Source organism: Lacrimispora amygdalina, assembly GCF_003432035.1.
In the GTDB taxonomy this organism is placed as follows: domain Bacteria; phylum Bacillota; class Clostridia; order Lachnospirales; family Lachnospiraceae; genus Lacrimispora; species Lacrimispora amygdalina.
In genome coordinates, this window is the sequence record NZ_QOHO01000034.1 from 1 (window position 1) to 57,671 (window position 57,671).

Sequence of the window (57,671 nt, forward strand, 5' to 3'; positions counted from 1 at the left end):
CGGTTACCAGGGCAACAGACCTCAGGGCCAGGGCGGCTATCAGGGATACGGTAGACCCCAGGGCGGCTTTCAGAATGACAAGGACAGCGATATCACCCGTGGCGGAAGACCTCAGGGAGCACGTACCGGCAGAGACGGAGCACCAAAAACCGGATCTTTTGATACCCCGATTCAGGCAAAGCCAACCAGTAACAGAGCTGCGAAAAATAACTATAAGAACGACAGGTTTGATAAGAGAGAGAAAGAAGACGTCAGCAAGGGAAGAACAGCAGCCAAGGGCCAGAAAGCAGCAAAGGCTCCGATTCTGCCTCCGGTTCATGTAGAGCCCAAGGTTGAGGAAATCAAGACTATTATCGTACCTGAGATTTTAACCATAAAAGAACTGGCAGAAAAGATGAAACTCCAGCCTTCTGCCATTGTAAAGAAGCTGTTTTTAAAGGGTAAGATCGTTACCCTCAACACAGAAATTGATTTTGAACAGGCAGAAGAAATCGCAATGGAATACGAAGTTCTCTGCGAGAAAGAAGTGAAGATTGATGTCATTGAAGAACTTCTGAAGGAAGAAGAAGAGGATGTGGCAGATATGGTATCCAGACCGCCGGTTGTCTGCGTAATGGGCCATGTAGACCACGGTAAAACTTCTCTTCTTGATGCAATCCGTCAGACCAATGTCACTTCCAGAGAGGCAGGCGGTATTACCCAGCACATCGGTGCCTACACGGTAGAAATCAGCGGTCAGAAAATTACATTCCTCGATACACCAGGCCATGAAGCATTTACAGCCATGCGTATGAGAGGAGCCCAGTCTACCGATATCGCTATCTTAGTTGTAGCAGCTGACGATGGTGTAATGCCTCAGACAATTGAAGCGATCAACCATGCAAAAGCAGCCGAGGTTGAGATCATTGTTGCCATTAATAAGATTGATAAGCCAAGTGCAAACATTGACAAGGTGAAACAGGAGTTATCTGAGTACGAACTGATTCCGGAAGATTGGGGCGGAAGTACTATATTTGTTCCTGTATCTGCACATACTAAAGAAGGAATCAAGGAACTGCTGGAGATGATTCTTCTTACTGCAGAAGTGAAGGAATTAAAAGCCAATGCAAACCGCCGTGCAAGAGGTCTCATCATTGAGGCAGAGCTTGATAAGGGCAAGGGACCGGTTGCTACCGTTCTGGTACAGAAGGGAACCCTTCATGTAGGAGATACCGTTACTGCAGGCTCCTGCTATGGAAAAGTCCGCGCCATGATGGATGATAAGGGACGGAGAGTAAAAGAAGCCGGTCCATCCACTCCGGTAGAGATTCTGGGCTTAAATGATGTTCCAGGTGCAGGTGATGTCCTGATCGGTACAGAGAATGAGAAAGAAGCAAGAAACTTTGCGGAAACATTTATCTCCGAAGGAAAGAACCGGCTGCTGGAAGATACAAAAGCGAAGCTGTCACTGGATGATTTGTTCACCCAGATTAAGGCTGGTAATATAAAAGAACTTCCTATTATTGTAAAAGCAGATGTTCAGGGTTCTGTAGAAGCAGTAAAACAGAGTCTTGTGAAGCTGTCCAATGATGAAGTTATGGTTAAGGTGATTCATGGCGGTGTTGGTGCCATCAATGAATCCGACGTTTCCCTGGCTTCTGCATCCAATGCCATTATCATCGGTTTCAATGTCAGACCTGATGTGACCGCAAAATCCATTGCAGACAGGGAAAAAGTAGATTTAAGACTTTACAAGGTAATTTATCAGGCCATTGAAGATGTGGAATCCGCCATGAAGGGCATGTTAGATCCGATCTTTGAAGAGAAGATCATCGGTCATGCCGTTGTGCGCCAGACCTTCAAGGCATCCGGCGTCGGTACCATCGCAGGTTCCTATGTAATGGACGGTAAATTCCAGAGAGGCTGCAGCGTCCGCATCACCCGTCAGGGAGAGAAAATCTATGATGGACCTCTTGCATCCTTAAAGAGATTTAAGGATGATGTAAAAGAAGTTGCAACTGGTTACGAGTGCGGCCTTGTATTTGAGAAATTTAATGATATTATGGAAGATGACATGATTGAAGCATATGCCATGGTGGAGGTTCCCCGCTAGGAACCCTCCCCTTGAACGTTCAAAAGATGAGCCCGTTATACCGGGCTGGTCTTTTTGAATATGCGGGCAGACAGCGAAAGGAATAAGATGCGTAAAAACAGTATAAAGAATACCAGAATTAATATGGAAGTACAGAAGGAATTAAGCCAGATCATCCGTCTGGAAATCAAAGACCCCAGAATTCATCCAATGACAACCGTGGTTGCGGTTGAGGTGACTCCAGATCTGAAATTCTGTAAGGCCTATATCAGCATTCTGGGCGACGAAGAAGCAGGAAAAGCAACAATCGAAGGACTGAAAAGTGCAGAAGGCTACATTCGTCGGGAACTTGCCCGGAGAGTGAATCTGCGTAATACACCCGAAATTAAGTTTATACTGGACCAGTCCATTGAATATGGAGTGAATATGTCCAGACTCATTGACGAGGTTACGAAAGACATCAAAGAGTAAGGAGGTGCCATTGTGAGTTTCCTTGAAGCAATTCTCAAAGATGTGAAAGACGTGGCTATACTTGGCCACGTGAGGCCGGATGGGGACTGTATCGGTTCCTGTCTGGCAGTTTATAATTATCTGGATGAAAATTATCCGGATATTCATGCAGTGGTCTATCTGGAAGAACCATCTGTAAAATTTGCATATTTAAAAAATATTGACCGCATTGTCAGCGATTTCAGCAAAGATCAGAGTTATGATCTTTGTATCTGCTTAGACAGCAGCGACACGCTTCGTTTCGGCGAAGCGGTCAGGTACTTAAACGCAGCGAAAAAAAGTCTGTGTGTGGACCACCATATAACAAATATGGGATACGGAACGGAAAATGTAGTCAGAGGAGATGCAAGCTCCACCTGCGAGGTTTTATATGGTCTGCTTGATGAGAGTAAGATAAGCAAAGCAGTGGCAGAATGCATCTATACCGGAATTATCCATGATACCGGTGTATTCAAATATGACTGTACATCTGCAAAAACCATGGAGATTGCAGGAAAGATGATGGAAAAGGGAATTAATTACTCCAGAATCATCGATGACAGCTTTTACCGGAAAACCTATATACAGAACCAGATTTTAGGAAGAGCGTTATTAGAAAGCATCACCTTTCATGACGGCAAATGTATTTTCAGTGCCATCAGCAAGAAAGATATGGATTTTTACGGAGTCGGCAGTGCCGATATGGATGGAATAATTGACCAGTTACGAATTACAGAAGGCGTGGAGTGTGCGATTTTCATATATGAAACTGCATGCAGGGAATACAAGGTAAGCCTGCGTTCCACCACAGAGCTTGATGTAAGTAAAATTGCCGTTTATTTCGGCGGGGGCGGACATAAGAAAGCGGCCGGCTGTACCATGACAGGAAGTGTTCACGATGTGATCAACAATCTGTCGGATCAGATAACGAAGCAGCTTAATTAGGAGATACATGCTATGGCAGACGGTATTATCAATGTGTATAAAGAAAAAGGCTTTACCTCTCATGACGTCGTGGCGAAAATGAGAGGTATTTTAAAACAGAAAAAAATAGGTCATACAGGCACGCTTGATCCGGACGCGGAAGGAGTGCTTCCTGTCTGTCTGGGGAAGGCAACCAAACTGTGTGACATGTTGACAGATAAAACAAAAACCTATGAGGCAGTGCTGCTTCTTGGAATGGAGACCGATACCCAGGATACCTCAGGAACCGTCTTAAACCGCTTTCCGGTAGAGGCAGGAGAAGAAGACGTAAGAACTGCGGTCATGAGCTTTCTGGGGCATTACGACCAGGTTCCGCCCATGTATTCGGCATTGAAGGTGGATGGAAAGAAGCTTTATGAACTGGCAAGAGCGGGCAAAGAAGTAGAACGGAAGGCCAGACCTGTGGAAATCTACGAAATCCGTATAGAGAAGATCCAACTTCCCAGGGTCACCATCACAGTCAGCTGTTCCAAAGGTACCTATATCCGCACACTCTGCTATGATATCGGCAGAAAGCTGGGATGCGGCGGATGCATGGAATCCCTCTTAAGAACACGGGTGTCGGATTTTTATTTAAAGGACAGCCTTACACTTACAAGAATTGAACAGTTACGAGATGATGGTACTTTGGGAGAACATATCCTTCCGGTGGACAAGGTGTTTTCTTCCTGTCCCCAATTGGTGATGAAAGAGGAGTTTGACAAACTGGTCCATAACGGCAATCCATTTCAGCGAAACCAGGCTGTGGGAGAATACGGTATGTCTGATGGTCCTGTCCGAGTTTACGACAGCACCATGGAGTTTATCGGAATCTATGAGCCAATCGGAGGCAGCAGCCTTTTAAAGCCTCAGAAGGTTTTTCTGGGAGGTAGCAGATAATGGAATATATCACCGGAACCAGAGTATTTCACATAGAAGAGCCTGCTGTGGTGACCCTTGGAAAATTTGACGGCCGTCACAGAGGCCACAAAAAGCTGCTGCAGCGAATGCTGGAAATCAGGAAAGAAACTGGATATAAGACAGCAGTATTTACATTTGACATGTCTCCGGGCGCTCTAGTAAGCGGAACTCCCCAGACGGTGATCACCACCAATCTGGAGCGCAAGAATAATCTGGAGAGGGCAGGAATCGACTATCTGGTGGAGTACCCCTTTACGGAGGAAACGGCCAGAATGGAGCCTGAGGAGTTTGTAAGGCGTATTCTGTCCGGACAGATGAATGCCAGAACCATTGTGGTGGGTACAGACTGTTCCTTTGGATATAAGGGAGCCGGAAATGCGGATCTTCTGGAGAAACTCAAAAGCCGGTATGGCTATGAACTGATTGTCATCCCCAAGGAGCAGGACGAACAGCGGGATATCAGCAGCACCTACATCAGAGAGCAGCTGGATCTTGGAAATATGGAAAAAGCCAATGAACTTCTGGGTGAACCTTATGCCATCCATGGTGAGGTGGTACACGGCAATCATATCGGCGGAGCCATACTTGGATTTCCAACCGCCAATATCCTTCCGCCCCCGGAAAAGCATCTGCCTGTATTCGGTGTTTACGTGTCCCGTGTTTATGTAGACGGCATCTATTACGGCGGAATTACCAATATTGGAAGAAAGCCCACAGTAGAAGGGATTTCTCCAGTTGGAGCAGAAACTTACATTTTTGGTATAAATGAGGATATTTATGGAAAGACTATAGAGGTACAGCTTTTGCACTTCATCCGTCCGGAGCGGAAATTCGAGGGGCTTGAGCAGTTAAAAGATCAGATAGGAAGAGACAGGGAACTGGGATTAGAATATTTGAAGAACCTGCCTGGAAAAGAAATCACTCAGTTGCAGTAGGAAAGGGGCGTTTTTACTGCCCGTTTCACAATTAAAAACTTGCGAAGGAAAGTGCATATGACTGACAAAGCATGGAAAGTACTTGGCTTTGCCATCGCCTGCGGTTGTACCGTATGGATGGGAACAGCAGATGTACAGGCCGCAAGAACAGAGACTGCCGTTAAGACCGGAACGCCTGTAGCAGGCATGGAGGTCTACATGGATCAGTATCAGCAATCCAGAAAACGGGAGTCGACGGAAAATTCGGCCGGTCTTACGCAGGAAAAAGTGAGGTATGGAACCTTCAATACTATTTTTGACAACCTTGGGGTAGCAGTTGTGGAGGATTCCTTAAACATCAGGAAAGAACCAAAGAACGATGCGGAAGTCGTAGGGAAATTAAGAAGCCATGCAGGCAGCAGTGTGCTGTCTGAAGAGAATGGCTGGTATAAAATAAAATCAGGGCAGGTAACCGGTTATGTATACGGGAAATACTTAGCCACTGGGCAGGAGGCCAGAGCAATCGCTTATTATGATATGAAGCTGATGCTCCGGGTAGACATCGAGACCCTTCGTGTCCGCAGACAGCCTGATACGAATTCAGAAATAGTGGGAAGAATTCATGAAGGCGAAACGTACCGTTACATTTCCCGTAACGGGGGCTGGGCAAAAATTGAATACAACGGACAGACGGCGTATACCTATGCACCGGAGAATGCCACCATTGCCTATACCATTCCGGAGGCAGAGAAAAATGGTGATCTGCGCTACCGTGTGGTAAGCTATGCGGTGAAATTCGTTGGAAATCCATACCGCTGGGGCGGAACAAACCCCAATACAGGTGCTGACTGTTCCGGCTTCATTCAATACGTGATGGAGCATGCGGCAGGGGTCCAGCTGGACCGCACCTCCAGAGAACAGGCTGCTGAGGGGGAGGCGATTCCGTCTTCCATTATGGAGCCAGGCGATCTCTTATTTTATTCCAGCGGCAGGGAAATCGATCACGTTGCCATGTATATCGGGCAGGGAAAGATTGTTCATGCAGCCAACCGCAGAAGCGGGATTAAAATTTCCTCCTGGAATTACAGAAGACCGGTTACCATACGACGGGTGATCGAGTAAATAAAAATGCAGACAGATGCGTGCCTGGTGAGGCGAACATCTGTCTGCGTTTTTTATTAATCTTTCTTTTTTCCAAGATAGGCAGCTTTTACTGATTCATCTGCGAGAAGCTCTTTTCCAGGTCCTGACATGGTGATCCGTCCGGTTTCCAGCACGTATCCTACATCAGCCGTATGAAGAGCCATATTGGCATTCTGCTCGATTAAGAGGACTGTCACGCCCTTTTTGTTAATCTCTTTAATAATTGAGAAGATATCCTTTACAATTAAGGGAGCAAGCCCAAGGGACGGCTCATCCATCATGAGGATTCTGGGGTGGCTCATGAGTGCTCTGGCAACCGCCAGCATCTGCTGTTCGCCTCCGGAGAGTGTTCCGGAAAGCTGCCAGCTTCGTTCTTTAAGCCGTGGGAATAAGTCATAGACCCAGTTGATATCCTCATCCAGATTATCATTTCTTAAATAAGCCCCGATTTTAATATTTTCAATGACTGTCATATCAGGAAATACCCGGCGTCCTTCCGGAACCAGCGCGATTCCCTTGGATACAATGTCAGGAGTATCCATTCCGATTAATTCCTGACCGTCCAGAGTGATGCTGCTTCCGGCAGAGGGCTTTGCAAGGCCCACGATGGAGCGGAGAGTCGTACTCTTACCAGCACCGTTTGCGCCGATTAAGGTCACAATGCTTTTATCCGGTACTTCAAAGGAGATTCCCTTTACAGCTTCAATTCCGCCGTAGTTTACTCTTAAGTTATCAATCTTCAGCATCGTCGCTCACCCCCAGATATGCTTCAATTACCCGTTCATTGTTCTGGATCTCCTCCGGCGTACCCTGTGCAATCAGTTTGCCGAAATCCAGAACGTAGATGCGGTCGGAGATCTGCATAACCAGATCCATATGGTGTTCAATCATTAATACAGTCAGGTGGTAGGAATCCCGGATCTGCTTAATAAAATCCGTAAGCTCCTGGGTCTCCTGAGGATTCATTCCTGCAGCCGGTTCATCGAGAAGTAAGAATTTCGGCTCTGTAGCAAGGGCTCTTGCAATTTCCAGCCGCCTCTGCAGGCCGTAGGGGAGAGAAGAAGCAATTTCATCTTTTAAATGGAGCAGATTCTGCTCTTTTAAAAGAGCGGAGGTCTCTTCCCGCATTCTGGCTTCTTCTTTGCTGTTTAAGCGCAGTGTGGCAGAGAATACATTCTGTTTTGCCCGCATATGTTTTGCGATCAGTACGTTGTCAAAAACAGTCAGCTGTCCAAACAGCCTGATATTCTGAAAGGTACGTGCAATTCCCTTTTTTGTTATGATATCCGGTGTATTGCGTACAATGGAGAGAGGTCTGGGTTTTACTTCTCCCAGATACATTTTCTGCATCTTTCCCTTTGGTGTGTTGGAAAGTATGGTCTCGCCCATAAAGTCCACCTGTCCAAAGGTGGGTTCGTAGATACCGGTTACGCAGTTAAATGCAGTGGTTTTTCCAGCACCATTGGGACCGATTAAGGCAACGATTTCACCTTCATTTACGTCGAGAGTCAAACCGTTTACCGCCACAACACCGCCGAACTGCATGGTTACGTCCTGCATATGAAGTACATTTGCACTGGTTTTTGCTGTAGCTGACATTATGCGTTTTCTCCCTTCTGTGCTTTATTTTTCTTTTTCAGTTTGTTTGGGATTCTCTTGATCAGCCGGAACAGCCCAGCCCAGGAGAATTCGTTGCTTCCCATGATACCTCTGCGGTAGAAGAGCACCACTGCCATAAGGAGGATGGAGAAGATTACCATACGAAAGCCGGAACGGAACAGAGGAATCTGAACGCCTGCAATATAAAGCGGATTGTCAAAGAATCTCAGCCATTCTCTGCCTGCAGTTACCAGGAAGGAACCGATAACGCTGCCGGTGATGCTTCCGATACCCCCTAAAACCACAATCAGCAGGATATCATAGGTAAGGTTGATGGAAAAGGTCTTGGATTCAATGGAACGCATGAAGATAGCCAGAAGACCTCCGCCCACACCGGTGAAAAAGGAGGAAATGATAAATGCCAGCTCCTTGTAACGGAACAGATTCAGTCCCATGGCCTGTGCGGCCACTTCATCTTCACGGAGAGCTTTAAATGCACGGCCGTAAGAGGAGTTGATCAAAAGTACCATTAAAAGGATACAGAGGGCACAAAGTCCGAATGCAACATAAAGGTTAGGAAAACCTGGAATGCTCTTTAATCCATAGGAACCGTTTGTCACCTTATTTAACTGGGGTGCAGCGATGACTGCACGGATAATTTCAGAAAATCCCAGAGTAGCAATTGCCAGGTAATCACTTTTTAAGCGGAGAACCGGAATACCGATGAGAGCGGCAACTCCTGCAGCAAACAATCCTGCAATGATCAGAGCCAGCCAGTAAGGGCACTGAAGATTTGCCAGAAACGGAGCGATACCGTCTACATAGTAAACACTGGCTCTGGTTTCCACAGGGATGGTAAGAATGGCCACTGTATAGGCTCCGATTGCCATAAAACCAGCCTGGCCAAGGGAGAACAGACCGGTAAAGCCAGTCAGTAAGTTCATGGAAACGGCTACCACTGCATAAATGGCGCTTCGTTCCAGTATGGAGATCTGATAGCTGTACTGGGCACTGTTAGCCTGTAAAAAGCCCAGAATGCCGATGATGAACAATAAGGCAATCAGGGTATATAGTTTGTTTTTGGATAATACTTTCTTTTTCATAGATGACACCTCACACTTTATCGGTTGTCTTCTCACCAAACAGGCCGGTTGGCTTGATCAGGAGAATGATGATTAACAGAACAAAGGTAAATGCGTCGCTGAATGTGGAGTAACCCATGGCGACCAGAGCTGTTTCCCCAAGTCCCAGGATAAATCCGCCGATTACAGCGCCGGGAATGCTTCCGATACCTCCGAATACTGCTGCTACGAAACATTTCAGGCCAGGTAAGGAGCCGGAGAATGGAAAAACGGTCATACGGTCTGTAAAATACAGAATCGAGCCTACAGCAGCCAGAAGAGAGCCGATGGCAAATGTAAAGGTGATAACACGGTTGATTTTGATACCCATTAAGGAAGCAGTATCGTAATCTTTGGAAACAGCACGCATAGCCATGCCGATTTTAGTCTTATTAATGAGAACAATCAGGGCGTATACAATGATTAAAGTAAGTACTGGTGTGAGAAATGTAACAAATGATGCGGAAAGGCCGCCGATTTTGAAAATCTTCTTTAAAAATGGAATTTCCGGATATCCTTTTGGCAGTGCCGTAAATAAGTAAGTAGCCAGGTTCTGCAGCAGGTAGGAAACACCGATTGCAGAAATCATAACAGACATTCTTGGTGCGGTACGTAAAGGACGGTATGCCACCCGCTCAATGGAAACACCTAAAAAGACGGTGATGAGTAAGACGATGGGAATGGCGATATACCATGGAAAAGTTGCCATTGCAAAAATCATAAAATAGCCTGCCATCATAAAGATGTCACCGTGTGCGAAATTGATGAGCCGCAGGATGCCGTAAACCAGTGTGTAACCAATGGCAATGAGTGCGTAAGCACCGCCTAAGGAAATACCGGTCAGGCACTGCTGTAAAAAGGTTGAAAGACTCATGTGGCAAAATGCCTCCTATCTGTTTAGTATGGAATATGCATAAAATCAGCCTGCAAATGGAACGAGTGGGGAAAGAAAAACGTCCCCACTCATCCGTTTGTGACTGCTTTGTCGCGGTATGTGCGTTTATTTTACTGTAGTTGTTGTTAAGAATTTGAACTTGCCGTCTTCAACGGTCTTGATAAATGCCATATCTTTCTTTGCATCGCCGTTTTCGTCAAAGGAGATGCTTCCTGTAACGCCGTCAATGGAAACGCCCTTTAATGCATCGCGGATTGCTGCGCCGTCTGTGGAGCCTGCCGTTTCAATTGCTTTCAGAGCACTTAAGTAAGCGTCATATCCAAGAGCTGATACGGCAGGAATGATTTCGTCCTGTTTCTGTTCCTTTAAGTATGTCTTGAATCCGGAGATGAAGGAAGCTGCTTCATCGTTAGCCGGTTCTGCCTCATCAAAGAACGTGGAGAGTACAATGCCGTTGGCAGAGTCACCTGCATTTTCAATGATGGTTGAGTTCTCCCAGGTATCACCTGCAGCGATGGTAGCCGTAATTCCAAGTTCGCGGGCCTGCTTGATAATAAGAGGAGCCGTTGTAATGGAAGAAGGTGCGAAGATGATGTCAGGGTTCTGTGCCTTGATGTTGGTTAAGATTGCCTTGAAATCTGTCTGGTTGGTCTGGAACTGCTCTTCGCTTACGATGGTTCCGCCAAGTCCTGTAAATGCTGTCTTAAAGAAAGAACCAAGTCCGGAAGAATAGTCGTCGCCAAGCTGGGTGATAATGGCGGCTTTCTTTGCTCCGTTGTCATTGGCGTAGTTTGCCATAACAGTACCCTGGAACGGATCTAAGAAGCATACACGGAAATAGAAATCATTGCCCTGGGTAACCTGTGGATTGGTACAGGAAGCTCCGATTGCAGGGATCTTTGCATCTGCGAAGATCTGTCCGGCCGCAATGGATACACCGGAACCATAGCTGCCCAGTACTACGGAAACTTTTTCACTGACAAGCTTCTGCGCTGCGTTTACGGCTTCTGTCTTATCTGATTTATTATCAACTTCCACTAATTTAACCTGATAATCTTCTCCGCCGATCTTCACAGTTGGATGAGTCTGGTTGGCATAACGGATACCTAATACTTCCTGCATTCCGCCGCCGCCGTTCTCTCCGGTGGTTGGTTCAAAAACTCCGATCTTAATTACCTTCTCACCGTTATCCTTTGCAGTCTGGGGACTGGAACTGCATCCGGCGATTACACTGGCGCTTAAGCATGCCGCCATAGTCAGTGCAAATACTTTTTTCAATTTCATAATTTTATCCTCCTTTTTGTGTGTCTCATGCAAGAACAAGTGTCCTCCGTGTAGACACACGTTGCATTATATTATAGCAGAAGATGAGAAAAGTGCAAGAAAAAAATGAAAGAAAATAATAATATAAAGTAAATTTTTATTTTCAGAATAAAAATGAAGCCTGATCACTGGAAGCAGGTTCCGTCTTCTGGTAACTTTCTGGAAACAATGGAGTTTACTGGTGTTTCGGGGGCGGATTTAGAATAAGTTGAGGATACCTGTTATCTGTGTTATGATTAAATCATTTGAGGGCGGTACACGGAAGTGTTTTGCCTGCAACTGAATGATGAATTGTATTATGCATTTAGAGAGGTGAATATTTGACTACATTTAGTTTGAAGATATTGGCTTTAGCCTTCATGGTGATAGATCACATTGGTCTGTTTTTTCCATATGCTCCAATCTGGTTTCGGTATATTGGAAGAATGTCTGCCCCTATATTCGTTTTTTGCATGGTAACAGGGTTTTCCTATACAAGGAATAAAAAACTCTATTTGATACGAATGTATCTGTTTGGTCTGGGCATGGGAATCCTGGATTACATATTAAACTGTTTCGCTGATGGTGATCTGGTAAGCAATAATATATTTGTGACTTTATTTTGTATTGGAGTAATAATAAGGTTGATTGAATATAAACGTGATAATCATCCTAAGTTCCTGACTTACTTATTGTGTTATTGTATTTGGCAGGTGGTTGGACTATTTATTTGTTATTATGTTGACATATACTCTGAAAATATCATTTATCTATTCGTAGGTTTTATGGGAAATATGTTCTTTAACGAAGGGGGATTTGTTTTTGTATCCCTGGGAGTACTTCTTTATTTAATAAAAGATAATAAAAAATATATAGCAATCTGTTATTCTCTTTTTTGCTTCCTATTCTCCTTCATTACGATGGCTGGAATAGTTCCCAGAATCATTTCAAGATTAGACTATTATGATTATGATGCTCTTTATTATACATTAAGAGTTGTCTTTCCTCTTCTGGGATTTAATGTGATCTGGATAGACCGATATTCAATCCAATGGATGATGATAGGGGCTCTGCCATTTATTTTATTCTACAACGGGAAAAAAGGGAAAAGCATGAAATATTTTTTTTATATTTTTTATCCCGCCCATATCTTAATATTCTTTATTCTAAGCAGAGTGCTTTGAAAATCAGCTAAAATCTAGCTTATGAGAAAATAAAAAGGAGCCCGCCTCCTTGTAAAAGAGTGCGGGCTCCATAATTCTGCAAAAAATCAATACATTCTACTGATGCTTCACAGCAGCGCGGATGAATTCCCGAAACAGAGGGTGGGGTCTGTTTGGTCTGGACTTCAGTTCCGGGTGTCCCTGAGTTGCGATAAACCAGGGGTGTTCCGGAATTTCTATCATTTCCACGATACGTCCATCCGGTGAGATACCGGACAACTTCATACCGGCTTTGATTAAATCTTCGCGGTAATCGTTGTTTACCTCATATCTGTGTCTGTGACGTTCATGAATCAGTTCCTCCCCGTAAACTTCAAAGGACCTGGAGGACTTGTCCAGAACGCAGGGATAAGAACCGAGACGAAGAGTTCCGCCGATATCCTCGATGCCGTTCTGGTCAGGCATTAAATGGATTACCGGATGGGTGGTGGTTTCATCAAGCTCTACGGAATGGGCGTCACTGAAACCGACTACGTGGCGGGCGAACTCCACGATTGCCATCTGCATACCGAGACAAAGTCCGAGGAAAGGAATGTTGTTTTCTCTTGCATAACGGATTGTGGATATCTTGCCTTCGATTCCGCGGCTTCCAAAACCTCCGGGAACCAGAATTCCGTCTACATCACCGAAGAATTCGGAAGCGTTCTCGTCGGTAACAAGCTCTGAATCCACCCACTTGATATGAACTTCGGCGCGGCTAACAACTCCGCCGTGCTTTAAAGCTTCCACTACGGAAATATAAGCGTCGTGGAGCTGGATGTATTTTCCTACAAGAGCGACGGTTACTTCATGCTCCGGATGTTTCCAGTTATCGATCATTGCGGCCCAATCCTTTAAATCAGGTTCCGGGCAGGGTAAATGTAAGCTCTCGCATGCAACCTGAGCCAAATGTTCCTCTTCCATTACAAGAGGCAGTTCATATAATACTTCCACGTCCAGGTTTTGTATTACGTGTGTCTTGGGAACATTACAGAATTGTGCGATTTTGCTTCGGATTCCGTCATCAAGGGGCAGTTCGGAACGGCATACGATGATGTCGGGCTGGATACCCATTCCCTGTAAATCTTTTACACTGGCCTGGGTTGGTTTTGTTTTCAGTTCGCCGGAAACTTTCAGATATGGAACCAGGGTCACGTGGATTAAAATCGCATTTTCGTGGCCTACTTCGTGTTGGAATTGTCGGATCGCCTCTAAGAAAGGCTGGCTTTCGATGTCGCCTACCGTTCCGCCTACTTCTATAATAGCTATCTCAGTATCGGAGGAATTGTGGTTGCGGTGAAAACGGCTCTTTATTTCGTCGGTAATGTGAGGGATAACCTGTACGGTGCCTCCCCCGAAATCCCCGCGCCGTTCACGGGTCAGTACGTTCCAATAAACTTTACCAGTGGTAACATTGGAATTCTTTGTTAAGCTTTCGTCGATAAACCGCTCATAATGACCAAGATCAAGGTCTGTTTCTGCGCCGTCCTCTGTGACGAAGACTTCTCCATGCTGAACCGGATTCATAGTACCTGGATCAATGTTGATATAAGGATCGAATTTTTGCATTGTTACTTTGTAGCCTCTGGCTTTCAACAATCGTCCAAGCGATGCTGCGGTAATACCTTTGCCAAGTCCGGATACAACGCCTCCGGTGACAAATACGTATTTCACTGACATAACAGTGTAACCTCCTTCTGTGATGGTATGGGGATATTTTCAAAAAAAATATTATACGTCTTTTTTGATAAAAAATCTAGTGGTAAATTAAAAAAACTAAGATAATTAAGCGGAAACATTTGCTATGAATATTATGTCCTGGAATGGTCAAAGAAATCAGAGCAGAGACTAATAAAAATTTGTCCAGATATTAATGTTCCTTATTGACAAGAGGAAAAATAATGATATACTAATAAATGTATTTTTACATTAAATAAGGGTATGACAATTACGTCAGGTGAGCCATAGGCCCTTCCTGACGTTTTTTCATGGTCCCAGCCGATGTATAAGGAGGAAAAGTCTATGAAATTGAGGAAAATGGTCGGCCTTGCACTTGCAGGTGTGATGGCACTGTCCCTGTCAGCATGCGGAGGTTCTGCTCCAAAAGCTACTACCGCAGCAGAAAAAACAGAGACGCAGGCTTCGGATTCTGCCAAGACAGAGTCAAAAGCGGAAACCACAGAAGCTGCCAAAGGCGGCATTGCCAAAGAAGATTTAAAAGTTGGATTTATCTATGTTGGTGATGAAAACGAAGGCTATACGGCAGCTCATTACAAGGGAGCCATGGAAATGAAAAAGGCTCTTGGTTTATCTGACGATCAGATCATTATTAAATGGAATGTACCGGAAGACGAAACCTGTAAGGATGCAGCAATGGATCTGGCGGATCAGGGCTGCAACATCATTTTTGCCAACAGTTTCGGACATGAATCCTACATGCTGGAAGCTGCAAAAGAATATCCGGATGTACAGTTCTGCCACGCAACCGGCTTTCAGGCTGCAACAAGCGGACTGAGCAACATGCACAACTATTTTACAAACGTTTATGAATCACGTTATGTATCCGGTGTTGTAGCCGGTCTTAAGTTAAACAAGATGGTGGAAGACGGCAAAGTAAGTAAGGATGCAGTAAAAGTTGGTTACGTAGGCGCTTATCCTTACGCAGAGGTAATCAGCGGTTATACTTCTTTCTTCTTAGGTGTGCGTTCCGTATGTCCGGAAGCAACCATGGAAGTGAAGTATACAAACAGCTGGGCAAGCTTCGATCTTGAGAAGGAAGCGGCAGATGCGCTGATTTCCGACGGCTGTGTATTAATCAGCCAGCATGCTGATACAACCGGTGCTCCTACTGCATGCGAGGCAGCAGGCGTTCCAATCGTTGGATATAACATTTCCATGATTGCAACAGCTCCGAAGACAGCACTTACTTCTGCATCCATCGACTGGGGCCCATATGTAACCTACGCAGTAAAGAGTGTCATGGACGGCAAGGCCATTGATACAGACTGGTGCCAGGGTTACAAAGAGGGAGCAAACTCCATTACAGAACTGAACAAAGATGCTGTAGCTCCCGGAACAGAGGAGAAGGTAAAAGAAGTGGAAGATGCCATCAAGGCAGGAACTCTTCATGTATTTGATACTTCTACCTTTACCGTAGGCGGCAAAAAACTGGAGACCTATAAAAAAGACGGAAGCGATGTGGAGTATATTGAAAATGGTTATTTCCATGAATCTGAGCACGGTTCCGCACCGGCATTTGATATTTTAATTGATGGCATTACTACCATCGATAACTAAGATTTCGCCGGAAATGAACAGAAAGCGGCGCCAGATTATCTGGCCCGCTTTTTGCGGTTGTATGAGACAATGGAAAAATGAGGAAAAAATGAAACGGAGGTTAGCCGGGTGAACGAAAATAATGCCATTGAACTAAAACATATCACAAAACGGTTTGGCCAGGTAGTTGCCAATGACAAAGTCTGCCTTTCTTTAAAAAAGGGAGAGATTCTCTCCATTCTGGGTGAGAATGGAAGCGGAAAGACCACTCTTATGAATATGATTTCAGGTATTTACTATCCGGATGAGGGACAGATATTGATTCATGGGAAAGAGGTCACCATACGGTCGCCCAAAGACTCGTTTGATCTGGGAATCGGTATGATTCATCAGCATTTCAAGCTGGTGGATGTTCTCACTGCAGCAGAGAACATCATTCTGGGACTGCCTGGAAAAGAGATTCTGGACCGGAAAGCAGTGAATGATAAGATCAATGAACTGACCGGTAAATATGGATTTGACTTGGATCCTGACCAGAAAATCTACCGGATGTCCGTATCCCAGAAGCAGACAGTTGAAATAGTGAAAATGCTGTACCGCGGCGTTGATATTTTAATTCTTGACGAGCCTACCGCCGTTTTAACCCCTCAGGAAGCAGACCGCCTGTTCGCCGTTTTGCGCAATATGAAAAAGGCCGGTCACTCCATTATCATTATTACACATAAACTCAATGAGGTTCTTTCCCTTTCTGACCGGGTGGCTGTTTTGAGAAAAGGACAGTACATCGGCACCATTGATACAAAAGACGCCACGGAAGAGTCCTTAACGGAAATGATGGTCGGGAAAAAGGTGAGCTTAAACATCGAACGTCCGGACCCGGTATCTCCCAAGGAACGTCTCAATGTAAAGGGACTGACCTGCATCAGCAGAGAAGGCGTAACGACCTTAAACAATGCATCCTTTACAGCCAACAGCGGTGAAATCCTTGGAATCGCGGGCGTGGCAGGAAGCGGACAGAGGGAGCTTTTAGAAGCAATTGCAGGCCTCATTCCGTCTGCGGAAGGCTCCATTTCCTATTATCCGCCGGAAGGAGGGGAAAAGGAACTGACTTCCATGACTGCTGCAGAGATCGCCAGAATCGGAGTCCGTTTATCCTTTGTTCCGGAGGACCGTCTGGGAATGGGACTTGTGGGAGCCATGGATATGACGGATAACATGATGCTTCGAAGCTACCGCAAGGGCAGATCCTTTTTTGCCGACAGGAAAGCGCCAAAGGGCCTTGCAGAGCGTCTGATTGAAGAACTTGAGATCGCCACTCCGGGAACGGCTGTCCCGGTACGGAAGCTTTCCGGAGGCAATGTCCAGAAGGTTTTAGTTGGAAGAGAGATTTCACTGGCACCTGCAGTTATGCTGGTTGCTTATCCGGTACGGGGACTTGATATTCACTCCTCTTACACCATTTACCATCTTCTCAATGAACAGAAGAAGCAGGGAACTGCGGTTGTCTGCGTAGGGGAGGATCTTGACGTATTGATGGAGCTTTGTGACAGAATTCTTGTAATGTGCGGCGGAGAGATCAGCGGAATTGTAGACGGAAGGACCGCCACAAAAGAAGAAATCGGAAAACTGATGATGAAGACAGGAGGAACACAAGGATGAGTAAGGGAAAGGAACCGGTTTTTCAGATGACAAAGCGGGAAGCCATAGAGCCCTGGAAGGCGTGGCTGATCCGTCTGATTGCTGTGGCACTGTCTCTGGTTGTCTGCGCAGGTGTCATTATCGCTCTTACGGGGTTAAATCCGGTAGAGGTTTATAAAGGGATTTTTGAAGGAGCAGTGGGAACAAAGCGCCGTGCATGGATGACCATCCGGGATACGCTGGTACTCCTTTGCATCGCAGTCGGTATCACACCTGCATTTAAAATGAGGTTCTGGAATATCGGAGCGGAAGGACAGGTGCTCATCGGAGGTGTAACCTCTGCAGCCATGATGATTTATTTGGGAAACACACTTCCTCCTGTGATTTTATTCCCCTTAATGTTTGCAGGAAGTGCTCTGGCAGCTATGGTATGGGGCGTCATTCCCGCATTTTTCAAGGCTTACTGGAATACCAACGAAACACTTTTCACACTGATGATGAATTACGTTGCCATGCAGGTTGTCACCTTTGGAATCATTTTCTGGGAAAATCCCAAAGGCTCCAACTCAGTCGGTACCATTAATTCCGCCACAAAAGGAGGCTGGCTTCCCAAGCTGTTCGGACTGGAATACGGCTGGAATCTGGTGATTGTACTGGCTCTGACCATTGCCATGTTTATCTATTTAAGATACAGCAAGCAGGGGTATGAAATCGCGGTTGTGGGCGAAAGCGGCAACACGGCCAGATATGCAGGAATCAATGTAAAAAAAGTAATTTTAAGAACCATGGCTATTTCCGGTGCAGTATGCGGAATTGCAGGCTTTATCATTGTAAGCGGAGCAAGCCACACCATTTCCACCAGCACTGCCGGAGGAAGAGGATTTACAGCGATTATCGTATCATGGATGAGTAAGTTTAATACCTTCGCCATGATTTTGGTATCGTTTTTCCTTGTTTTCATGCAGAAAGGTGCAGGTCAGATTGCATCCCAGTTCAATTTAAATGAAAATGCGGCAGATGTAATCACCGGCATTATTCTGTTCTTCATCCTGGGCTGTGAATTTTTTATTGATTATAAAATCAGAATACGAAGCACAAAACAGGCTGCGGCAGAAGAATAGGAAGGAGAAACGATCATGGGATTTCTGGTAATATTTATTCAAAAAGTCATTGGTCAGGGAATCGGAATCCTTTATGGAGCCCTGGGAGAAATTCTGACGGAAAAATCCGGCAACTTAAATCTTGGAATTCCGGGTATGATGTATATGGGAGGAATTGCCGGACTGATCGGCGCGTTCCTTTATGAGAACTCCGCTGCACAGCCAAACGGTCTGGTGGGCGTTATTATTTCATTTTTATGCGCGTTTTTGTGTGCGGCACTGGGCGGTCTGGTTTACAGTATTTTAACAATCACCCTTCGTGCAAACCAGAACGTAACCGGTCTTGCGCTGACTACGTTTGGCGTGGGCTTCGGTAACTTTTTCGGCGGTTCCTTATCAAAGCTAGCAGGCGGAGTAGGACAGATTTCCGTTGCAGTGACCGGCGCGGCTTTTAAGACGCCGGTACCGGGGCTTTCAAAGCTGGGAGCCATCGGACAGGCATTTTTCTCTTATGGCTTTTTAACCTATCTTGCCATCATTTTAGCAATTTTACTTTCCTTTTTCTTAAACAAAACCAGAAAAGGACTGAATTTAAGAGCAGTAGGCGAAAGCCCATCCACTGCAGATGCAGCCGGAATTCATGTGACTGCTTACCGGTATCTGGCTACCTGTATCGGAGGCGGATTAAGCGGACTTGGCGGACTTTACTTTGTCATGGAGTATTCCGGCGGAACCTGGACTAACAACGGTTTCGGCGACAGAGGCTGGCTTGCCATCGCCCTGGTTATCTTCGCTCTCTGGAAACCGGTAAACGCCATCTGGGGTTCCCTGCTTTTCGGAGGACTTTACATCCTTTATTTATACATTCCGGGACTCAGCCGCAGCACACAGGAAATCTTTAAGGCACTGCCTTATATCGTGACCATTGTGGTGTTAATTATAACCAGCTTAAGAAAGGAAAGAGAGCATCAGCCGCCGGCCAGTCTGGGGCGGGCTTATTTCCGGGAAGAGCGTTAAAAAATTTAATTTGTGAATTTCATCCAGTCCCCGTGTTTATAAGTATTTTATAATTCTTTTCTTGATTTATGGGGAGACTGACACTATAATGATAGAGGTATAGAATGGGTAGAAACTATCCGGATTGGAGAATTTACACAGATGGATAACAAGAATCAGAATAATAAAATGCCTAAGAATGCCCAGGTCATCGTTATCTGGGTAACAGCGTTTCTGATTGCGGTAGCAGGTATCTCATATCTGCATAATGCCATAACGACGAGGACGAATAAAGAATTAAGCTATGATACCTTTATGAATATGGTAGATGAGAAGCAGGTGGAATCGGTTATTGTTGAGGATACCAGGATTACCATTACTCCAAAGAAGACCTGGGCGGAATATAAGCCGGGTGTCAGCTATTATACGGTAAGAATGGACAACGATTTAAACCTGGCTGAGCGTCTTCGTACTGCTGGTGTGGAAACCGTAAGAACACGCCGGGATGGAAACTTTTTCATTCAGACCATTGTCAGCTATCTTCTTTTATTTGCAGCAATGGGCTTCTTACTGAACTTTATGATGCGCCGTGTAGGCGGCGGCGGGCTGATGGGCGTTGGAAAGAGCAATGCCAAGGTCTACGTTCAGAAAGAGACAGGAATTACATTTAAAGATGTAGCCGGTGAAGATGAAGCCAAGGAATCCTTAACAGAAATCGTGGATTTCCTTCATAACCCCGGAAAATATACAAAGATTGGTGCCAAGCTTCCCAAAGGAGCCCTTTTAGTGGGACCTCCCGGAACAGGAAAGACGCTTCTTGCCAAGGCAGTTGCAGGTGAGGCCCATGTTCCGTTCTATTCCCTTTCCGGTTCTGATTTTGTAGAGATGTTTGTGGGCGTCGGTGCTTCCCGTGTCCGTGACCTTTTTAAGCAGGCACAGGAATCCGCTCCCTGTATCATATTTATTGATGAGGTAGATGCCATCGGTAAGAGCCGTGATTCCAGATTCGGCGGCGGCAACGATGAGAGAGAGCAGACATTAAACCAGCTGCTTTCCGAGATGGACGGCTTTGATTCATCCAAGGGCCTTCTGGTTCTGGCAGCTACCAACCGCCCGGAGATCCTGGATCCCGCCCTTCTTCGTCCCGGACGTTTCGACCGCCGGATTATCGTGGATAAGCCGGACTTAAAGGGCCGTGTGGATATCTTAAAGGTTCATGCAAGAGACGTACTTCTTGATGATACCGTAGATCTGGATGCAATTGCTCTTGCAACCTCAGGAGTCGTTGGTTCCGATCTTGCCAACATGATTAATGAAGCTGCCATTCTGGCAGTCAAGAACGGACGTCATGCAGTATCCCAGAAGGATCTGTTTGAAGCGGTAGAAGTAGTCCTGGTAGGTAAGGAAAAGAAAGACAGGGTTCTTAATAAGGAAGAGAGACGAATCGTATCTTATCATGAAGTTGGCCATGCCCTGGTCAGCGCACTTCAAAAGGATGCAGAACCGGTGCAGAAGATCACCATTGTTCCAAGAACCATGGGAGCGCTGGGATATGTAATGCATGTGCCGGAGGAAGAGAAGTTCTTAAACTCCAAGAAAGAGCTCCACGCCATGCTGGTTGGTTATTTAGCGGGACGTGCTGCGGAAGAGATCGTTTTCGATTCCATTACCACTGGTGCAGCCAATGATATTGAGCAGGCCACCAAGGTTGCCCGTGCCATGATTACACAGTACGGTATGTCGGATAAATTCGGACTGATCGGTCTTGCTGCAAAGGAAGATCAGTATTTAAGCGGAAGATTGGTTATGAACTGTGCAGAAGCAACCTCCTCCCAGATCGATGAAGAAGTCATGAAGATGTTAAAAGAGGCTTATGAAGAAGCCAAGAATCTTCTGATGGAAAACCGGGATATTATGGATAAGATTGCGGAATTCTTAATCGAGAGAGAAACCATTACCGGCAAGGAATTTATGAAGATCTTCCGGGAAGCAAAAGGAATTCCGGAACCGGTTAAAACTGATGACGGGTCCGGAAAAGACGAAGCATCTGAGGAGCCGAAAGACGGACTGACGGACTGGGTGAAAGAGGAAGTACAGGCTAAAAAAGAAGAATTCCATACGGAATCAGAGGATAGAACGGAGTTATGATATTTAACCGTTTCACAAACTGATTGTAACACATGGAGATTTTTGGTATAATAAAAGGCAATGGCCTTGGATCAGATACAATAAGGAACGAAGAATCAAACGGCTGTCATGTAGGATGATAGCCGTTTCTTTCTGTCTGTTTTTATAGGGATAACGAAGCGATGGGAGAGGAATCAAAACAACCATGATACTGATGAATGAGATACCGGACCGGTTCTGGGGACTGTTCCGTTCCATAAACCGGTCCACCTACATAGAAGCGCTTTTAAGAATCAACGAAGAATATGAATACAGCAACTATTTTTTAAGCCGTGAGGTGTGCCTGCAGGTTTTAGAGGAGTATTTTGTCCAGAAACGGCTGGTAATCTGGCAGGATGAGCTGGAAGATGAGGCGGATGAGCTGCTGCCCCCCGCTTCCAGAGTATTAAACTGGCTTTTGAGGGCAGGCTGGCTTCGCAAGGTGGACGATTATGCCTCCATGACGGTGAATATCGTAATTCCTGATTATGCCGCTGTCATGATTGAGGCATTTTTTAAGCTTTCCAGCGACGAAGAGGATGAGACGCAGATCTATATTCAGAACATTTACGCCATTCTCTTCTCTTTGAAAAACGATCCCAGGGCAGGAATCAGCCTTTTAAATACGGCTTATGTTAATACGAAACGGCTCAATAAGTCTTTGCAGGACATGCTTCACAACATGGATAAGTTCTTTGCAAGCCTTTTGGAGCAGAAGGCGTACGGAGAACTGTTAAAAGAGCACCTGGAAGGATATGTGGAGGAGATTGTAAAAAAGAAATACCACATTTTAAAGACGTCGGATAATTTTTATCTTTATAAAAATGATATCAAACGGTGGATCGGCGGTCTGCGTGAGGATGTGGCGTGGATGGAGGAAATGAGCCGGCGAAGCGCCAACCGGGTGACGGCTGCCGATGTGGCAGAAAAACTGGATCAGATTGAGAGGGGCTTTGATGACATCGAACACCGGATTTCCAATATGGACAAGGAGCACTCCCGCTATATCCGGGCCACTGTAACAAGGCTTAACTATCTTCTCAATCAGGAGGATAACATGAAAGGTCTTGTGATCCGGTTATTAAACCATCTTTCTCTTGTGGAAGATCCGGAGGAGGCCATTGAACAGGCGGGGAACTGCATGAACTTATCCCAGATGGCAATTCTTTCTGAAAAATCCATTTACAAAAAGAGAAAGAGCAGAACGGAGTTTAAGGAAACGCTGGTGCCGGATGAGGAACCGGCTGAACTGACAGCGGAAGAGATTTTGAATTTAAACCGGGTGAAGAACCGTTACAGCCGCAGGGAAATTGAGAGCTATATTGAGTCCCGCATGGTACAGGGGCGTATGGAGGTCAGGGAGGATACGGTCCGTACACCGGAGGAATTTGAAAAACTGATTCTGGCCTATGATTATTCCATAAGGAGAAAAAGCCTTTATCAGGTGGAAGATATGGAACCGGAGCTGATCGATAACGGAAGGTACCGTTATCCCCGGCTGGTATTTGTAAGGAGGAATGAAGTATGACAAATGAAGAATATGCTGGCCCAATCAGCCAGATTCCATATTATGACGGGCTTTTGCAGGGAGAAAAGGCGGAGTTAAGAGATGCTATCCGGCTGCTGTTAAAACAGACCTTTATTCTGGAGCATAAATTTGAAAAGCGTTCCAACCGTTTTCTTTATAACCAGGAATTTAAAGTCTGCAACAAGCATCTGGAATTTATCCGGGCTTATTTAGCAGTCTGCGGTATCAATGTGCTGGAAAACAGCCAGCTGGGGCTGATCTACATACAGGGAGAGGACACCATGGGAGAAAAGCTGCCAAAGCTTGCGACCCTTTACTTACTGGTGCTGAAGCTGATCTATGATGAACAGATGGCGGCAGTCTCCACCAGCGTCAATGTTTATACCACCATAAGCGAGATTCATGATAAGCTGGGCAATTACCGGCTTTTTAAAAAGCAGCCGTCTGTCACGGAGATCCGCCGTGCCATCGCTCTGCTGAAAAAATATCAGATTCTGGAGCCGCTTGATGTTCTGGAAGATTTAGACGGGGATAACCGAATGATCATCTATCCAAGCATCAATGTGGTCTTATTCGGCGATGACGTAAGATCCCTGCTGGAATCATTTGAAGAAGGAGAAGACAGCGATGACGAATCAGAATTTTGAAGCTCTGTCCAGAATACTTTTAAATAACTGGCATTACATCAGCCGTAAGACTTTGTCTTTCCATGAAGAGATCAATTTCTTTACCGGCCATTCCGGCAGCGGAAAATCCACGGTCATTGATGCCATGCAGATCCTGCTTTATGCCAATACCGACGGAAGAGGATTCTTTAACAAGGCGGCTGCCGATGATTCCGACAGGAACCTGATTGAATATCTGAGAGGAATGGTCAACATCGGGGAGAACAATGAATTTGCCTATTTGCGGAATCAGAATTTCTCCACCACCATTGCGCTGGAATTAAAGCGCACAGATAATGGGGAATGCCAGTGTGTGGGAATCATCTTTGATGTGGAAACGGCCACAAATGAGATATCAAGAAAGTTTTTCTGGCACAAAGGCCCGTTGTGGGAAAATGAATACCGGACCGGAACAAGAACCATGACAATCGAAGAAGTGACTTCTTATCTTCAGGTTCATTATGAGAAAGATGAGTATTTTACCACCTCCCATAATGAAAGGTTCCGCAGACAGCTGTACGATGTCTATCTGGGCGGACTGGATTCGGAGAAGTTTCCTCTGCTCTTTAAGCGTGCAATTCCTTTCCGCATGAATATCCGGCTGGAGGATTTTGTAAAGGAATATATCTGCATGGAACAGGATATACATATCGAGGACATGCAGGAAAGCGTCATGCAGTATGGGCGGATGAGAAAGAAGATCGAAGATACCTTTGTGGAGATTGGCTATTTAAAGGAGATGAGATCGCTTTACGATTCTGTTATGGAAAAGGATGAGGAGATCCGGTCAAACACTTATTATTTCCGCAAAATGGAGATTCTGGACTATCAGACGAAAATCCAGGCTCTGAAGGATAAAATCTGCCTTTCGGGTGAGGAGTATACCCGTCAGGAAGAGCGGAAAGAGGGGCTGGATGTCCAGATTAATGATCTGACAAAGCAGGGAGAGGAGCTTCTCCGTCAGATTTCATCTACCGGATATGAAGATCTGAAGAATCAGCTGGATTCAGCCAGGGAGCTGGTGAATCATTTAAATAAAAGTGTAATGAAATGGCAGCAGACGGCAGACCGCCTGAATGCGTGGATTGATGAAGAATCCACCTCCAACCAGACCATATGGGACATTGAGGAATTTGAGAAAAATACCATTGATGAGGAAAAGCTTACCAGATTAAAGAAATCCATCGCCCAGATGCAGTCGGAGACAGAGGATACGAAAAAAGAGGCGGAAAGCCTTTTAAGGGATATTAAGAAACGGGAGCGTCAGACCAGTGAGGAACTTACCCAGTTAAAAGCAGGAAGCAAAGCTTATCCAAAGCATGTTGAGCGGGCAAAAACATTTCTCCAGCAGCGTCTTCTTCAAAAGACCGGCAAGGCAGTAGAGGTTCACGTTCTTGCGGATCTTTTGGATATCCGGGATGAGAAATGGAGAAATGCGGCAGAGGGATATTTAGGCAATTATAAGCTGTCTTTGGTGGTTGCTCCAGCCTATGCAAAAGCAGCCATGGAGGTCTATGAGGAACTGGACCAGAGTGAAGCCTTTCATGTGGCTGTTCTGGATACAGAGAGGGCAGGAGAGAGCACCCATGAGGTTCTTAACAATTCACTTGTGGAAGAATTGATTGTAAGAGAGTCTTATTTGCAGCCTTATCTGGATTTGCTTCTTGGAAAAGTGATCAAATGCGAAAGCCTGGAAGAACTCCGCAGCTGCCGCATCGGTATTACGCCGGAATGTATGCTGTACCACACTTTCCGCTTACAGCACATAAATCCCGATCATTACACCAGATTTGCCTATATCGGCAAGGACAGTGTACGCCGCAGAATTCGTCTGCTGGAAAAGAATCTGGAGGCCATGGAGGCGGAGAAGAAGCCACAGGAACTGATTATAGGGGAATGCAGCCGCATTCTTTCTCTGGAAGCTTTAACTGAGGGAACAGAGGTCTATGCAGAGTGGCAGCAGGAAATCGCTTCGTTCAAGGAAAAAGAGAAAGAAATCAGAAAACTGGAGCAGAAACTGGAAAAGATGAAAGCCCAGAATGTGGAGGAATGGGAAAAGGAGCGGGAAGCTATTTTAGGTCTTTGCGAGGGAAAACGTGCCGAGTTAAGAGCGTTAGACCGTCTCATGGGAGACCTTCAGAGAAAGGCAGAAGAGTTCCAGCGTGAAGCGGTACAGTTGGAAGAAGAACTGGTGTCGAAGGAACGGGCACTGGAAGCTGACCAAGAGTTGGAGGGAGTATTAAAAACATCTATGGAGGGCAATGAAACTCCCCGCTATGACCGTTTGAAGGACCGCTACTTCGCTCTTTTAAAGAGAGCGGAGGAAGCCAGGGAAGAGGCGTACCGCCTTCTTGTCTCTGCAAGAGGCGAATATGTGCGTAAGTATCCCAACCGAAACTTTTCTCTGACCGCAGAAGATAATCAGGAATATGACCGCCTTCTTGAGACTATGGAATGCGCAAATCTGGAAGAATATAAAAACATGGCAGCAGAACAGGCGAAGTCCGCAGTCCTTCATTTTAAAGACGACTTTATGTTTAAGATCCGAAGCGCCATTCGGGATGCGCTGCAAAGAAGGGATGAGCTGAACCGGATTATCAACAGACTGGATTTCGGAAAGGACAAGTATCAGTTTGTTATTGGAAAGAACAAGGGACCGGATGGCAGGTACTATGACATGTTCATGGATGACTCTCTGGAAATCAACCCTTCCCAGCTGACGGATTCCCTGGATAATCAGATGAATCTTTTCACTATGGAACATGAAAATCAGTACGGTGAATTAATTAATGATCTGATTAATATTTTCATTCCCCCGGAAAATGCAACCCCGGAGCAAATGGAAGAAGCAAAGCGGAATATGGATAAATATGCGGATTATCGAACCTATCTGACCTTTGACATGCAGCAGCTGATTCAGAATGAGGATGAGGTCATTAAGATCCGTTTAAGCAAGATGATTAAGAAGAATTCCGGCGGAGAGGGGCAGAATCCCCTTTACGTGGCGCTTCTTGCCAGCTTTGCACAGGCATATAGGATCAATGTGCCTCAAAAGATTCAGAGAAACCCAACGATCCGTCTTGTAGTTCTTGATGAGGCATTTTCCAAGATGGATGGGGAAAAGGTGGCAAGCTGTATCGAGCTGATCCGCGGTCTTGGTTTCCAGGCCATCATCAGCGCTACCAATGATAAGATCCAGAACTATGTGGAAAATGTAGACAAGACCTTTGTCTTCGCCAATCCCAACAAAAAGTCCATCTCCATACAGGAATTTGAGCGGGAGAGTTTTCCCCAGCTGATGAGGGAACTTGATGAGGAAGATGATGAGACGGGTGGCGTCACAGGAGAATAATCATTTCCTGATTGCATAACGTAAAAAATCACCTTGCCAGGCTTTTTGCCAAGGCAAGGTGATTTTTTTATCCCCAGGCAGGAACTGCCAGGTAATATGCTGTATCAGGATCTGAATCCCAGGCTGATTCCTTTACCCATCCCCAGGCTCCGGCCTCGTTCATAACCAGTATATAGGAGTGTCCGTCCTTTACCGCCCAGCCGATGGGGCAGACTGTTTCTCCAGGACTGACAGAGAAAGCAGGGGTATCTCCTTCCATAGCGGCTGTAACAGGAAACGTATGTGACACTACATAATAATTTTCCGGATTCTGATGAAGAAACGCGTTGGTGATCATATTATAATTCTTATTGTAATACACCTTCTGCGGTACTTCCTTTAATTTACCGTCTTCATAGGACCAAAACAGATCTGTGAAGTAACACCCAAACTGGAGAGTAGATCCCGAAAATGGTGTATCTGCAGTTACTTTTAAAATTCCGTCTCCCTCCGATGTTAATCCATACTTACGGAAAAGTGATCCATTTCCGTCGCATACGGGGCCTGTCAGATCTCTAATCAATTCCAGACTGCCGTTTTGGTAACGATAGAAGCTGTATGAGAAAAGGGTATCGGAATCCTGGGATATATCCAGGTGAAGTTCAATTTGCTGATCTTTTTTATTAAGGTCCAATGCCGTGAGTCTGATGGTGCCCCTTATATTTTCCGGAATTGAGGTCTGTTTTTTGCCATTAATCGAAAGTTTAAGGCTTTTCTCATCATAATCTTTCGGGTCTTCGGTGCTGCTCCAGCGAATGGTTTCGCAGACACCATCACCATCAAGATCCAATAAATAATCTATGTCTGCTTTCAAGGTAACACCTTCATCAGTGATTTCTTTGTCAGGCAGTTGATTTTCCGCTATCTTAATCAGACCCAGATTTTTCTTTTCAATATCGTTAAGAACGTCCTCTTTAAAATCAGCGGGAGCCATCTCAGCGTGATACCATGATTTACTGTTGAAATATTCCTGCAGATCCGCTGCATCAAATTTTCTTCCATGGCGGGCATAGATTTCGTTTCTTGCAAGTCTCAGCGCAGATGGATCAGCTTCCAGCAGATCGCCTCCTGTGAGACAGCTTGTGCTGCTCTCCGGAAAGATATAATCTGGTTGTGTCATGGCATTCACAGCTTCATCTTCTGTTTTTTGCGCAGATACCATGAGCTGTTTCCCATAATCATTGAGTTTATCACCGATCTCTCCATAAGGGATCAGTGTTTCCTGTCCGGCAGAAGAGTCGGTTTTTCCTCCATTCCACTGAGAGGATAATAAAATTCCTTCCTTTAAAAGCGCAAATTGACTGGGGTCGGAAGACATGATCTGGGTCAGAAGGGACGCGTTGGAACTGCCGCCGGCAGCTGCCTTGGCAAGTGCCAGCTTTAATCCTTCCGGATCATCGGAAAGAGCAGAAAGAGTGATCCTCTTTCCATTTTCTACATCATAGGAACTTAAAAAGGTAAATGTATCATTGCGGTTATTTCCCCTGATATCGGTATAGTTCTGCTTCAGACTTAATAGTCTTCCGTCATTTCTCAGAACCTGATAATCAAAGGTATAAAGGTAATTTTTCTGTGGATCTCCGGCTGCTGATGAGGGTGGGATTTCCATCGAATCACTGATGAATTCGTACCAACTGGTGTTCTGGTCGTTCTCTCTTAAACTTCGGTTTATGAGATACTGGGAATCGGGTTTATCAGGAATAATGACTTCCGGCACCCGGCTGTTCCACCGGTAGACCAGGGTACCCCGGTCACTATATTTCTCATTATGATCTGCAGACCAGGTTCTTACTGTTACCGGACTAATGTTGGTTTCTGTGCTTGATGATCCTTTTTCAGTACTGCGTTGCTCCTGTTCGGCGGGGGTCTGTTCCGTAAGGGATTCTGCGGGCGAAGAAGGGGTCTCCTCCACCCGGGAATTCATCTTACACCCGGACGCGGTTAAGGAAAGAGCAAGCAGTACAACTGGCAGCAATGGATGTGGTTTCATATTTTCTCATTCCTCTTTCTTGGTTTATAATGATTATACCATGCTTTTTTTTCGAAAGACAGTTTTAACATAAATTTCTGCCGGAAGAGGAGTGCATGATGGATTCTAAGAAAAGCAGTCATTATTAAAATATTTATCGAACAAATGTTTGCAATACGGTTAATGATGTGCTATAATGGGAAAAACCGGTTGCTGAGTAACTACGGGTGCGGACTTCATATCATAAGTCCGCATTCGATTGTTGTGAGATTGAGAATTTCAGGATATAACAGGAGTACAGTATGGCGAAACAGTATATTAAGATAAGAGGTGCCAATGAGCACAACCTAAAGAACGTGAGTCTGGACATCCCCAGGAATGAGCTGGTTGTATTAACCGGTCTCAGCGGTTCCGGGAAGTCTTCCCTGGCCTTTGATACCATTTATGCTGAAGGTCAGAGGCGGTATATGGAGTCTCTTTCCTCCTATGCGCGGCAGTTCCTTGGCCAGATGGAGAAGCCGGATGTGGAGAGCATTGAAGGTCTGTCACCGGCTATTTCCATTGACCAGAAGTCGACCAACCGAAACCCCCGTTCCACGGTAGGTACCGTTACGGAAATTTATGATTATATGAGGCTTCTTTATGCCAGAATCGGTATCCCCCATTGTCCCAAGTGCGGAAGAGAGATCCGCAAACAGACCATTGACCAGATGGTGGATCAGATTATGGAGCTTCCGGAGCGGACCAAAATCCAGCTGCTGGCTCCGGTTGTGCGCGGGCGGAAGGGAGAACACGCCAAGGTTCTGGAGAGTGCCCGTAAGAGCGGATACGTAAGAGTCCGGGTTGACGGCAGTCTCTACGAACTTTCAGAAGAAATCAAGCTGGATAAGAACATCAAGCACAGCATCGATGTGGTTGTGGACCGTCTGGCGATCCGTGAGGGAATTGCAAAGCGCCTCACAGATTCCATCGAGACAGTGATGGAGCTGGCAGGCGGACTGATGACCGTTGATGTCATTGACGGAGAGCCCATCCATTTCAGCCAGAGCTTTTCCTGTCCGGACTGCGGAATCAGCATTGAGGAAGTGGAGCCAAGAAGCTTCTCCTTTAATAACCCCTTTGGCGCCTGTCCGGACTGCTTCGGTCTGGGATACAAGATGGAGTTTGACGAGGACCTGATGATTCCTGATAAGAGCTTAAGTATCGATCAGGGAGCCATCACGGTAATGGGCTGGCAGTCCTGTACCGATAAGGGAAGCTATACCAGGGCTGTTTTGGATGCCCTTGCAAGAGAATATGATTTCAGTCTTGACACTCCATTTGAGGACTATCCCCAGAAGGTTCATGATATTCTTATTCATGGAACCAATGGAAAAGAAGTCAAGGTTTACTATAAGGGACAGCGTGGAGAAGGAGTCTACGATGTAGCATTTGAAGGATTGCTCCAGAATGTTGCCAGAAGATACCGGGAGACCTATTCCGAGTCCTCCAAGGCAGAGTATGAGACATTTATGAGAATCACTCCCTGTCCTTCCTGCGGCGGCAAGCGATTAAAGAAGGAATCCCTGGCTGTCACAGTAGGGGATCAGAATATATATGATGCAACCAACATGTCCATTGTCCGTTTCCGTAATTTTATGGACGAGCTGCAGCTGACTGATATGCAGCATGCCATTGGTGACCAGATTTTAAAAGAGATCCGTGCGAGAATTTCCTTCCTCATCGATGTAGGTCTGGATTACCTGACCCTGACCCGCGCCACAGGAACTCTATCCGGCGGAGAGGCCCAGAGAATCCGTCTGGCAACTCAGATCGGTTCCGGTCTGGTGGGTGTGGCGTACATTTTAGATGAGCCCAGTATCGGGCTTCATCAAAGGGACAATGACAAGCTGTTAAAGACGCTTCTCCATCTGCGTGATCTGGGCAACAGTGTAATCGTGGTGGAACACGACGAGGATACCATGATGGCAGCTGACTGTATCGTGGATATCGGTCCCGGAGCGGGAGAGCATGGCGGCAATGTAGTTGCGGTTGGTAATGCAAAGCAGATTATGAAGAATAAGGACTCCATTACCGGCGCTTATTTAAGCGGAAGAATTAAAATTCCCGTTCCTGAGGAGAGAAGGCAGCCGACCGGCTATCTCACGGTAAAGGGGGCCAGAGAGAACAATTTAAAGGGTATTGATGTGACATTTCCTCTGGGAGTGATGACCTGCGTAACCGGTGTTTCCGGTTCCGGAAAGAGTTCTCTTGTCAATGAGATCCTTTATAAGGCATTAGCGAAGAAGTTGAACCGTGCCAGAACTATTCCCGGAAAACATAAGGAGATTATAGGAACGGAACAGCTGGACAAGATTATTGCAATTGACCAGTCGCCCATCGGAAGAACCCCGCGGTCTAATCCTGCTACTTATACCGGTGTGTTTGATCTGATCCGTGATTTGTTTGCTTCCACGGCAGATTCCAAGGCAAAGGGGTATTCCAAAGGAAGATTCAGCTTTAACGTGAAGGGCGGACGATGCGAAGCCTGCAGCGGTGACGGTATTATCAAGATCGAGATGCATTTCCTTCCTGATGTGTATGTGCCCTGTGAGGTCTGCGGAGGCAAGCGGTATAACCGCGAGACGTTAGATGTGAAGTATAAGGGAAAGAGCATTTATGATGTTCTTAATATGACGGTAGAAGAGGCGCTGAAGTTTTTTGAGAATGTTCCAACGATAGCGAGGAAGATCTCCACGCTTAATGACGTGGGATTATCCTATATCCGGCTTGGACAGCCATCGACGGAGTTGTCAGGTGGTGAGGCACAGAGAATCAAGCTGGCTACGGAGCTGAGTAAGCGGGGAACCGGCAAGACTATTTATATTCTGGACGAGCCGACGACTGGACTTCACTTTGCAGATGTGCATAAGCTGATTGAGATTCTGAGGAAGCTGTCTGAGGGCGGTAATACGGTAGTAGTTATCGAGCATAACCTAGATGTTATAAAGACAGCCGATTACCTCATTGATATCGGTCCGGAAGGCGGAGACAAGGGCGGAACAGTCATTGCCCAGGGAACGCCGGAAGAGGTAGTGAAGTGTCCGCAGTCTTATACCGGTTATTATGTGAAGAAGTATTTAGAGCAGTAGTTGAATATTTATAAACGGAAGATCCCGGAGATTTTCCTGCCAGGATTCTCTTGCTGCCGCCTGTGTGTGAAGATGCATATGCAGAGGGCAGCAGAGGGAAAAAGGTTTTCCGGGATTTTCCGTTTTTTCTGTCTGATTGGTGAGAAAAAGAAGCTGACAGGAACCTTTGGTTGTAAGATTCGACATCTTTTTTTTGAAATGTAGAAAATGCTTGTCAAGCCATTGGAAGTAGAATATAATGTTATCCAAAGTGCTATTTGTTGAAGCTTAAATTAGGAGGAATACCCGTGAAGAGAGAAATGATTATCGTTCTGGATTTCGGCGGACAGTACAATCAGCTGATTGCCAGAAGAGTCAGAGAATGCAACGTTTACTGTGAGGTCCATCCCCACACACTGCCCCTGGACAAGATTAAAGAGATGAATCCCAAAGGAATCATTTTCACAGGCGGTCCAAACAGTGCTTACAAGGAAGAATCCCCTCGCTGTGAGAAAGAAATCTTTGAAATGGGAATCCCGATCCTGGGAATCTGCTATGGCTCCCAGTTAATGGCTCATATGCTTGGCGGCAAGGTTGCCACAGCTCCTGTCAGCGAATACGGCAAGACAGAGGTTAACACAGTAGCCGGCAGCAAAATATTAGAGAGTGTAAGTCCTAAGACCATCTGCTGGATGAGTCATACGGATTATATAGAGACAGCACCGGAAGGCTTTACTGTTACCGCTCATACCCCGGTATGCCCGGTTGCAGGAATGGAATGTGAAGAGAAAGGGCTTTACGCCGTTCAGTTCCACCCGGAGGTTATGCACACACAGGAAGGAATCAAGATGCTTTCCAACTTCGTTTACAATGTGTGTAAATGTGCTGGTGACTGGAAGATGGATTCTTTTGTGGAGACTTCTATTCAGGCCATCAGGGAGAAGGTTGGAGATGGTAAGGTTCTTTGTGCGCTGTCAGGTGGTGTAGATTCTTCTGTGGCAGCGGTTATGCTGGCGAAGGCGGTTGGTAAGCAGCTTACCTGCGTATTTGTTGATCACGGTCTGCTTCGTAAGAATGAAGGGGACGAGGTTGAGGCAGTATTCGGACCTGCTGGCCCATATGATTTAAACTTTATCAGGGTAAATGCTCAGGAACGTTTCTATGAGAAACTGAATGAAGTGGAAGATCCGGAGACTAAGCGCAAAATTATTGGTGAAGAATTTATCCGTGTTTTTGAGGATGAAGCGAAGAAGATTGGTACAGTGGATTACTTTGTGCAGGGAACGATTTATCCTGATGTGATTGAGTCAGGTCTTGGAAAGTCAGCCGTGATTAAGTCTCATCATAATGTGGGCGGACTTCCTGAGCATGTGGATTTCAAGGAGATCATTGAGCCGCTTCGCCTTTTATTTAAGGACGAGGTTCGTAAAGCTGGTCTGGAGCTTGGGATTCCGGAATATCTGGTTTATCGTCAGCCATTCCCGGGTCCGGGGCTTGGCGTAAGGATTATTGGTGCAGTTACACCGGAAAAGGTGAGGATTGTACAGGAGGCAGATGCGATTTATAGGGATGAGATTGCAAAGGCAGGCGTGGATAAGGGACTGGGACAGTACTTTGCTGCACTTACTAATATGCGTTCCGTTGGATGCATGGGCGATGAGAGAACCTATGATTATGCAATTGCTTTGAGAGCAGTGCTGACTTCTGATTTCATGACTGCGGAATCTGCAGAGCTTCCTTGGGAGGTTCTGGGGGTTGTGACTAGAAGGATTGTGAATGAAGTGAAGGGCGTGAACCGGGTGTTGTATGATTGTACGGGGAAACCGCCGGCTACGATTGAGTTTGAATAGAGAACAAAGCCCCAAGAATGGCGTATTTACGCGGTTCTTGGGGCTTTTCTTTGGGGTGTGATACCTTTTTGATACCTGAATATTATTTACGAGCTGTAATAATGCTGTAAGGGTATTATATACTATTGGTATGACATATGAATCACAATTCGTTGTTCATAAGCAATAGTGCAGCTAAAGCACGTTCCTCAATTATTGCGATAGGCCAATGCATTTTATCCTTTAATTTTTTTATTTGATTCATTAAATTTTCACTACATTTTTTTGCAGTTACAAATACAACTACGCACTGATTAAATTCTGTGAAAGGTCTGACTATTTGATAAGCTACATTAACGGGAACTGTTTTTTCTGAGATTTCTACTCCCGTTTTAAAAGGTAGGCAAAGATGAATTTGATGACCTTTATAATTTATAGGAACTTCCATATCAGATATTTCAAAACTTCCATGTGGTTTTGAAGATTCTCTAGCAATTATTTCTGGACGGATTCCATGCATGCAGTTGCCAACTGATTTCCTAAGAGTGTTATCTTTTAGTGATTGTAGTGATTGAAGATGATTGTCTGTTACTATATCTATATTTATTTTATCAAGATAGAAAACTTGGTCTAATATATCATCAATATTTATAGTATTCATAATCTCATATATATCAAGTTCAAAATCTGGTTTAAAGTTTAGATTTTTTGAGTAAATGGATAAGATCTGTAGTAGAAGTGCCTTATCTGAAATAGAGCTCCAATTAGAAAAATTATCTATTAATTTTGGATATACTTCTTCAAAAAGGGACTGAAATTGTACAGTGTCATATGCGGAAATAGTAATTAATGATCTTAATAAACTAGTAGGACGTGTGATAGAAGAGATATTGATATCACAGACTTGAAAATCTATTTTTTCTGTAGAAATTGTATTGTAGTGTTCAACTTGATCAAAGATAAAGTAACTTAATGACATATTATTGTTTATTATATTGCAAGCTTCATCTTTAGAAAAAAAACTTAACAAGGTTTGTATAATTTGTTGAATACTCGTAATTGAACTCTGATAGTATTGACTTTGTACATTGGCTGTACAAAGGAATAATGTTTGAAGCAAATTACACATACAATAAAGAGCTGGTGCATATAATTCTTCTTTTGAATTATTAATTATAAATTGAAATGCCCAATTGCAGCGTTCGACTCTATTGAAAAAACAATTATCTTCTGAGGAATCAAAATCTTCTTTAGCATTCAGCTTATTAACAACATTTAATCGCATAGCAGTAATATCGAGATTCATCTTTTGAAAATGTTTTTGAATTTCTGGCTCATCACTGTCCTTAATAGTACGATATGCATAATAAAAGCTTGAAAAATAAAATAAATTTGATCCAAACCAAATTGTATCACTTATCTTATGGCAGTCTCTTAGTAAAATTACTTTTTCATGAGCTGGAAGGTTGCTGTGAACTGACAATGAATCTAAAGAGAAATAACAGTCAGATAGTTTTTGTAATGAATCATAAGATAAATTCTTTGTTGAATGTAACAAGGCAGTTGTATAACTATGAATTTCTTGAGCAATTAGTTTTATATCGTTTTCAAGATATTTTGTTTCCATAAATTAATGTTCCTTTCTTAAGTATATTTAAATAAAAGGGATTTTGTTTTTCTATATAATCCGCTAATTCTGTTGGAGTAAGACATATAGGATCAATTTTTTTTGCGGTGGAGAGGATTGATCGTACTAAAGCAGCTCTTTTGAAAATAAAGATCGATGAAAAATTTTCGGAAATAATCAGTAAATCAATATCCTTAGAAGAAACTGATGTGTTTCCAAATAAAATTATGCATTTTATATTAAAATATAAATTTAATAATTCAACTGAATTGGATAAGGAAATGTTAGTAATCGTCAATATTTACTTCCATCCCTTCTTTGCTTCGAACTTCCCACAATCATCACAAGTATCCGGCCAATTCAGTTTCCATTCCAAATACTCATTTTCAGTAATCTCTTTATTAGCCAGATCCTGCTTTCGAATCATCCATTCCCTCATGAATTCATCAACCAACCCATAATTAAACCACATACCAACTGGCGGTTCATCTGGCCAGTAATCATCATTGTCATCATATTGGGCTACTGCCTTTGTGGTGGCTTTTTCTTTTTTATTACTTCGGATAAGAGAGAAAAGATTGATTGCGCCACGGTTATCTTCGTCCAGCCAGAAAAAAGTCTGCATAATATCTTCTGCGCTTCCTGGAACTTCGCTGACAAAGTTTAGTGGGTTAATATCCATAGCCTTTGCCATATCTATAAGCATGTCTTTTTGAGGAACTCTGTAATCGCATTCGTATTGTGCAATACGATTTGCAGCTCCTTTTTCTTCTAAACCAACAGCAACTCCAAGTTCTTGCTGGGTCATTTTTCTGAGTTTTCGTACAAATTTTATTTTTTTACCAATGGTCATAGTCTGCCTCCTTTACTGGAAATTAAATAAAAATGAAACCTTATAGGACTTATTATATCTGATAAATGAGATACAGTAAATAAAAATATTCGCCTAGAGGCGAAAATGATATTGACATTCGCTATAATGCGAATTATAATGGGTATCACAATAAAACATTCGCCATGAAGCGAATACTAAAACAACTGAATGAGCGGTACCATATGTTAACAGACATTCGCCAAGACCTTCTGATAAGGAAGCGAGCGATGATGACACTCCCAGAACTGGCGGGAATATCTCACACAAGAGCAGTCCCGGGGCGCATAGCCGAGGTTGATTTACGCGAGTAGCGATGAGAATACTATGCTTGCATAAGTATTCGAGGAGCACCGCGAGAGTGTTAGAAAGAATTTCTAACACCGAAACATCAACAGCATATGAATACACAGAACGCCAACGATTTTCCAAACAGGAAAACCGTAGTTATAACGTGAGTTATAGCACCTGATCTTGCTGCAATAGTCCAAACAAAGCCCGGCGGCCGGGGTGGTTCCCCAGGTCCCTAGTTAGATTATGAAATTTTTACACAAAGGAGGTGGACGGATGGAAGGAGCAATTTATACTACAGCAGCTGAGATGGCAGAAATGCTTGGCATTTCAAAACCGTATGCGTATAAACTCATCAAACAGATGAATGAAGAGCTTGACGCAAAAGGTTTTATTACCATTCCTGGCAAAGTAGCAACTAAGTATTTTGAAGAGAAGTTTTACGGAGTAAAAGTAACAGCATAACGAAAGGAGAAATTGATGGCAGCATATAAAGATGAGGAGCGAGGCACATGGTATGTCTCGTTCCATTATTATGATTGGACTGGCAAGAACAAGCGCAAGTTGAAGCGTGGTTTCAAGACCAGGAGAGAAGCATTAGAGTGGGAGCAGCATTTTCGTATGAAAGAAGAAGCTAATTTGGAAATGACTTTTGATGACTTTGTAGAAGCCTATACAAGAGATATGAAACCCAAATTAAAGGAAAATACTTGGAATACGAAAGAAGCGGTTATTAACAGCAAGATACTCCCTTATTTTAAGGACAAGAAAATGAAGGATATCAAACCGACAGATATTATTCAATGGCAGAATCAGATGATTAAGCTTAAGAATCCGCAGGGAGCATTATTTAAACCAACGTATCTGAAAACCATTCAATCTGAGCTGAGTGCATTATTTAATCATGCAGTACGATTTTATGAATTGAAAGAGAATCCAGTGGTGAAGGCGGGGCCATTGGGAAAAGGAAAAGCAGACGAAATGCTCTTTTGGACAAAGGAAGAGTATTTGAAATTTATCGAGCAGGTTAAGGACAAACCAGTTTCCTATTATGCGTTTCAAATTCTCTATTGGTGTGGTCTTCGAATGGGAGAATTACTGGCATTAACACCAGCAGATATTGATATTCCAAAGAGCATGATTCATATTACAAAATCTTATCAACGAATTAGGGGGAAGGATGTTATTACAGATCCTAAGACTCCAAAGAGTAAGCGCGATGTTGTGATTCCTGATTTCTTACGTAATGAACTACAGGATTATATGAGTCGATTATATGGAATTACCAAGAAAGATAGATTATTTCATATTACAAAAACATATTTGCATCATGAGATGGATCGGGGTGCTAAGAAGGCAGGAGTCCAAAGAATTAGAATCCATGACCTTCGCCACAGCCACGTATCACTATTAATCAACATGGGATTTACAGCAGTAGCCATTGGTTCAAGAGTTGGTCATGAAAGTTCGGATATAACTTTCCGTTATGCACATATGTTTCCAAGTGAGCAGAAGCAGATGGCAACCATGCTAAATGATGCATTTGTGATTACAGATAAGGAAGGTGATGAATAATGCCTGGAGTTCATAAGAATCCAACGATTAGTTTTCGTATCTCGGATTACGAGAGAAGAGAAATTGAAGCAAAGATTAAGGCAAGTGGAATGAGGAAGAAAGATTATTTTATTCGTTCCTGTATTTATAATCGTGTCTGTGTTGTTGGTAAGAAGGAGACTGTATATATGCTGGTGGAGGAATTGCAGAAAATGCAAGAGTATCTTCATCAGTTGCATGAACAGATTCTAGCAGAAGATATTCAGATAACTAGCGCAGAAATACAGGAATTACAGCTAGACTACGAATATATGCTAAAAGCTATTCTGTGGATGCTTGAAGGGGCACGATATTTGTGGGAAGGAAAAAGTACAGCTGGGAAGGAGGGTGATAATTGTGGAGGAAACAAAAGTTGAACTAAAGATGATTAATATGGCAGATGTTCAGGCGAGTTCCATTGATTGGCTTTGGTATCCATTTATTCCATATGGAAAACTTACCATCATTCAGGGTGACCCTGGAGATGGTAAAAGTACTTTGGTGTTGAACATAGCTGCCAGGTTATCAAAGGGAGAAGGTCTTGATGAAGAAATGAAGCCTATGGAACCAACAAATGTAATTTATCAAACGGCTGAAGATGGTTTGGCTGACACGGTAAAGCCTAGACTGGAACTTGCAGGAGCAGATTGTAGTCGAATTTCTATAATAGATGAAAGTGAAAAATCAGTATCTATGGTAGATGAGCGATTAGAGGAAGCGATAATGAAGCAACAAGCAAAACTGCTTATTTTAGATCCGATTCAGGCATACCTTGGTGGTGGTACGGATATGAATCGTGCCAATGAAGCTCGTGATATGACAAAGAAGCTTGGAGCATTAGCAGAGAAAACGGGATGTGCTATTGTTCTTATCGGTCATATGAATAAAGGTGGTGGAGCAAAAGCGGCATATCGTGGTATGGGTTCTATAGATTTCTTTGCAGTTGCAAGAAGCGTAATTCTAGTTGGGCGAATCGAAGGGCAGGAACAAATGAGGGCAGTGATTCAGATTAAGAATAATTTAGCTGCCTTTGGACATGCCAAAGCATTTGCCCTTGAGGAAGAAGGTTTTTGCTGGGTAGGTGATTATGATATTACTGCGGATGAAGTACTTGGTGGGATTGTTCCAAAAGCGAATAAATTGGAGCAGGCAAAGCTGTTATTGAAAGATTTGTGTGCAGACAAGACCATGATGCCGAGTAGTGAGATTATGGATATTGCCTCAGGTGAAGGGATTTCCAAGAGGACGTTGGAAAGTGCCAAGAAGGAATTAGGAATTAAAGCAAAGCGAGTCAACAATATTTGGTACTGGGATTTGAAGCAAGATGATATGAATGAGATTTGATAGTAAGACCGCAACATTGCAAAGTATCAGATTTTACGGTCTTAAATTTGCGGTGTTACACATGATTGCAAGGTTGCAAACACCATAGGCTTTGCGGTGTTGCGGTCTTGCATATTAAAAAAGAAAGGACGTATGTATCATGAAGGAAGAAACAATATTTGAGAAGTTGGGGATAGAGTATCAGGAGGTTGACGGAATTTTTTATCCTATTTTATCTGTTCCAACGGAGGATAATCAGTGCCTGAACGTTGGGAAATATGGTCGTATGTGGATTGAGCATATTAAGATAACTTACCCACAGCGATATCGTAGTCTATTGCGCTTTGGAGAATTAAAGGAGCGAGCGGAAATGGTTAATGAAACAGCATACGAACTGTTAGAAGACATTGAAGTCAGATGGCTGAATAAGCATAGACCAAAGAATACGAATTCCTTTATAGAACAGTTGCACCTTCGCAACCAGGCACGAATGATGGCAGAGGAAGTTGTGCTTCATGATGTAGTCAGACAGTTTCACTAAATAAACAAACACAAGAAAGAGAGGATTTTTTATGAATCAATATAGAGTAGATGGGAGCCTGATTATTGCTGTAGATCACGGTTTCGGAAATATGAAAACAGCAAATATAGTATTTAGCAATGGAATGGCGGTATATGACACAGAGCCCATTATGAGCAGAGATTATTTATTCTTCGAAGGAAAGTATTATGTACTGAATCAGGGGCATAAGCCATATGCTTCTGAAAAAATTAACGATGATGATTTTTATATCCTTACCATTGCAGCGATTGCAAAGGAACTTCGACTAAGAGGAATTACAAGAGAGCAAGTTCACCTTGCAGTAGGGTTACCACTAAAGTGGAGGGACGTACAGCAGGAGGAATTCAAGAGATATTTACTTCGAAATAAGCATGTGGAATTTACCTATTGTGGAAGCAAATATTTTGTAGACATTACCGGGTGCAGTGTAATGCCACAATGTTATGCTGCTGTGGCAGAAAAGTTAGGTTCTTATCATGGACTTAATATGTTGGCTGATATTGGAAATGGAACCATGAATGTTATGTATCTTCAGGATGGTAGAACCATTGAGAAAAAGATGTGGACGGAAATCCTTGGGGTGAAACAATGCGCCTTGTTGATTCACGATGCGGTGCTCAATAAGTTTCAGGTGGAATTGGATGAAAGCCTGTTAAATTCCTATCTTATGAAGGGAAGAGCCGATGTGGATGAAGAATATCTGATGTTCATGGAAGAGACAGCAAAAACCTATGTGCAAAGTATTTTCTTGAAATTAAAGGAGCTTGGCTATAATTCCAAACTGATGAAACTGCATTTCATGGGTGGTGGAGCAAAATTGGTAGAGCTTTTTGGAGGATATGAAGCGACAAGGGTATCTTTCAATCATGACATTTGTGCCAATGCCAAAGGCTTCGAGTATTTCTGCTATCTCGCAATGCGTAAACACAGACGTGCTTAAGAAGGGAGCTGGGGCAAATGAAGGATACAGAGCAAAAGACAGTTCGCTTCTATGCCAATAATCCTAAGCATAAGGAAGCATGGGAGTATCTTCATCAACTGGATAAGGATATTTGTTCATCACAGCAGGATTTTATAGTCGATGCAATTAATAGCTATTATCACAAGATGGCAGAGTTGAAAGATGATCCATATCTGGAGACACGAGAGCGTGAAGAAGAATTTATCAAGCGGATTACACATGGTGTGATGGAGCAATTAACAGCAGACCTTCCAAAGGTGGTTGGTGGATTTTTAATAGGTTTGTTGGCAGGAGAAACAGATGGTGTGTCTTCTATTGGGAGGGCACTTGCAGAGAAGTATACAAGTGGTGCTGTTGATGAGAAGGCTGTTTGTACTTCACCTAATGCCGAGGTAAAACAAGCTGAAATCAAAGTTGATATCAGTGAAGCGGAAGTTGCTGATAATGAGTACTTGGATTTGGATAATATTTTCTAAAAGAAATCAGAAATGAAATCATTTGTGAAAAGATGACATCAAGAATAAGCCAGTCTGACATCAGAAATTGCTGATGAAATGACTGGTGTCAGATGTCTTGCTTTTTGCAATCAGAAGAAGCTGATAGATTTCATTTCTGATATTTTTATGCTTTTGGTGAATATCATAGTGTAATTTTATTGTATATTATATCGCCCACTGTGGTGGGCTAAATATTGGGTGCAGGTGCTCCTGCCAAGACGTCCGCAGTTGCGGATGGGAAAAGTGCTACCTTTTCCGTATCTTGCAAACCCTGTGAACCGTACTCAGAGAATTACCTAGGCATTAGCCAGGGAAGAAAGGAGATAAAAACAATGGCACAGATAAGAGAGATTTGTACCAAAACACACTTGAGAATTGGAGGATTTTTATATGACAAATGGAAAACGAAAATACCTATCCTGTAAGAAGGATTGTCACGTTTCTTTGAAATTATCAGAGGAAGATTTTATGAAACTGGAGTCAGATGCGAAATCAGCAGGAATGGATCGAAGTAAATATTTGCGAGCTTTGATTCAGAATGTAAAAGGAATTGATCCAACATTTATGGCAGATAGGGCACAGTTAATCAGAAAAGTTTCTGGAGTATCAAACAATGTGAATCAGATGGCACATCTTGCAAATGCGCAAGGGCAGATATATTTTTCTGCAATAGAAGAGGCGCGTCAGGAAGTGGTAAAGCTTCAGGATATTTTGAAGGAGGTACTAGACGTATGGCAATTACGAAAATCATGCACATGAATTCGGAGAAAAACCGTAATCCGGCACAACATCTTCAAAACGCACTAGAGTATATTCAAAATCCAGACAAAACTGAGAAATTATTTTTGGTGGGCAGTGTAAACTGTTTGCCAGAAACAGCCTTTGAACAGATGATGGATACAAAGAAGCTATTTCAGAAGACGAATAAGAGGCAGGGATATCATATCGTACTGTCTTTGAAGCCAGGAGAGGGAACACCAGAAATTGCATTTGATATGGCACGAAGATTCACGGAGGAATTTCTTGGTGACAGATATGAAGCTGTTTATGCCGTTCATATTGATAAAGATCATATTCATAGTCACATCGTTTGGAATAGTGTGAGTCTTCTTGATGGAAGAAAGTATGATTATAAGAAGGGTGACTGGAAGCACATAATTCAACCCATTACCAACAAGCTTTGCAAAGAATATGGTCTGTCCATTGTCGAAGCAGAGTATGTGAAGAATTCGCAGAATCTTTCCAGAAAAGAATGGCAATATGAACAGACATTTAAAGAAATGATTCATCGAGACGCAATGTTTTGTGCTTCCTACGCTGGGAGCATGGAACATTTTTTGTTTTTAATGCAGCGATTGGGGTATGAATTCAAGTCGAAAGAATATCTTACAGTGAAGATGCCAGGGCGTAAGTTGTATCATCGATTGGATAAGATGGATGAATATTTTGCAGAGGAAAGATTCAAATATTGCTTTGAATACACCAGTATGAATATACCCTACTTTCATGCTACAAATCCAACTTGGATAAAGCGCAGTAATATGTCACCCTATCAAAAGCAATTTTATGGAAAGATGTATCGTTTGCGAATGATTGAGCAGAAACGCTTTTATGTGAAATCAGCCAAGTATGCCAAGGATTTGATGCTATTTCATAAGTTGCAGGAAGAGTATCTGTTTCTTGCAAATAATAATATTCGTACCATTGAGGGTTTACTTGATATTAGAGAAAGTAATCTGGAGCGTATTGATGAAATCACAAAGATTCAGGACTCTATTTATAAGCAGAATTCTAGTAAGAAAAGAGCTTGTAATTCTGATGGGGATTGGAGAGCGTATCAGCAATGGCGCATTGATGAATATAGCAAGCTGGATCAGCTGAAGGTCGAGAAAAAAGAAGCCAAGAATATGGTTGCAATGGCAGAGCGATGTTTGGCTGAAAAGATAGATACAGCAATGGATGTGATATCAGAGTTTGAAGAAATTAGTTCTACGAATAAGATTGAAATTCCTGAGTTTGTTGAGGAGAGAGTGGTGGAGACGAAAGCTGAAGTTATAAGGGGAGATTCTTATTTTGAGGATGAACAGGCATTTACGGATCAGAAATCAATAGAGAGGCCAACGGTATTTTATGAGGAGAAGCCTAAATGGGATGAAGCGTTGCAAGAACACCAAGAGATAGTGGAGCATATAGGGCAGTCGCAATATAAGGATGTTCCGTTACGAGTGGAGCCACTGGCAAGTGAGGAAAATTTACAAAGTTTTGTGCTAAATCAAGTAGAAGCAAAACCGGAATTAGTGGCTTATACAGAGCCACTTCCTGCTAGGTTTTCGGAGTATTCTCTTTTATCTGTAGAAGAAAAAGTGAAGCGTTATAAGATGACGGGTAAGGAAGATGTTTATGCTATGGTAGAAGCTTATTTTAAGCGCATTGGTCATCCAATTTATTTTGGAGAAGTGTATGATGAGGCTCAGGAATTGGAAAAAGCTTATAAATCCAGTTTGATAGCGGAACAATCGGAATTAATAGCTGTGGAGATGCTTGTAGATGGAATTACTCCGGAATCATATTCTCTTTTATCTGTTGGTTCTAAGGCAAAGTATATTGTATTTGATATGACCGATAATAACTATAATTTGAACTTATATAAAGAAGTTATGAGGAAGATGAATCAAAAGATGTCCAGCTCTGAATTGTTTGAAGGATATCAGGAGATTTATGAGGCGAAGATGATGAATCGGGTCGATACAAATCAAGAGAAGAAATGGGACAGAAGTAGGTAGTTTAGGGGCGTGTTGCTATTGGGTAGATATTATCAGTAGCAACACTTTTTCATTACAATAATTGTTAGTATAAAACTTCAAAAATCATTTGTTTTGCAGAAGTGGTTATGGTAAAATGGTTTTAAAATTAAACCATTAAGAAATGATTTTTAGAGAATGAGGATTAGAATATGAATGAAATACTTGGCTTTGTAAATGAAAAAACAAAGGTATTAGTAATTCTAAAGGAAAATCAGTTACAAATCGATGGGAAGAGCATCTGCCCATTGAATCAGCAAGAAATAGCTAACCTGGTGCCCTGTGGGAAGCTTAAGGTAAATCAGATATTGAAGGAATTGATTGACGATGGGTACGTTGAAATGCTTCATACGAAGGGGCGATATATTGTTACGGCTAAGGCATATGAAGTGTTGAAAAAGTTATCACTTAAGTAGTGTAAGTCCTGAAAAAGGGACAGGTATATGTGGTAGACTTTAGAGAAAAAGATAATGAAGTTACATATAAAATATACATTTATATAGGGAGATGACTATGAGTTTTGATTATGGGGAGGCAAATAAAGAGCAGAGATTTGCAATAGAAACTACAGATGGTCCACTTTTAATTATTGCAGGACCAGGAACAGGAAAAACATATACACTGGTAAAACGAGTTGTTTATTTGATTACAGAATGTAGTGTAAATCCAGAAGAAATTATGATAGCTACATTTACTGAAAAGGCTGCAAAGGAATTAATTACGCGTATCACCAATGAATTATTGAATATCGGAATATCTATAAACATAAATGAAATGTATATAGGTACGTTTCATTCTATTTGCTTAAGAATACTAAAGGAGCATTTGGAATATACGCGAATTAAAAAGAACTATCGAATGCTGGATAATTTTGACCAGCAATATATGGTTTTTCAGAAGATAAATGAATTTCGTAAAGTAGAATATTTCGATACTTTATTTCCCAATGCTACGGGAGCGTGGAGACAAGCAGGAACTATTGTAAAATATGTAAATAATTTATCGGAAGAGTTAGTAAATATTGAAGCAATGCAGATGGATTCTGATGAAAGCGTTGTTGCAATAGCAAATATAATGGATACATACTATTTTATTCTGGAGCAAGATAACCTAATTGATTTTGCAAGCATTCAGACGGAAACACATAGACTGTTGTTAAATCATCCCGAAATACTTGAAGAAATTAGAGAAAAAATTAAGTATGTAATGGTTGATGAATATCAGGATACCAACTATATACAGGAATTACTAGTATTCTTAATAGCTGGAGAAAATGTAAATATCTGTGTAGTTGGTGACGATGATCAAGGCCTTTATCGTTTTAGAGGAGCCACCATTCGGAACATTCTGGAATTTCCTGGACATTTCGAAGAAGGAATATGTAAACAGGTAAAACTTGTTACAAATTATCGTTCTGAGAAGCAAATTATTGATTTTTATAATGAATGGATGAAAACGACAGATGGCAGGGCGTATGATTTCTTATGGAAAAATTTTCGATTCGATAAGAAAATTGTTCCAGGAAAAAAGAATTACAGTGAAAAGACAGCTGTTTTGAAATGTTCTGGAAAAGAAATTCCAGAAGATTGGTATGAACAGGTATTAAACTTTATTTTGAATTTAAAAAAGAAAGGCATTCTTACAGATTATAATCAGATAGCTTTTTTGTGTCGTTCAGTAAAAAATGATAAAGTTATCGATTTGATAGAGTATTTGGAAGATCATGATATTAAAGTATATTCTCCGCGTTCTGAAATGTTCTTTAAACGAAAAGAAATTAAAGAGGCATTGGGTTGCTTATTGTTGTGTTTTCCAGAATACATATCTAAACTTAGGGATCGAGACTTTAAATTTGACTTTAGAGAACTATATGATTATTACGGGAATGAATGCATAAAAGCTGCGAAGGAACTGATTCAAAATAATAAGGATACAATAGGAAAATGGATTACTGAAAAAATGAAAAAGCATAGTAATCTAAGTAGGGATAATGCAGACTATGCTTTTACAGGTTTACTATATCAATTATTTCAATTTGAACCATTCAGTGAGTATCTTGGTATAGAAATGAAAACTGGTGTAGTGGATGAGAGACCTGCCAGAAACTTGTCGATTCTAACATCTATTCTTGGAAAGTATGAATATTTACATCGAATTGATGTATTTACAGAATCTAACATTGAGCAAGCAGTAGAACGATTTTTTAACATGTATCTGAGATTTTTAATTGATGGTGGAATCACAGAATATGAAGATGATACGGAGTATGCACCGAGTGGATGTATTTCGTTTATGACGATTCACCAATCGAAAGGAATGGAATTTCCGGTAGTAATGGTTGATTCGTTGAATGCAGCACCTAGAATTAACTCAACTGCAGTTATTGAAGATATAGAGAATAAATATTTTCATCGAAGCGTATTTGAAAGTCGAGAGGATATTAAGTACTTTGATTTCTGGAGACTATATTATACGGCATTTTCAAGGGCACAGAATCTGTTGGTATTATCTTGCTGTGAAAAGAATGGAAGAGGTGCAACACCAAGTAAATATTTTGAAGAATTTTATAATAAGCTACCAGATTATGAAGATGTGAATTTGGAAGACATAATTTTAGAAAAAGTAAAACCTGTTAATATCAAAGATACATTTTCTTTTACTTCTCATATAGCACTATTCGAAAATTGCGCTTTGCAATATAAGTTTTTCAAAGAATTAGGCTTTACGCAAGTGAGAGTTGGGGCAACTTTATTTGGAACATTGGTACATGAGACAATTGAAGATGTTCATAGAGCTGCTATGCGAAAAGAAGAGAGTACGATTATTCCTGAAAATATAAGGGATTGGTTTGACACAAATTACACAACTCTTTCTAAGAGTGAGCATTCCTATTTAGGGCAAGCACAGATTGAAGCCGCCTATAAGCAGGTAATGAGATATGTAGAACGCACTAAGAAGGATTGGAGCATAATTCAAGATGCAGAAGTTGAAGTAAGCCTTGTGAAATCGGATTATATATTAATGGGAAAAGTTGATTTGATACGTGGAGAAGGCGATACTGTAGAAATTGTTGATTTTAAATCTGAGAAGAAACCAAATGTATTAATTGAAACTGAGGAAATGAAACGATATCGAAGACAACTAGAGGCTTATGCACACTTAATCGAAGAAAAAACAGGTAAGTCAGTAAGTAAAATGCATCTCTATTATACGGGTGAAGAAAATGGTGTTCCAACAATAAGTTTTGACAAATCAAATACTTCAATAGGTGCTACCATTCAAGAGTTTGATAAAGTTGTAGAGAAAATTCAGAAAAAAGATTTTTCAGGTAGGGCAAAAGATAAAAATCTATGCGCCAACTGTGATATGAGACACTATTGTAAACGAAAGGAAGCAAAATAATGAACGACCAGATATCATTTGAATTTGAACAAAGAAAACCAATAAAGGGATACCCGGAATTACACTGGACAGGAAAAAGACCATATACATCAACACAGTATTATCCAGCACAGCTCAAGGAATCTTATGGAGAGCCTAAAGATGGATGGATGAATAAAATTTTCTGGGGCGATAATTTGCAGGTTATGAGCCATTTATTGAAGGAATATCGTGGAAAGGTTGATCTTATTTATATTGATCCACCGTTTGATAGCAAGGCAGATTATAAAAAGCAAATTAAATTAAAAAGATCTTCAATACAAGGGGATATGTCTTCGTTTGAAGAAAAGCAGTATGGAGATATTTGGGTTAATGATGAATATTTACAATTTATGTATGAACGATTAATAATAATGAAAGAGTTATTATCAGATAGTGGATCAATATTTTTACATTGTGATTGGCATAAAAGTGCATATTTGAAAATAATTATGGATGAGATTTTTGGAAATGGAGGAGATGCAGCTAACGGACCAGGATACAAGAATGAAATTATTTGGCAGCGAACAGGTGCTCATAATGATGCTGGGAAATACGGAGTAATCCATGATACTATTTACTGGTATACCAAAAGTTCAAATTACAAATTTGAAATGGAAATGATTGAGCTAACTGAAGAACATAAAAATAGTAGATTTAAAACGATAGAACAAGAAACTGGAAGACGTTTTTACCCTGGACCAATAACTGCTCCGGGAGATGGTCCGTCGCGTTTGTTTAGAGGCAAAGAATTACTTCCACCAGCAGGAAGGCATTGGAGTTATTCACAAGAAAATATAGATAAACTTGAGAAAGAAAATAGAATCTATTATTCTTCGACAGGAATTCCCTATTTAAAAGAATATGAAGATGAATATACTCAACAAGGAAGGCGACTTCAAAGTATTTGGACAGATATCCTTCCGTCAAAAACAGGTAAAGAGATTGTGGGATATCCTACACAAAAACCGGAAAAATTGTTGGAAAGGATTATTAATGCGACAACAAAAGAAAGTGACGTGGTATTTGATTGTTTTATGGGATCAGGGACAACTGCTGTAGTTGCTCAAAAAAAGAATAGAAGATTTATAGGAGCAGATATTAATTTAGCTGCTGTTCAAATTACAACAAAGAGATTATTAGAGAATGAATCTATCACGGGATTTGAATTATATAACGTAAATAACTACGATTTCTTCCGTAACCCTGTAGAAGCAAAAGGATTAATTATTGATGCACTTGGGATTCAGAAATATGATTCCTCAACAGTGTATGATGGAGAATTAGATGGTTATATGGTTAAAATTATGCCTACAAATCGAATTGCGACTAAGGCCGACCTTGAAGAATTGAAGGCAAATTTACCATACAAGACATTCGAAAAAAGAAAAGAAGAAAATCCCGGGGCTGTAGTTGAGAGAATAAAAATTGTGTGTATGGGGCATGAAGCTGATTTGAAGGCTTCACTGGAACAGGAGTTATCAGCGTACAAGCTTGATATAGAAATAGTAGATATTCTAAGAGATAAATCAGATTTGCAGTTTAAAAGGGAAGCGGATGCAAATGTTGTAAAAGAAAATAGTACTTTGACAGTGAAAGAATTCTATCCTATGAATCTTTTGCAAAAATTAAGCATGCAAAAAGAATCTGTAGAAGACTGGAGACAGTTAGTTGAATCAATCTTTGTAGATTGGAATTATGATGGAGAGACAATGAGACCAGAAGTGTGTGATATTCCGGGAAAAGATGATTTAGTGGCAGGAGTATATGAAATACCAGACAGTGCAGGCCGAATAAAAATAAAAATTACGGATTTGCTTTCGGAATCACTTGAAATGGAGGTATAAAGATGGCAAAAGAAGCAGGAATGGAATTTGCCTTTTTTGAGTTCCTTCATTCTTTTTACAAGGAAAGCAAAGGTAGAATTCGTAATAATTATAAGGCGGTGACAAAAAAATATTTAGATTATAATGATAAGGAAAAGAATCCAGATGCATTTTTAAGAAAACCGCAGTTTGAAGCACTTGAAATGTATGTTTTTATTAAAGAGTTTATGGACAATGCTCAAATGTATCAGATTTTTGATGATTGGTCTAAACGAAATGGAATCTTTGCAAATAGATACTATTATGATGAACAAGGACAGCAGACTTTATTTGATGTTTATTCTCCAAAACAGTATCATGATTATTTTTTACAGATAAAAAAATATGCTGAAAATTATCCGAATTATATTTATGCTTTAACGATGGGATTGGGAAAAACAATATTAATGGCAACATGCATTTTTTATGAGTTTTTACTGTCATCGAAATTTCCAACAGATGATAGGTATTGTCATAACGCTCTTGTGTTTGCGCCAGACAAAACAGTATTACAGTCTTTAAAAGAGATAGTGACATTTGACAAGAGTAAAGTAGTTCCACCAGAATATATTGGCGTTTTAGATGCAAATATAAAAGTGCATTTTTTGGAGGATACAGGAACAACTTTGAATACTCTGGATGGATCAAAGTATAATATTATTGTATCAAATACACAGAAAATTATATTGAAAAGACAGCGTAAAGAGAAATCAGCGGTTGATAAACTTTTTAGTGGTGATATTCCGGGACAATCAGTATTAGATGATGTATTAGGAATGCTACAGGAAATTAGTGACGATGCTAGTCTTATGTCAAATCAGAGATTTGAGAAGTTGATAAGATTAAAACAGATGGGTATTTTTGTAGACGAAGCACATCATATGTTTGGTGCAGACTTAGAGAAAGCACTTCATAAGGGTGGTTCAGCCACTAGTTTAAGAACAACAATCAATGAATTAGCCACAGAACTGGAAAGTCAAGGAAGTAGAGTTGTGGCGTGTTACAATTTTACAGGAACGCCATATGTTGATAACAAAATTCTTCCAGAAGTAGTTTATGCATATGGTCTCCAAGCTGCGATTCAAAATCATTTTCTAAAAGAGACCAGCGTTATCGGATATAGCAATGTTAAGAGCAAAGAATTTCTGAAAGTAATTATAAAGGATTTCTGGGGAAAATATGGAGACAAGGAATATGAAGGTTTAGTTCCAAAGATGGCTATTTTTGGAGCCGAGATTGCTGAGGTCGAAAAAGAAATCCGTCCAGTTGTAGAGGAAGTGCTATCTGAATTAGGAATTTCATTAGATAGGATTCTTGTTAATGTTGGAGATGATAAGCTAACAAAATCAGAAGATATCAGAGATTTCAATAACCTTGATATTGCTGGAACACAAGGTAGCAAGAAACAGTTTATATTACTTGTTAATAAAGGTCGTGAGGGATGGAATTGTCGTTCATTATTTAGTGTTGCATTATTTAGGAGCCCTAAATCTAAGGTGTTTGTTCTTCAGGCTACAATGAGATGTTTGAGAAAGATTACAGAAGAACAACAGACAGCAACAGTGTATTTATCTAAAGAAAATATGGATATTCTTGATGATGAATTAAGAAAGAATTTCCGTACTAGTATTGAAGAACTTAAAAATAAGAGCAATACAAACAGAAAGAAAGTTCCGGTTAGAGTCGTAGAACCACCAAAGACAATTAAAATGCACAGACTTCATTATGAGTATTCTATTGCCGATAAAAATGTATCTGATCAACTCGAATTTGGATTACTTGATTTAGAAACAGAAACATATGATGCCACAATGTATGTAAAGGAAGGAATCTCAACTGCATCCGTAGTGCGTGAAAGCACGGTAAATTACATGGTTGAAAAGAAGGAATATTCTGAAATTACACTTGTTGCTGAAATCGCCAGATATTTTCCCAATATCCGTTGTACTGATATTGCACGTATGCTTCGGAACTCCAAAGAAGGAATGCCAACAATTCTTGTTATGGTGAATGAACATAATGAAATAATACATGATAAATTGGTACCTGGTATCTTTGACTCTCTATACGAGGTCAAAAAAGATATTATTAAAGAAAATGTCGATGTTCAACTACTAAAAAAACCAAAGCAGGGTGGATATTATGAGTTTAGCGGAAATGAGGAATTGATTATTTCAAAAGACTCAAAGGATTCGGTTGTCGTAAATAATAAAGGTAAGAGCTTCCATGCGGATACTTATGTGTTTGATTCAAAACCAGAACTTCAATTGTTCCTACAATTATTATCAGACAAACGGGTAAAAGAAACTTATTTTACTGGGATGTTCACCAGCGAACAGACGGATTTCTATGTGCCGTATGTTGATCCTGAATCAAATAGATTGAGAAAGTATTATCCTGATTTTCTTGTAGAAATGAATGATGGAACCTACATGATTCTTGAAGTAAAGGGTGATAATATGCTAGACGATCCGATTGTAAAGGCAAAGAAAGCGGCGGCAGAAGAAGTGGCAGTTGAGAGTGCCATGAAATATGAGATTCTTGCTGGTAGTGAGATTATGAAAGGACATGGAATCTAATCATATTGAAAGAGGTGATATAAAATGGCAAAGGATTTAACAACTTCACAAGTTGATAGACAGAACATTTTAAATAATGATTTAGCAGTTCGTGAAGTACAAAATCAAACTGGGTTACAGGGGATAATTTTTGAAGATAAATTGTGTTTTACAAAATCTATGACTGCAACATATTTTGATGTTGATGTTCGAACGATAGAAAGATATGTCAGCGAAAACACAGAAGAAATTTCTATTAATGGCTATGAAATCTTAAAAGGCAAAAGATTAAAGACATTTATTGACTGTGTAATCAGCCAAGATGTTCCCGACATAAATGTCGGGAACATCAGTAATCGCACACCCCAAATTGCAATATTTGGATTTAAAGCGTTTTTAAACATGGCAATGTTACTGACTGAAAGTGAAAATGCAAAAACGCTACGTAAAATCATGTTGGATATCGTAATTGATTTTGTCAATCAACGAACAGGTGGCTCAACGAAATATATTAATCAGCGTGATCAAGATTTTATCAGTGCCTTTCTACAGGAAGAGAATTACAGGAGAGAATTTACGGACGCCCTTCGCGATTATGTTGATATGGGAAATAGTAAATATGCTATTTATACAGATAAGATATATCAAAGTATTTTTAAAGAGAAGGCAACGGAGTACAAAAAGATATTGCGTCTGACAGAAAAAGACAGAATACGAGACACATTATATTCAGAGGTACTAGATTTGATTTCGTCATATGAGTGCGGATTAGCTGCAATGATGAAAGAACAATCTGAACAACTGGGACGCAAGCTAAATAACTGGGAAATGACAGATCTCTTTGCTTCATTTGAAACTCTTCCTCTATGGAAACCATTGATTGTAAGAGCTAGAACAAAAATGGCTAGTCGTGATATGGCATTGCGCGATGCTTTCCATTTTCAACTTGAGGAATATATTAAACCATTGGAACCAGAAGAATATGAAAGATTTCTTGGTGTTGCTGGGGACGAATTAGAAAAGTTGATGAAGGAGAATCAGGATGTGCTTCTTAGGTTAAAGGAGCGTGAATAGATGGGGAAAGTCAATTATATTTCTTTAGAAGAAGCATTAGAAATTCATAAGTCAACTATTGAAAACAGTGGTGGTGGAGACGATGGTGAGCTTGATACTGGAAAGTTAGACAGTGTATTAACACATATACAAAATGATGAGTATTACCCGACATTCTTGGACAAGTTGGAACATTTATTCTTTTGCGCTTGTAAATTTCATTGCTTTATTGATGGAAATAAAAGAATAGCTATTACATTAACCGCAATGTTTTTGCTGAAAAATGGATATATGTCCATTGCTAATATTTATTTCAGAGAAATGGAAAATATCAGCTACCATGTAGCCGCAGGTCATATTGATGAGGAACTGCTTAAAAGAATACTGGAAGCAATTTTAAATTGTACTTATGATGAGGACGAGTCGTTAAGACTTGAAATATTTAATGCAATTTCGGTTGAGGATGAGTTTTACTAGATATACAAGTTGAAAAATAGAATGAAACACTAGAATACATCTGACGCGATCAAGATTGATTTTTAATTTTGTGGCATAGATAATGCCTAGTTAGTAGGAATGGAGAACGAAAAAGGGGAAGGAATTATTATGTCAATAAGCTCAATAGAAAGTAAGATTCGCTCACTTCAATCAGAAGTTGAACGTTTATCCAGAGAGTTGGAACGTGAAGGTAATAAGGAAGTAGGATATCTTAAAAATATTCAAAGAATAGAGAAGTCTGTAAATAAAAATACTTCTATAACTCAAATGAAATCGAAACAACGTTCGATTGACTCTGATAACGAGAAAATTTTGAAAAGCAGAAAAAATCAAACAGATATTAATGTAAAAATCAATAAAAAAAGAATGGAAATATCTAAAGCCCAAAGTGAATTGCAGAAAGAACAAGCTAAACTTTATGATGCTTCTCTCAAAAAACAAAACTCTATTATTGAAGAACAACGACAATTGATTAATGAGATAAAAGTCTCTACGTCTACTATAGGAAATGCTAATATTTCAGAAGAAAAGGAATATGATTTTTTTATATCTCATGCATCGGAAGACAAGGAAGCAATTGCTGAACCTTTAGCTACTTCGCTTATAGATAAAGGCGCAAAAGTATGGTATGACAAATTCACTCTAAGAGTCGGAGACAGTTTAAGGAAGTCAATAGATGATGGACTTGCAAATTCTAGATATGGAATTGTTATATTGTCTGAACCATATTTTAAGAAGTTTTGGACGGGAGAAGAATTAAATGGCTTATTTGCTAAGCAAGAAGATGGGAGAAAAGTGATTTTACCATTGTGGCATAATATTTCCAAAGATGTTGTGAAAAAAAAGAGTCCTATGCTTGCGGATATGCTAGCTTTAAAATCGGCAGACTTCACAGCAGAAGAGTTGGCAGAAGAGTTTATACAATTGTTGTAAATACAATTAAAAAAGAAAACGATTTTCAGACATTATAATTTAGGAGGTCGAATATGTGTTTACAAGCAATTGATGATAATATTTCATTTACAGAGTATAAAAAATGGATTGATAAATACATACGTAATAATGATACAAGGGAAATTAATTTTCAAAATGATGTTATTAAAAGATTAATTGAAAAATTGTTTCCAAAATATGATGTTGTAAATGTTGGAACAAAAGGATCGGATACTGCTAAACATAATTATTATCATTATTCAGGAAAATATATAGATAATCTAGGTCGAGAGAAGCCAACAACTCCGGACATTTTGGTGGCAAACAATTGGAATTGGTATAATATTGAGCACGAAAATGAAATTAAGTATATTGCAACCATTGAGGTGAAATCTCCTTATGGAAAAGAGGCAATATATAAAAGTGATTGTTGCAACTGTCCAGCGCAAATTAATAGACATTTAAGTGCTGAGAAGATTGATAAAGTAATTTATACTGATTCATTTGAATGGAGATTTTATACGCAAAATAAATTGGATAACCCGGAAAAATTTAGTTTTGTTAATAGAATAAGAATCGGAAGAGGTTATACATATGAATGGAAAACAGAGGCTTATGCGCAAGAAGAATTTGATAAACTAATAAAGAAACTGAAAGATTTTTTGGTAATTATGAAGGAGTAGAATATAATACATATAATAAAAGTTCGCAAATAGCGAAAAAACATATTGACATTTTGAGATTAATGTCGTAATATAAGCATACAGCATATCGATATATTTATTATATCGTGGTCTAATCCCATAAATTGGAGTGTATTTGCACTTGAGGAGCATCTTAGTATGCTCTACGGTTAGGGGCCGGCATGTTACGCAATGACCCGTGGCACGCTGCTAGCACCGCACGCTCTGCCTCGCTCGGGGGAGCTCGGCAGAGCTCAATGGATTAGATAGGTTGTTCTGTATGCACCACACTTCTTGCGGGGTGGAAGCTATAAACTATAAAAGTAGCTTCTAAAGGAGTGATGATATGAAAAAAATGCTGTTCGTGCAGAATGTTCAGGTAGCGCCTCAAAAACCTAACAAAAAATCTAGTAAGAAGCGAAAAAAACTTAGAAGCAAAATTTTTAAAATTGGGTTTCGAGGTATTGAAGCATTATGGATGCTGTTGCAGATTGTGCAGTATCTCTTGCAGATTTTTAAATAAGAGGAGGGCTATAGAAAAACCTATCTAATTTTGTTTTTTAGTCGTTAGACTTCATATACATAGAATATTTTAGAAAGGTGGGTAAATATGATAGGAGATATTTTAAAGCGAACTAGGACTATATATGGATATAAAGCGTCTGATATGAGCGAAATGCTTCAAATATCAAAAAGCTATCTTTCTGAGATTGAGAATAATAAGAAACAGCCATCACTTGAATTGCTAGAGAAGTATTCTGAAATTTATGAAATGAAATTATCTTCCCTGATATTATTGTCAGAAAACTACGACGATGCAAATAAAAATAATAAGGGTGACAAATTCATTAGAAATATGATGATAAAGCTTATTGAGAAGATGACACCAGATGTGGAGTAGCAATGGAAAATAAATGGAAGAAATATGATATTACACAGTGTGCTTTTTATAAATGTAATAGTCCTAAAAATTTAAAAAGAATATTACAAATAAAAGATGAAGAGTATAATGATATTTTTTCGATTGTAAAGTATCATGGATTTTCGATTGACAAAAAAGATGGTATCGAAAAGAGAAATATTACTGCACCTGACAAGAGAATAAAAGCTATACAAGGTCGAATATTACGACTATTTCAAAAAGTTGAAAGGCCTGAATGGCTTATTTCAGGTGAAAAAGGGAAATGCTATATTGATAATGGAAAACAGCATGTTTTTTCAAATTATTTTTTAACAATAGATATTAAGAAATTTTATGATAATTGTAAGAGAGAATATGTTTTTCGCTTTTTTAAAGATCGAATGCTGATGACAGGAGATTTGGCAGGTTTATGTACCGATATTGTAACTTATGAAGGGGGAATTCCAACTGGGTGTCCTACAAGTCAGTTAATTGCCTATTATGCATATGAAAATATGTTTAAAGAAATATATGAAGTAGCGACTGAATATAGTTGTATATTTACAGTATATGTTGATGATATGACTTTTTCCTCAGAAAAAGCTTTTGATGTTAATAAAATGGTGAATAAGGTAGACTGTACTTTAAGAAAGTATGGTCATAAACCAAAATATAAAAAGGTGAAATATTATTCACAGGGTCAATATGTTCCGATAACAGGAACCATTGTTACAGGAAAACATGAAATTAAGGTTCCAAATCAATTACAAAAGAAGGTATATGATGAGTTCCAAGAAATTAAAACTCTTAATACAGAAAACTTGACAGATAAAGAACAGAAGAAGATAAATAGTCTCAAAGGAAGAATTCAAGCTTCGAGAAATATTGAAGATGGAAAATTTCCTGAGATACGGAGGCTTGTTAATAAGATAGGCTGAATTTTGGT

General features: G+C 41.4%; 46 protein-coding genes. 37 read left to right on the top strand and 9 right to left on the bottom strand.

Translation table 11 applies throughout. The features are described from left to right. From infB to DS742_RS12675, 6 genes are all read left to right on the top strand, one after another. Positions 1 to 2,092: translation initiation factor IF-2 (gene infB / locus DS742_RS12650; RefSeq protein ID WP_117417355.1), on the top strand; the 2,092-nt coding region annotated here is incomplete at its 5' end. Positions 2,093 to 2,179: 87 nt separating this feature from the next. Beyond that, on the top strand, positions 2,180 to 2,542 hold the full coding sequence (gene rbfA / locus DS742_RS12655) for a 30S ribosome-binding factor RbfA (protein WP_097003092.1): 363 nt from the start codon (positions 2,180 to 2,182) through the stop codon (positions 2,540 to 2,542). 12 nt (positions 2,543 to 2,554) lie between these two features. Beyond that, on the top strand, positions 2,555 to 3,505 hold the full coding sequence (locus tag DS742_RS12660) for a DHH family phosphoesterase (protein ID WP_117417356.1): 951 nt from the start codon (positions 2,555 to 2,557) through the stop codon (positions 3,503 to 3,505). Between the two features lie 12 nt (positions 3,506 to 3,517). Continuing rightward, a complete protein-coding gene (gene truB, locus DS742_RS12665) occupies positions 3,518 to 4,423 on the top strand; it encodes a tRNA pseudouridine(55) synthase TruB (RefSeq protein WP_117417357.1) in 906 nt (301 codons plus the stop codon). Continuing rightward, positions 4,423 to 5,379: a bifunctional riboflavin kinase/FAD synthetase gene (locus DS742_RS12670; RefSeq protein WP_170313450.1), complete on the top strand. Its 957-nt coding sequence runs from the start codon at positions 4,423 to 4,425 to the stop codon at positions 5,377 to 5,379. Before truB ends, DS742_RS12670 begins: the two co-directional genes overlap by 1 nt. 57 nt (positions 5,380 to 5,436) lie before the next feature. Then, positions 5,437 to 6,480, top strand: a complete 1,044-nt coding sequence (locus DS742_RS12675) for a C40 family peptidase (RefSeq protein ID WP_117417359.1) — start codon at positions 5,437 to 5,439, stop codon at positions 6,478 to 6,480. A gap of 56 nt (positions 6,481 to 6,536) precedes the next feature. Here the strand turns inward: DS742_RS12675 and DS742_RS12680 are convergent, their stop codons facing one another. The 5 genes from DS742_RS12680 to DS742_RS12700 form a co-directional block, all read right to left on the bottom strand. Continuing rightward, the gene (locus DS742_RS12680) at positions 6,537 to 7,247 is read right to left on the bottom strand and encodes an ABC transporter ATP-binding protein (RefSeq protein ID WP_117417360.1); all 711 of its coding nucleotides are present in this window, start codon (positions 7,245 to 7,247) and stop codon (positions 6,537 to 6,539) included. After that, entirely contained in the window at positions 7,234 to 8,100 is an 867-nt protein-coding gene (locus DS742_RS12685; protein WP_117417361.1) for an ABC transporter ATP-binding protein, read from the bottom strand. Before DS742_RS12685 ends, DS742_RS12680 begins: the two co-directional genes overlap by 14 nt. After that, entirely contained in the window at positions 8,100 to 9,203 is a 1,104-nt protein-coding gene (locus DS742_RS12690) for a branched-chain amino acid ABC transporter permease (protein WP_117417362.1), read from the bottom strand. The genes DS742_RS12685 and DS742_RS12690 overlap by 1 nt, the downstream gene beginning before the upstream one ends. Before the next feature lie 10 nt (positions 9,204 to 9,213). After that, the gene (locus tag DS742_RS12695; RefSeq protein ID WP_117417363.1) at positions 9,214 to 10,095 is read right to left on the bottom strand and encodes a branched-chain amino acid ABC transporter permease; all 882 of its coding nucleotides are present in this window, start codon (positions 10,093 to 10,095) and stop codon (positions 9,214 to 9,216) included. Positions 10,096 to 10,221: 126 nt separating this feature from the next. After that, positions 10,222 to 11,400, bottom strand: coding sequence for an ABC transporter substrate-binding protein (locus DS742_RS12700; protein ID WP_117417364.1), 1,179 nt, complete (start codon positions 11,398 to 11,400; stop codon positions 10,222 to 10,224). Positions 11,401 to 11,783: 383 nt separating this feature from the next. On the opposite strand from DS742_RS12700, the gene DS742_RS29895 reads away from it, so the two are divergent. Beyond that, positions 11,784 to 12,602, top strand: coding sequence for a TraX family protein (locus DS742_RS29895; RefSeq protein WP_117417365.1), 819 nt, complete (start codon positions 11,784 to 11,786; stop codon positions 12,600 to 12,602). 96 nt (positions 12,603 to 12,698) lie between these two features. Here DS742_RS29895 and pyrG read toward each other — a convergent pair whose 3' ends face one another. After that, entirely contained in the window at positions 12,699 to 14,300 is a 1,602-nt protein-coding gene (gene pyrG / locus DS742_RS12710; protein WP_117417366.1) for a CTP synthase, read from the bottom strand. 342 nt (positions 14,301 to 14,642) lie between these two features. Between pyrG and DS742_RS12715 the strand changes: the two genes are divergently transcribed. From DS742_RS12715 to DS742_RS12750, 8 genes are all read left to right on the top strand, one after another. Then, entirely contained in the window at positions 14,643 to 15,917 is a 1,275-nt protein-coding gene (locus tag DS742_RS12715; protein ID WP_117417367.1) for a BMP family ABC transporter substrate-binding protein, read from the top strand. A gap of 108 nt (positions 15,918 to 16,025) precedes the next feature. Next, positions 16,026 to 17,555 carry an ABC transporter ATP-binding protein gene (locus DS742_RS12720; protein ID WP_117417368.1) on the top strand — a complete coding sequence of 510 codons (1,530 nt, stop codon included), beginning with the start codon at positions 16,026 to 16,028 and terminating at the stop codon, positions 17,553 to 17,555. After that, the gene (locus DS742_RS12725; RefSeq protein WP_117417369.1) at positions 17,552 to 18,655 is read left to right on the top strand and encodes an ABC transporter permease; all 1,104 of its coding nucleotides are present in this window, start codon (positions 17,552 to 17,554) and stop codon (positions 18,653 to 18,655) included. The genes DS742_RS12720 and DS742_RS12725 overlap by 4 nt, the downstream gene beginning before the upstream one ends. 15 nt (positions 18,656 to 18,670) lie before the next feature. Next, positions 18,671 to 19,651 carry an ABC transporter permease gene (locus tag DS742_RS12730; RefSeq protein WP_117417370.1) on the top strand — a complete coding sequence of 327 codons (981 nt, stop codon included), beginning with the start codon at positions 18,671 to 18,673 and terminating at the stop codon, positions 19,649 to 19,651. Positions 19,652 to 19,792: 141 nt separating this feature from the next. Beyond that, complete coding sequence (gene ftsH / locus DS742_RS12735; protein WP_117417371.1) at positions 19,793 to 21,778, top strand: ATP-dependent zinc metalloprotease FtsH; 1,986 nt, start codon at positions 19,793 to 19,795, stop codon at positions 21,776 to 21,778. A gap of 184 nt (positions 21,779 to 21,962) precedes the next feature. After that, on the top strand, positions 21,963 to 23,324 hold the full coding sequence (locus DS742_RS12740) for a Wadjet anti-phage system protein JetA family protein (protein WP_117417372.1): 1,362 nt from the start codon (positions 21,963 to 21,965) through the stop codon (positions 23,322 to 23,324). After that, positions 23,321 to 23,971, top strand: coding sequence for a DUF4194 domain-containing protein (locus DS742_RS12745; RefSeq protein WP_117417373.1), 651 nt, complete (start codon positions 23,321 to 23,323; stop codon positions 23,969 to 23,971). Before DS742_RS12740 ends, DS742_RS12745 begins: the two co-directional genes overlap by 4 nt. After that, complete coding sequence (locus tag DS742_RS12750) at positions 23,952 to 27,341, top strand: ATP-binding protein (protein ID WP_117417374.1); 3,390 nt, start codon at positions 23,952 to 23,954, stop codon at positions 27,339 to 27,341. The genes DS742_RS12745 and DS742_RS12750 overlap by 20 nt, the downstream gene beginning before the upstream one ends. Before the next feature lie 67 nt (positions 27,342 to 27,408). Here DS742_RS12750 and DS742_RS12755 read toward each other — a convergent pair whose 3' ends face one another. After that, the gene (locus tag DS742_RS12755; protein ID WP_242996465.1) at positions 27,409 to 29,370 is read right to left on the bottom strand and encodes a YARHG domain-containing protein; all 1,962 of its coding nucleotides are present in this window, start codon (positions 29,368 to 29,370) and stop codon (positions 27,409 to 27,411) included. A 281-nt stretch (positions 29,371 to 29,651) separates the two neighbouring features. On the opposite strand from DS742_RS12755, the gene uvrA reads away from it, so the two are divergent. Together uvrA and guaA are read left to right on the top strand one after the other, a co-directional pair. Beyond that, positions 29,652 to 32,480: an excinuclease ABC subunit UvrA gene (uvrA, locus tag DS742_RS12760; protein WP_117417375.1), complete on the top strand. Its 2,829-nt coding sequence runs from the start codon at positions 29,652 to 29,654 to the stop codon at positions 32,478 to 32,480. Positions 32,481 to 32,767: 287 nt separating this feature from the next. After that, a complete protein-coding gene (gene guaA / locus DS742_RS12770) occupies positions 32,768 to 34,309 on the top strand; it encodes a glutamine-hydrolyzing GMP synthase (RefSeq protein ID WP_117417377.1) in 1,542 nt (513 codons plus the stop codon). A gap of 142 nt (positions 34,310 to 34,451) precedes the next feature. Here guaA and DS742_RS12775 read toward each other — a convergent pair whose 3' ends face one another. Then, positions 34,452 to 35,915 carry a hypothetical protein gene (locus DS742_RS12775; RefSeq protein ID WP_117417378.1) on the bottom strand — a complete coding sequence of 488 codons (1,464 nt, stop codon included), beginning with the start codon at positions 35,913 to 35,915 and terminating at the stop codon, positions 34,452 to 34,454. A gap of 301 nt (positions 35,916 to 36,216) precedes the next feature. Then, positions 36,217 to 36,768: a helix-turn-helix domain-containing protein gene (locus DS742_RS12785; RefSeq protein ID WP_117417380.1), complete on the bottom strand. Its 552-nt coding sequence runs from the start codon at positions 36,766 to 36,768 to the stop codon at positions 36,217 to 36,219. A gap of 585 nt (positions 36,769 to 37,353) precedes the next feature. Between DS742_RS12785 and DS742_RS12790 the strand changes: the two genes are divergently transcribed. From DS742_RS12790 to DS742_RS12880, 20 genes are all read left to right on the top strand, one after another. Continuing rightward, entirely contained in the window at positions 37,354 to 37,542 is a 189-nt protein-coding gene (locus tag DS742_RS12790) for a helix-turn-helix domain-containing protein (RefSeq protein WP_117417381.1), read from the top strand. 15 nt (positions 37,543 to 37,557) lie between these two features. Next, entirely contained in the window at positions 37,558 to 38,652 is a 1,095-nt protein-coding gene (locus DS742_RS12795) for a site-specific integrase (RefSeq protein ID WP_117417382.1), read from the top strand. Next, a complete protein-coding gene (locus tag DS742_RS12800; protein WP_117417383.1) occupies positions 38,652 to 39,047 on the top strand; it encodes a plasmid mobilization protein in 396 nt (131 codons plus the stop codon). Before DS742_RS12795 ends, DS742_RS12800 begins: the two co-directional genes overlap by 1 nt. Continuing rightward, the gene (locus DS742_RS12805; RefSeq protein WP_117417384.1) at positions 39,028 to 40,014 is read left to right on the top strand and encodes an AAA family ATPase; all 987 of its coding nucleotides are present in this window, start codon (positions 39,028 to 39,030) and stop codon (positions 40,012 to 40,014) included. The genes DS742_RS12800 and DS742_RS12805 overlap by 20 nt, the downstream gene beginning before the upstream one ends. Positions 40,015 to 40,153: 139 nt before the next feature. Further along, a complete protein-coding gene (locus tag DS742_RS12810; protein ID WP_117417385.1) occupies positions 40,154 to 40,534 on the top strand; it encodes a TnpV protein in 381 nt (126 codons plus the stop codon). 31 nt (positions 40,535 to 40,565) lie between these two features. After that, a complete protein-coding gene (locus DS742_RS12815; protein ID WP_117417386.1) occupies positions 40,566 to 41,495 on the top strand; it encodes a ParM/StbA family protein in 930 nt (309 codons plus the stop codon). Between the two features lie 17 nt (positions 41,496 to 41,512). After that, positions 41,513 to 41,992 carry a hypothetical protein gene (locus DS742_RS12820; RefSeq protein WP_117417387.1) on the top strand — a complete coding sequence of 160 codons (480 nt, stop codon included), beginning with the start codon at positions 41,513 to 41,515 and terminating at the stop codon, positions 41,990 to 41,992. Between the two features lie 411 nt (positions 41,993 to 42,403). Next, positions 42,404 to 42,772, top strand: a complete 369-nt coding sequence (locus DS742_RS12825) for a plasmid mobilization protein (RefSeq protein ID WP_117417388.1) — start codon at positions 42,404 to 42,406, stop codon at positions 42,770 to 42,772. Next, positions 42,745 to 44,796, top strand: a complete 2,052-nt coding sequence (locus tag DS742_RS12830) for a relaxase/mobilization nuclease domain-containing protein (RefSeq protein ID WP_117417389.1) — start codon at positions 42,745 to 42,747, stop codon at positions 44,794 to 44,796. The genes DS742_RS12825 and DS742_RS12830 overlap by 28 nt, the downstream gene beginning before the upstream one ends. Positions 44,797 to 44,966: 170 nt before the next feature. Beyond that, positions 44,967 to 45,230, top strand: coding sequence for a nucleotidyl transferase (locus tag DS742_RS12835; RefSeq protein WP_117417390.1), 264 nt, complete (start codon positions 44,967 to 44,969; stop codon positions 45,228 to 45,230). Between the two features lie 97 nt (positions 45,231 to 45,327). Next, positions 45,328 to 48,216 carry an ATP-dependent helicase gene (locus tag DS742_RS12840; RefSeq protein WP_117417391.1) on the top strand — a complete coding sequence of 963 codons (2,889 nt, stop codon included), beginning with the start codon at positions 45,328 to 45,330 and terminating at the stop codon, positions 48,214 to 48,216. After that, the gene (locus tag DS742_RS12845; RefSeq protein ID WP_205692755.1) at positions 48,216 to 50,081 is read left to right on the top strand and encodes a site-specific DNA-methyltransferase; all 1,866 of its coding nucleotides are present in this window, start codon (positions 48,216 to 48,218) and stop codon (positions 50,079 to 50,081) included. The genes DS742_RS12840 and DS742_RS12845 overlap by 1 nt, the downstream gene beginning before the upstream one ends. A gap of 2 nt (positions 50,082 to 50,083) precedes the next feature. Further along, positions 50,084 to 52,678, top strand: a complete 2,595-nt coding sequence (locus DS742_RS12850; RefSeq protein WP_117417392.1) for a TnsA endonuclease N-terminal domain-containing protein — start codon at positions 50,084 to 50,086, stop codon at positions 52,676 to 52,678. 24 nt (positions 52,679 to 52,702) lie between these two features. Next, positions 52,703 to 53,731 carry a DNA-binding protein gene (locus DS742_RS12855; protein ID WP_117417393.1) on the top strand — a complete coding sequence of 343 codons (1,029 nt, stop codon included), beginning with the start codon at positions 52,703 to 52,705 and terminating at the stop codon, positions 53,729 to 53,731. Then, positions 53,732 to 54,187, top strand: coding sequence for a type II toxin-antitoxin system death-on-curing family toxin (locus tag DS742_RS12860; RefSeq protein ID WP_117417394.1), 456 nt, complete (start codon positions 53,732 to 53,734; stop codon positions 54,185 to 54,187). It begins immediately after the preceding gene. 129 nt (positions 54,188 to 54,316) lie between these two features. Continuing rightward, entirely contained in the window at positions 54,317 to 55,141 is an 825-nt protein-coding gene (locus tag DS742_RS12865) for a toll/interleukin-1 receptor domain-containing protein (RefSeq protein ID WP_117417395.1), read from the top strand. A gap of 53 nt (positions 55,142 to 55,194) precedes the next feature. After that, positions 55,195 to 55,824: a hypothetical protein gene (locus DS742_RS12870; RefSeq protein ID WP_117417396.1), complete on the top strand. Its 630-nt coding sequence runs from the start codon at positions 55,195 to 55,197 to the stop codon at positions 55,822 to 55,824. 346 nt (positions 55,825 to 56,170) lie between these two features. Continuing rightward, complete coding sequence (locus DS742_RS28830) at positions 56,171 to 56,347, top strand: hypothetical protein (protein ID WP_170313451.1); 177 nt, start codon at positions 56,171 to 56,173, stop codon at positions 56,345 to 56,347. Positions 56,348 to 56,434: 87 nt separating this feature from the next. Then, a complete protein-coding gene (locus DS742_RS12875; protein WP_117417397.1) occupies positions 56,435 to 56,725 on the top strand; it encodes a helix-turn-helix domain-containing protein in 291 nt (96 codons plus the stop codon). A gap of 2 nt (positions 56,726 to 56,727) precedes the next feature. Beyond that, positions 56,728 to 57,663 carry a reverse transcriptase family protein gene (locus DS742_RS12880; protein ID WP_117417398.1) on the top strand — a complete coding sequence of 312 codons (936 nt, stop codon included), beginning with the start codon at positions 56,728 to 56,730 and terminating at the stop codon, positions 57,661 to 57,663. The last annotated feature ends 8 nt before the right edge of the window (positions 57,664 to 57,671 follow it).

Excerpts from the sequence above, each read along its gene's own strand:
- rbfA (WP_097003092.1), top strand. The coding sequence starts at position 2,180 with ATGCGTAAAAACAGTATAAAGAATACCAGAATTAATATGGAAGTACAG.
- truB (WP_117417357.1), top strand. The coding sequence starts at position 3,518 with ATGGCAGACGGTATTATCAATGTGTATAAAGAAAAAGGCTTTACCTCT.
- DS742_RS12670 (WP_170313450.1), top strand. The coding sequence starts at position 4,423 with ATGGAATATATCACCGGAACCAGAGTATTTCACATAGAAGAGCCTGCT.
- DS742_RS12675 (WP_117417359.1), top strand. The coding sequence starts at position 5,437 with ATGACTGACAAAGCATGGAAAGTACTTGGCTTTGCCATCGCCTGCGGT.
- DS742_RS12680 (WP_117417360.1), bottom strand. The coding sequence starts at position 7,247 with ATGCTGAAGATTGATAACTTAAGAGTAAACTACGGCGGAATTGAAGCT.
- DS742_RS12685 (WP_117417361.1), bottom strand. The coding sequence starts at position 8,100 with ATGTCAGCTACAGCAAAAACCAGTGCAAATGTACTTCATATGCAGGAC.
- DS742_RS12690 (WP_117417362.1), bottom strand. The coding sequence starts at position 9,203 with ATGAAAAAGAAAGTATTATCCAAAAACAAACTATATACCCTGATTGCC.
- DS742_RS12695 (WP_117417363.1), bottom strand. The coding sequence starts at position 10,095 with ATGAGTCTTTCAACCTTTTTACAGCAGTGCCTGACCGGTATTTCCTTA.
- DS742_RS12700 (WP_117417364.1), bottom strand. The coding sequence starts at position 11,400 with ATGAAATTGAAAAAAGTATTTGCACTGACTATGGCGGCATGCTTAAGC.
- pyrG (WP_117417366.1), bottom strand. The coding sequence starts at position 14,300 with ATGTCAGTGAAATACGTATTTGTCACCGGAGGCGTTGTATCCGGACTT.
- DS742_RS12715 (WP_117417367.1), top strand. The coding sequence starts at position 14,643 with ATGAAATTGAGGAAAATGGTCGGCCTTGCACTTGCAGGTGTGATGGCA.
- DS742_RS12725 (WP_117417369.1), top strand. The coding sequence starts at position 17,552 with ATGAGTAAGGGAAAGGAACCGGTTTTTCAGATGACAAAGCGGGAAGCC.
- DS742_RS12730 (WP_117417370.1), top strand. The coding sequence starts at position 18,671 with ATGGGATTTCTGGTAATATTTATTCAAAAAGTCATTGGTCAGGGAATC.
- ftsH (WP_117417371.1), top strand. The coding sequence starts at position 19,793 with ATGGATAACAAGAATCAGAATAATAAAATGCCTAAGAATGCCCAGGTC.
- DS742_RS12740 (WP_117417372.1), top strand. The coding sequence starts at position 21,963 with ATGATACTGATGAATGAGATACCGGACCGGTTCTGGGGACTGTTCCGT.
- DS742_RS12745 (WP_117417373.1), top strand. The coding sequence starts at position 23,321 with ATGACAAATGAAGAATATGCTGGCCCAATCAGCCAGATTCCATATTAT.
- DS742_RS12750 (WP_117417374.1), top strand. The coding sequence starts at position 23,952 with ATGACGAATCAGAATTTTGAAGCTCTGTCCAGAATACTTTTAAATAAC.
- DS742_RS12755 (WP_242996465.1), bottom strand. The coding sequence starts at position 29,370 with ATGAAACCACATCCATTGCTGCCAGTTGTACTGCTTGCTCTTTCCTTA.
- uvrA (WP_117417375.1), top strand. The coding sequence starts at position 29,652 with ATGGCGAAACAGTATATTAAGATAAGAGGTGCCAATGAGCACAACCTA.
- DS742_RS12775 (WP_117417378.1), bottom strand. The coding sequence starts at position 35,915 with ATGGAAACAAAATATCTTGAAAACGATATAAAACTAATTGCTCAAGAA.
- DS742_RS12785 (WP_117417380.1), bottom strand. The coding sequence starts at position 36,768 with ATGACCATTGGTAAAAAAATAAAATTTGTACGAAAACTCAGAAAAATG.
- DS742_RS12790 (WP_117417381.1), top strand. The coding sequence starts at position 37,354 with ATGGAAGGAGCAATTTATACTACAGCAGCTGAGATGGCAGAAATGCTT.
- DS742_RS12795 (WP_117417382.1), top strand. The coding sequence starts at position 37,558 with ATGGCAGCATATAAAGATGAGGAGCGAGGCACATGGTATGTCTCGTTC.
- DS742_RS12800 (WP_117417383.1), top strand. The coding sequence starts at position 38,652 with ATGCCTGGAGTTCATAAGAATCCAACGATTAGTTTTCGTATCTCGGAT.
- DS742_RS12810 (WP_117417385.1), top strand. The coding sequence starts at position 40,154 with ATGAAGGAAGAAACAATATTTGAGAAGTTGGGGATAGAGTATCAGGAG.
- DS742_RS12815 (WP_117417386.1), top strand. The coding sequence starts at position 40,566 with ATGAATCAATATAGAGTAGATGGGAGCCTGATTATTGCTGTAGATCAC.
- DS742_RS12820 (WP_117417387.1), top strand. The coding sequence starts at position 41,513 with ATGAAGGATACAGAGCAAAAGACAGTTCGCTTCTATGCCAATAATCCT.
- DS742_RS12825 (WP_117417388.1), top strand. The coding sequence starts at position 42,404 with ATGACAAATGGAAAACGAAAATACCTATCCTGTAAGAAGGATTGTCAC.
- DS742_RS12830 (WP_117417389.1), top strand. The coding sequence starts at position 42,745 with ATGGCAATTACGAAAATCATGCACATGAATTCGGAGAAAAACCGTAAT.
- DS742_RS12835 (WP_117417390.1), top strand. The coding sequence starts at position 44,967 with ATGAATGAAATACTTGGCTTTGTAAATGAAAAAACAAAGGTATTAGTA.
- DS742_RS12840 (WP_117417391.1), top strand. The coding sequence starts at position 45,328 with ATGAGTTTTGATTATGGGGAGGCAAATAAAGAGCAGAGATTTGCAATA.
- DS742_RS12845 (WP_205692755.1), top strand. The coding sequence starts at position 48,216 with ATGAACGACCAGATATCATTTGAATTTGAACAAAGAAAACCAATAAAG.
- DS742_RS12850 (WP_117417392.1), top strand. The coding sequence starts at position 50,084 with ATGGCAAAAGAAGCAGGAATGGAATTTGCCTTTTTTGAGTTCCTTCAT.
- DS742_RS12855 (WP_117417393.1), top strand. The coding sequence starts at position 52,703 with ATGGCAAAGGATTTAACAACTTCACAAGTTGATAGACAGAACATTTTA.
- DS742_RS12860 (WP_117417394.1), top strand. The coding sequence starts at position 53,732 with ATGGGGAAAGTCAATTATATTTCTTTAGAAGAAGCATTAGAAATTCAT.
- DS742_RS12865 (WP_117417395.1), top strand. The coding sequence starts at position 54,317 with ATGTCAATAAGCTCAATAGAAAGTAAGATTCGCTCACTTCAATCAGAA.
- DS742_RS12870 (WP_117417396.1), top strand. The coding sequence starts at position 55,195 with ATGTGTTTACAAGCAATTGATGATAATATTTCATTTACAGAGTATAAA.
- DS742_RS28830 (WP_170313451.1), top strand. The coding sequence starts at position 56,171 with ATGAAAAAAATGCTGTTCGTGCAGAATGTTCAGGTAGCGCCTCAAAAA.
- DS742_RS12875 (WP_117417397.1), top strand. The coding sequence starts at position 56,435 with ATGATAGGAGATATTTTAAAGCGAACTAGGACTATATATGGATATAAA.
- DS742_RS12880 (WP_117417398.1), top strand. The coding sequence starts at position 56,728 with ATGGAAAATAAATGGAAGAAATATGATATTACACAGTGTGCTTTTTAT.